General features: G+C 72.3%; 56 protein-coding genes and 1 tRNA gene (1 of these 57 cut by a window edge). 29 read left to right on the top strand and 28 right to left on the bottom strand.

What is annotated here, in order from left to right:
- Window positions 1-288: 288 nt before the first annotated feature.
- Together KUG39_RS11550 and KUG39_RS11555 are read left to right on the top strand one after the other, a co-directional pair.
- Complete coding sequence (locus KUG39_RS11550) at window positions 289-642, top strand: hypothetical protein (RefSeq protein WP_190612251.1); 354 nt, start codon at window positions 289-291, stop codon at window positions 640-642.
- A gap of 2 nt (window positions 643-644) precedes the next feature.
- Complete coding sequence (locus tag KUG39_RS11555) at window positions 645-1070, top strand: hypothetical protein (RefSeq protein WP_216915172.1); 426 nt, start codon at window positions 645-647, stop codon at window positions 1068-1070.
- Here the strand turns inward: KUG39_RS11555 and KUG39_RS11560 are convergent.
- Window positions 1055-1999: an aspartoacylase gene (locus tag KUG39_RS11560; RefSeq protein WP_216915174.1), complete on the bottom strand. Its 945-nt coding sequence runs from the start codon at window positions 1997-1999 to the stop codon at window positions 1055-1057. The two genes, KUG39_RS11555 and KUG39_RS11560, sit on opposite strands and share 16 nt — an antisense overlap.
- A 60-nt stretch (window positions 2000-2059) precedes the next feature.
- Here KUG39_RS11560 and KUG39_RS11565 point away from each other — a divergent pair, with 60 nt between their 5' ends.
- Genes KUG39_RS11565 through KUG39_RS11575 form a run of 3 tightly spaced genes read left to right on the top strand, consistent with a single transcriptional unit; the run spans window position 2060 to window position 5651 of the window.
- Window positions 2060-3052 (top strand): glutathione S-transferase C-terminal domain-containing protein, encoded by a 993-nt coding sequence (locus tag KUG39_RS11565; protein ID WP_216915176.1) that lies wholly within the window; start codon window positions 2060-2062, stop codon window positions 3050-3052.
- Window positions 3049-3723: a DUF2301 domain-containing membrane protein gene (locus KUG39_RS11570; protein ID WP_216915178.1), complete on the top strand. Its 675-nt coding sequence runs from the start codon at window positions 3049-3051 to the stop codon at window positions 3721-3723. The genes KUG39_RS11565 and KUG39_RS11570 overlap by 4 nt, the downstream gene beginning before the upstream one ends.
- A complete protein-coding gene (locus KUG39_RS11575) occupies window positions 3720-5651 on the top strand; it encodes an ABC-F family ATP-binding cassette domain-containing protein (RefSeq protein ID WP_216915180.1) in 1932 nt (643 codons plus the stop codon). Before KUG39_RS11570 ends, KUG39_RS11575 begins: the two co-directional genes overlap by 4 nt.
- On the opposite strand, the gene KUG39_RS11580 is transcribed toward KUG39_RS11575, so the two are convergent.
- The gene (locus tag KUG39_RS11580; protein WP_216915182.1) at window positions 5625-6113 is read right to left on the bottom strand and encodes a hypothetical protein; all 489 of its coding nucleotides are present in this window, start codon (window positions 6111-6113) and stop codon (window positions 5625-5627) included. The two genes, KUG39_RS11575 and KUG39_RS11580, sit on opposite strands and share 27 nt — an antisense overlap.
- 189 nt (window positions 6114-6302) lie before the next feature.
- Between KUG39_RS11580 and KUG39_RS11585 the strand changes: the two genes are divergently transcribed.
- Window positions 6303-6521, top strand: coding sequence for a Calvin cycle protein CP12 (locus KUG39_RS11585; RefSeq protein ID WP_094586564.1), 219 nt, complete (start codon window positions 6303-6305; stop codon window positions 6519-6521).
- 66 nt (window positions 6522-6587) lie between these two features.
- Here the strand turns inward: KUG39_RS11585 and cgtA are convergent, their stop codons facing one another.
- Window positions 6588-7580 (bottom strand): Obg family GTPase CgtA, encoded by a 993-nt coding sequence (gene cgtA / locus KUG39_RS11590; RefSeq protein WP_216915184.1) that lies wholly within the window; start codon window positions 7578-7580, stop codon window positions 6588-6590.
- A 64-nt stretch (window positions 7581-7644) separates the two neighbouring features.
- Between cgtA and KUG39_RS11595 the strand changes: the two genes are divergently transcribed.
- Complete coding sequence (locus KUG39_RS11595) at window positions 7645-8883, top strand: ABC transporter ATP-binding protein (protein WP_094586568.1); 1239 nt, start codon at window positions 7645-7647, stop codon at window positions 8881-8883.
- 30 nt (window positions 8884-8913) lie between these two features.
- Here the strand turns inward: KUG39_RS11595 and KUG39_RS11600 are convergent, their stop codons facing one another.
- The 4 genes from KUG39_RS11600 to KUG39_RS11615 all read right to left on the bottom strand — a co-directional run bounded on the left by KUG39_RS11600 (window position 8914) and on the right by KUG39_RS11615 (window position 13866).
- Window positions 8914-11325 (bottom strand): endonuclease MutS2, encoded by a 2412-nt coding sequence (locus KUG39_RS11600; RefSeq protein ID WP_502988647.1) that lies wholly within the window; start codon window positions 11323-11325, stop codon window positions 8914-8916.
- 11 nt (window positions 11326-11336) lie between these two features.
- Entirely contained in the window at window positions 11337-11774 is a 438-nt protein-coding gene (locus KUG39_RS11605; protein WP_216915188.1) for a VOC family protein, read from the bottom strand.
- A gap of 45 nt (window positions 11775-11819) precedes the next feature.
- Entirely contained in the window at window positions 11820-12821 is a 1002-nt protein-coding gene (gene hemB, locus KUG39_RS11610; protein ID WP_094586574.1) for a porphobilinogen synthase, read from the bottom strand.
- A 70-nt stretch (window positions 12822-12891) separates the two neighbouring features.
- Window positions 12892-13866, bottom strand: a complete 975-nt coding sequence (locus KUG39_RS11615) for a J domain-containing protein (protein ID WP_190612240.1) — start codon at window positions 13864-13866, stop codon at window positions 12892-12894.
- A 172-nt stretch (window positions 13867-14038) separates the two neighbouring features.
- Between KUG39_RS11615 and KUG39_RS11620 the strand changes: the two genes are divergently transcribed.
- The 3 genes from KUG39_RS11620 (at window position 14039) to KUG39_RS11630 (ending at window position 15451) form a co-directional block, all read left to right on the top strand.
- Entirely contained in the window at window positions 14039-14512 is a 474-nt protein-coding gene (locus KUG39_RS11620; protein ID WP_216915189.1) for a hypothetical protein, read from the top strand.
- Window positions 14513-14673: 161 nt separating this feature from the next.
- Window positions 14674-15018, top strand: coding sequence for a PilZ domain-containing protein (locus tag KUG39_RS11625; protein WP_216915191.1), 345 nt, complete (start codon window positions 14674-14676; stop codon window positions 15016-15018).
- Between the two features lie 148 nt (window positions 15019-15166).
- Window positions 15167-15451 carry a DUF5666 domain-containing protein gene (locus tag KUG39_RS11630; RefSeq protein WP_216915193.1) on the top strand — a complete coding sequence of 95 codons (285 nt, stop codon included), beginning with the start codon at window positions 15167-15169 and terminating at the stop codon, window positions 15449-15451.
- A gap of 28 nt (window positions 15452-15479) precedes the next feature.
- On the opposite strand, the gene KUG39_RS11635 is transcribed toward KUG39_RS11630, so the two are convergent.
- Window positions 15480-15812: a hypothetical protein gene (locus KUG39_RS11635; RefSeq protein ID WP_216915195.1), complete on the bottom strand. Its 333-nt coding sequence runs from the start codon at window positions 15810-15812 to the stop codon at window positions 15480-15482.
- A gap of 113 nt (window positions 15813-15925) precedes the next feature.
- On the opposite strand from KUG39_RS11635, the gene KUG39_RS11640 reads away from it, so the two are divergent.
- The 4 genes from KUG39_RS11640 to KUG39_RS11660 all read left to right on the top strand — a co-directional run bounded on the left by KUG39_RS11640 (window position 15926) and on the right by KUG39_RS11660 (window position 21712).
- Window positions 15926-17179, top strand: a complete 1254-nt coding sequence (locus KUG39_RS11640; RefSeq protein ID WP_216915197.1) for a hypothetical protein — start codon at window positions 15926-15928, stop codon at window positions 17177-17179.
- Window positions 17176-18420 (top strand): mechanosensitive ion channel family protein, encoded by a 1245-nt coding sequence (locus KUG39_RS11645; RefSeq protein WP_216915199.1) that lies wholly within the window; start codon window positions 17176-17178, stop codon window positions 18418-18420. Before KUG39_RS11640 ends, KUG39_RS11645 begins: the two co-directional genes overlap by 4 nt.
- A gap of 399 nt (window positions 18421-18819) precedes the next feature.
- Window positions 18820-19995 carry a THUMP domain-containing class I SAM-dependent RNA methyltransferase gene (locus tag KUG39_RS11655; protein ID WP_216915201.1) on the top strand — a complete coding sequence of 392 codons (1176 nt, stop codon included), beginning with the start codon at window positions 18820-18822 and terminating at the stop codon, window positions 19993-19995.
- 70 nt (window positions 19996-20065) lie between these two features.
- Window positions 20066-21712: an alpha-amylase gene (locus KUG39_RS11660; protein ID WP_216915203.1), complete on the top strand. Its 1647-nt coding sequence runs from the start codon at window positions 20066-20068 to the stop codon at window positions 21710-21712.
- A gap of 44 nt (window positions 21713-21756) precedes the next feature.
- On the opposite strand, the gene KUG39_RS11665 is transcribed toward KUG39_RS11660, so the two are convergent.
- Window positions 21757-22245: a hypothetical protein gene (locus tag KUG39_RS11665; protein ID WP_216918308.1), complete on the bottom strand. Its 489-nt coding sequence runs from the start codon at window positions 22243-22245 to the stop codon at window positions 21757-21759.
- Between the two features lie 184 nt (window positions 22246-22429).
- Between KUG39_RS11665 and KUG39_RS11670 the strand changes: the two genes are divergently transcribed.
- Window positions 22430-24418, top strand: coding sequence for a S8 family serine peptidase (locus KUG39_RS11670; RefSeq protein WP_216915208.1), 1989 nt, complete (start codon window positions 22430-22432; stop codon window positions 24416-24418).
- 12 nt (window positions 24419-24430) lie between these two features.
- Here the strand turns inward: KUG39_RS11670 and KUG39_RS11675 are convergent, their stop codons facing one another.
- Both KUG39_RS11675 and KUG39_RS11680 read right to left on the bottom strand, forming a co-directional pair.
- Entirely contained in the window at window positions 24431-24796 is a 366-nt protein-coding gene (locus KUG39_RS11675) for a phage holin family protein (RefSeq protein ID WP_190612225.1), read from the bottom strand.
- The gene (locus KUG39_RS11680; RefSeq protein WP_190612223.1) at window positions 24793-25269 is read right to left on the bottom strand and encodes a glycine zipper domain-containing protein; all 477 of its coding nucleotides are present in this window, start codon (window positions 25267-25269) and stop codon (window positions 24793-24795) included. The genes KUG39_RS11675 and KUG39_RS11680 overlap by 4 nt, the downstream gene beginning before the upstream one ends.
- A 100-nt stretch (window positions 25270-25369) precedes the next feature.
- Here KUG39_RS11680 and smc point away from each other — a divergent pair, with 100 nt between their 5' ends.
- A complete protein-coding gene (gene smc, locus KUG39_RS11685) occupies window positions 25370-28978 on the top strand; it encodes a chromosome segregation protein SMC (protein ID WP_216915210.1) in 3609 nt (1202 codons plus the stop codon).
- Window positions 28979-29142: 164 nt separating this feature from the next.
- Entirely contained in the window at window positions 29143-30279 is a 1137-nt protein-coding gene (locus KUG39_RS11690) for a PRC-barrel domain-containing protein (protein WP_286193134.1), read from the top strand.
- An 18-nt stretch (window positions 30280-30297) separates the two neighbouring features.
- Here KUG39_RS11690 and msrB read toward each other — a convergent pair whose 3' ends face one another.
- The 3 genes from msrB to KUG39_RS11705 form a co-directional block, all read right to left on the bottom strand.
- Complete coding sequence (gene msrB, locus KUG39_RS11695; protein ID WP_216915214.1) at window positions 30298-30714, bottom strand: peptide-methionine (R)-S-oxide reductase MsrB; 417 nt, start codon at window positions 30712-30714, stop codon at window positions 30298-30300.
- A gap of 38 nt (window positions 30715-30752) precedes the next feature.
- Window positions 30753-32051: a glycosyltransferase family protein gene (locus tag KUG39_RS11700; RefSeq protein WP_216915216.1), complete on the bottom strand. Its 1299-nt coding sequence runs from the start codon at window positions 32049-32051 to the stop codon at window positions 30753-30755.
- A gap of 41 nt (window positions 32052-32092) precedes the next feature.
- Window positions 32093-32174: transfer RNA gene (locus tag KUG39_RS11705), tRNA-Leu, on the bottom strand.
- A 159-nt stretch (window positions 32175-32333) separates the two neighbouring features.
- Here KUG39_RS11705 and accC point away from each other — a divergent pair.
- A complete protein-coding gene (accC, locus tag KUG39_RS11710; RefSeq protein ID WP_094586633.1) occupies window positions 32334-33683 on the top strand; it encodes an acetyl-CoA carboxylase biotin carboxylase subunit in 1350 nt (449 codons plus the stop codon).
- A 12-nt stretch (window positions 33684-33695) separates the two neighbouring features.
- Here the strand turns inward: accC and KUG39_RS11715 are convergent, their stop codons facing one another.
- Window positions 33696-34025, bottom strand: a complete 330-nt coding sequence (locus KUG39_RS11715; protein ID WP_216915218.1) for a YggT family protein — start codon at window positions 34023-34025, stop codon at window positions 33696-33698.
- Between the two features lie 85 nt (window positions 34026-34110).
- On the opposite strand from KUG39_RS11715, the gene psbX reads away from it, so the two are divergent.
- From psbX to KUG39_RS11735, 4 genes are all read left to right on the top strand, one after another.
- Entirely contained in the window at window positions 34111-34233 is a 123-nt protein-coding gene (psbX, locus tag KUG39_RS11720; protein ID WP_094586637.1) for a photosystem II reaction center X protein, read from the top strand.
- A 79-nt stretch (window positions 34234-34312) separates the two neighbouring features.
- Entirely contained in the window at window positions 34313-35287 is a 975-nt protein-coding gene (locus tag KUG39_RS11725) for a Ycf66 family protein (RefSeq protein WP_216915220.1), read from the top strand.
- 55 nt (window positions 35288-35342) lie between these two features.
- Window positions 35343-35864: a TolB family protein gene (locus KUG39_RS11730; RefSeq protein WP_094586640.1), complete on the top strand. Its 522-nt coding sequence runs from the start codon at window positions 35343-35345 to the stop codon at window positions 35862-35864.
- A 20-nt stretch (window positions 35865-35884) separates the two neighbouring features.
- Window positions 35885-36370, top strand: a complete 486-nt coding sequence (locus KUG39_RS11735) for a TolB-like translocation protein (RefSeq protein ID WP_216915222.1) — start codon at window positions 35885-35887, stop codon at window positions 36368-36370.
- Here KUG39_RS11735 and KUG39_RS11740 read toward each other — a convergent pair whose 3' ends face one another.
- The 3 genes from KUG39_RS11740 to KUG39_RS11750 form a co-directional block, all read right to left on the bottom strand.
- Window positions 36371-36589, bottom strand: a complete 219-nt coding sequence (locus KUG39_RS11740) for a CAB/ELIP/HLIP family chlorophyll-binding protein (RefSeq protein ID WP_216915224.1) — start codon at window positions 36587-36589, stop codon at window positions 36371-36373.
- Window positions 36590-36593: 4 nt separating this feature from the next.
- Complete coding sequence (locus KUG39_RS11745; RefSeq protein ID WP_216915226.1) at window positions 36594-38615, bottom strand: ABC transporter ATP-binding protein/permease; 2022 nt, start codon at window positions 38613-38615, stop codon at window positions 36594-36596.
- 70 nt (window positions 38616-38685) lie between these two features.
- A complete protein-coding gene (locus KUG39_RS11750) occupies window positions 38686-39030 on the bottom strand; it encodes a histidine triad nucleotide-binding protein (RefSeq protein ID WP_190612205.1) in 345 nt (114 codons plus the stop codon).
- A 56-nt stretch (window positions 39031-39086) separates the two neighbouring features.
- Here KUG39_RS11750 and KUG39_RS11755 point away from each other — a divergent pair, with 56 nt between their 5' ends.
- The gene (locus KUG39_RS11755; protein WP_216915228.1) at window positions 39087-40625 is read left to right on the top strand and encodes a YifB family Mg chelatase-like AAA ATPase; all 1539 of its coding nucleotides are present in this window, start codon (window positions 39087-39089) and stop codon (window positions 40623-40625) included.
- A 331-nt stretch (window positions 40626-40956) separates the two neighbouring features.
- Here KUG39_RS11755 and rpsU read toward each other — a convergent pair whose 3' ends face one another.
- The 4 genes from rpsU to def form a co-directional block, all read right to left on the bottom strand.
- The gene (gene rpsU, locus KUG39_RS11760; protein WP_006172073.1) at window positions 40957-41127 is read right to left on the bottom strand and encodes a 30S ribosomal protein S21; all 171 of its coding nucleotides are present in this window, start codon (window positions 41125-41127) and stop codon (window positions 40957-40959) included.
- Between the two features lie 61 nt (window positions 41128-41188).
- Window positions 41189-42031 (bottom strand): DUF3747 domain-containing protein, encoded by an 843-nt coding sequence (locus KUG39_RS11765; protein ID WP_216915230.1) that lies wholly within the window; start codon window positions 42029-42031, stop codon window positions 41189-41191.
- Window positions 42032-42142: 111 nt separating this feature from the next.
- The gene (locus KUG39_RS11770) at window positions 42143-42340 is read right to left on the bottom strand and encodes a hypothetical protein (RefSeq protein WP_015109112.1); all 198 of its coding nucleotides are present in this window, start codon (window positions 42338-42340) and stop codon (window positions 42143-42145) included.
- A 4-nt stretch (window positions 42341-42344) separates the two neighbouring features.
- Window positions 42345-42950 carry a peptide deformylase gene (gene def / locus KUG39_RS11775; protein WP_015109113.1) on the bottom strand — a complete coding sequence of 202 codons (606 nt, stop codon included), beginning with the start codon at window positions 42948-42950 and terminating at the stop codon, window positions 42345-42347.
- Between the two features lie 85 nt (window positions 42951-43035).
- Between def and KUG39_RS11780 the strand changes: the two genes are divergently transcribed.
- A complete protein-coding gene (locus tag KUG39_RS11780) occupies window positions 43036-44919 on the top strand; it encodes a S9 family peptidase (RefSeq protein ID WP_216915232.1) in 1884 nt (627 codons plus the stop codon).
- Entirely contained in the window at window positions 44916-46340 is a 1425-nt protein-coding gene (locus tag KUG39_RS11785) for a sodium/glutamate symporter (protein ID WP_094586763.1), read from the top strand. Before KUG39_RS11780 ends, KUG39_RS11785 begins: the two co-directional genes overlap by 4 nt.
- A gap of 25 nt (window positions 46341-46365) precedes the next feature.
- Here the strand turns inward: KUG39_RS11785 and KUG39_RS11790 are convergent, their stop codons facing one another.
- A complete protein-coding gene (locus KUG39_RS11790) occupies window positions 46366-48477 on the bottom strand; it encodes a bifunctional aldolase/short-chain dehydrogenase (RefSeq protein ID WP_216915234.1) in 2112 nt (703 codons plus the stop codon).
- Between the two features lie 58 nt (window positions 48478-48535).
- Between KUG39_RS11790 and KUG39_RS11795 the strand changes: the two genes are divergently transcribed.
- Together KUG39_RS11795 and KUG39_RS11800 are read left to right on the top strand one after the other, a co-directional pair.
- Window positions 48536-49000, top strand: a complete 465-nt coding sequence (locus KUG39_RS11795) for a hypothetical protein (protein ID WP_353617381.1) — start codon at window positions 48536-48538, stop codon at window positions 48998-49000.
- 11 nt (window positions 49001-49011) lie between these two features.
- On the top strand, window positions 49012-50004 hold the full coding sequence (locus KUG39_RS11800) for a zinc-binding alcohol dehydrogenase family protein (RefSeq protein WP_216915236.1): 993 nt from the start codon (window positions 49012-49014) through the stop codon (window positions 50002-50004).
- Here KUG39_RS11800 and KUG39_RS11805 read toward each other — a convergent pair.
- The 4 genes from KUG39_RS11805 to KUG39_RS11820 are packed head-to-tail and all read right to left on the bottom strand — an operon-like array spanning window position 50001 to window position 53371.
- Window positions 50001-50981 carry a class I SAM-dependent methyltransferase gene (locus tag KUG39_RS11805; protein WP_216915238.1) on the bottom strand — a complete coding sequence of 327 codons (981 nt, stop codon included), beginning with the start codon at window positions 50979-50981 and terminating at the stop codon, window positions 50001-50003. The genes KUG39_RS11800 and KUG39_RS11805 overlap by 4 nt on opposite strands.
- A 21-nt stretch (window positions 50982-51002) precedes the next feature.
- Entirely contained in the window at window positions 51003-52106 is a 1104-nt protein-coding gene (locus KUG39_RS11810; protein WP_216915240.1) for a YeeE/YedE thiosulfate transporter family protein, read from the bottom strand.
- Between the two features lie 26 nt (window positions 52107-52132).
- Window positions 52133-52270 carry a hypothetical protein gene (locus tag KUG39_RS11815; protein ID WP_216915242.1) on the bottom strand — a complete coding sequence of 46 codons (138 nt, stop codon included), beginning with the start codon at window positions 52268-52270 and terminating at the stop codon, window positions 52133-52135.
- A gap of 36 nt (window positions 52271-52306) precedes the next feature.
- Window positions 52307-53371 carry a sulfurtransferase gene (locus KUG39_RS11820; protein ID WP_216915244.1) on the bottom strand — a complete coding sequence of 355 codons (1065 nt, stop codon included), beginning with the start codon at window positions 53369-53371 and terminating at the stop codon, window positions 52307-52309.
- Between the two features lie 125 nt (window positions 53372-53496).
- Between KUG39_RS11820 and KUG39_RS11825 the strand changes: the two genes are divergently transcribed.
- Window positions 53497-53925 (top strand): hypothetical protein, encoded by a 429-nt coding sequence (locus KUG39_RS11825; RefSeq protein WP_094586776.1) that lies wholly within the window; start codon window positions 53497-53499, stop codon window positions 53923-53925.
- 75 nt (window positions 53926-54000) lie between these two features.
- Window positions 54001-54369, top strand: coding sequence for a cytochrome c oxidase assembly factor Coa1 family protein (locus tag KUG39_RS11830; RefSeq protein WP_216915246.1), 369 nt, complete (start codon window positions 54001-54003; stop codon window positions 54367-54369).
- A 1-nt stretch (window position 54370) separates the two neighbouring features.
- On the opposite strand, the gene mtnA is transcribed toward KUG39_RS11830, so the two are convergent.
- On the bottom strand, window positions 54371-54604 hold the 3' portion of the coding sequence (mtnA, locus tag KUG39_RS11835; RefSeq protein WP_216915248.1) for an S-methyl-5-thioribose-1-phosphate isomerase. 867 nt of this gene lie beyond the right edge of the window; the window shows 234 of its 1101 coding nt (coding positions 868-1101); its start codon lies off the right edge, out of view; it ends in the stop codon at window positions 54371-54373.

Genomic DNA, 54604 nt, shown 5'->3' on the forward strand with positions numbered 1-54604 from the left:
ACGGTTGTTGGTGGAGGTGACCCACTCACAGAACTGGTTCCACACCGAAGCGCCGGAGCGCTGCTGGAGAGTGGCGGTCATGAGTGCATGAAAGAGTGCCTTCGGGCGGAAGCGCAGGCGCGCCGGCCGTGGGCGTAAGGAAGGGCGACGGATCGCCTCACAGCAATGTAACAGACCATTGCGGCGTGTGAGGCGGCGTTCATGAAGAAAGGATGAGCTTCCCGCCTGGCCTGGCCCCCCTGCCGCTGCTAGGAGGTGAGGTGCTCCGGTCATCTCGCCCTGCCGCCGATGGTCTCGCGTTCGTCGCTTCCTCCCCAGCCACTGCGCCGGCGCCTGCGCGGGCCGTTGCCCGCCCTGCTGCTGCTCCCCCTGCTGGCGGCCGGTTGCCAGGGCCTGCCCAATCCCGAGAGCCGCCGCATCGACCAGCTGGAACTCAAGATCCAGCAGCTCGAGCAGCGGCTCAACAAGGCCGACCTGCGTCCCGACACCGCCGATCCGGCCGGCAAGCCCCCGGCCGGCGTGGTCAAGTCGCTGACCCTGCGCACCGACACCGAGGACGACCGGCTGCGCATCTACTGGGCCGACGGCAGCAAGACCGACCTCCCCTGCACCAAGGAACAGACCACCCTCGTCTGCGGATGACCATGACCTCCCCTTCCCTGCGGCCCCTGCTGGGCTGCCTGGCCCTGCTGCTGGCCGTCCCCCTGGTGGGGGCCTCCCCGGCCCGGGCCCAGATGACCCAGGAGCAGGCCTTCCAGCGGGGCCGCGCCGCGAACCTGGCCCGGATGCGGGCCGAGGTGATCAACGGCGGCCTCGGGGTCTACCGGCCAGCGCTCTGCATGTACGAGCGCAGCGGCGGCAACTGCCTGGTGCGCGCCGATGCCGAGGGTTTCCTGTTCCGCTTCTACGGCGGCGCGCCCGGCTGGGCCCAGCTCGGGCTGCCGCCGACCGTGGAGAGCGAGATCCTGATCTCCCCGGATGGCCGCAGCGTCCTGAACGTCCTCTACAACGGCGTGCCCCGCTCCCAGCCCGCCGCCGCCGGCCAGAGCCAGGCTCAGCCCGGGCTCTGAAGCTCCCGGGCCAGGTCAGCCAGGGCCTGGCCCCAGCCCGGCTCCACCGGCCAGGACTCCCGGCGGGTGAGGCTGAGGGCGATGCCCTTCTCGCCGTAGGCCGCCTCGTTGATGAACACGGCCCAGACGGGGCCGATCTCCTGGTCTTCCCGCGGGTGGTAGGGAATCGTGGCGCCCTCGGCCGTCAGGAACAGGGGATCGCCGGCGGCGATCGGCTGCCAGTCGCGGTTCTGGCGCTGGGGATGCACCACCGCCGCCGGGGAGCCGTCGCCATGGCGGGGCAGATCGAGGCTGCCCAGGTGCCGGTGCACCACCAGCCGGTCGGGCTGGCGCAGGGTTCCGCCGCGGGCCTCCGCCAGCACCTCCAGGGCCGCCTCCAGGGCCAGCTGGCTCTGCCGGCAGATCGGTTCCTGGATCACGCCCTGGGGCACCGGACCCACCTCCACCACCAGCCCGCAGGGCCAGCGCTCCACCAGGTAGCCGGTCTGGGCCCGGTCCTGTTCATGCAGGTAGATCGGCAGGCCCAGGCGTCGCTGCAGGCCCGCCGCCAGGGCCAGATCGGCAGGCCGCCGGCCGTAGACCACCAGGCTGCTGCCCATGGCGGCGGTGGTGCTGTGCAGGTCGAGGGCCACCAGGCAGGGGGCGCTGCCGCCGGGCCCGTGGCGGGCCAGCAGCTCCCGGGCCCGCTCCAGCTCCCGGTCCCCCGGCCCGGGGGCGTCCAGGAACTCCGGCACGAAGCTGCGGTTGAGGTCCTGGTCGAGGTAACGCACCCCGGCGGCGTGGGCGGCGGGGTTGCCCAGCACCAGCTCCAGGGCGAGGCCACGGCTCTGCAGCAGGGCCGGGTGCCGTCGCCAGGCCTCCAGCAGCCAGGGCGCGTTGCGCTCGTTGCCGTGGGTGCCCCCCACCACCATCACCCGGCCCGCCACCATCGACTGCTCGCTCAGAGGCCCCAGCCTGGCGCAGAGTCAGGGCATCGAACCGTGATGTCCATGGCCCCGCCCGCTCCGCTGGTGCGCTCCGCCCGGCAGCTCTGGCAGTGCCAGTGGCGCCTGCTGATGGGGGGGCTCGGCCCCGCCGACGGCCAGGGCCGCTACCGCCGGCCGGCCGGGGCCTTCACCGCCCTGCCGCCGCTGCCGGAGGACGCCGCCGAAGCCGGCAGCCACGTGCTGATCGTGGGCCGCAGCTGCCCCTGGGCCCATCGGGCCTGGATCACCTGGAGCCTGCGGGGGCTGGCCCCGATGATCGACACGGTGGTGGTGGTTCCCGATCCGGACGCCGGTCGCTGGCGGTTCAGCGAGCCCTTCGAGGGCTGCGGGACCCTGCTCGAGCTCTACCGCCGCTGCGGCGCCGATCCCCGCGCCCGGGCCACCGTGCCGGCCCTCTATTCGCTGCGAACCGGGACGATCCTGGTGAACGAGAGCGCCCGCCTGATCGAGCTGCTCAATGCCTGGCCCGCTGTGCCCGAAGCTCCGGACCTGGCCCCGCCGGCGGACCTGCCGGCGATCACCGCCTGGCGGGAGCGCCTGCAGGGGGAGGTCAACGACGGGGTGTACCGCTGTGGCTTCGCCCGCAACCAGGCGGCCTACGACGAGGCCGAGGCGGCCCTGTTCGACACGCTGGAGGCCGTCGAGGCCACCCTCGCCTCCAGTGGTGAGGGTGGCGGCTGGCTGTGTGGCGGCCCTGCCCCGAGCCTGGCGGACGTGGTGCTGTTTCCCACCCTGATCCGCATGGAACTGGTCTATGCGCCCCTGTTCGGCTGCAGCCGCAAGCCCCTCTGGCAGCTGCCCCGGCTGTGGGACTGGCGGCGCCGCTTCCACGCCCTCGAGGGGGTGGCCGCCACCTGCTTCCCGACGGCCTGGCGGACCGACTACTTCGGGGCCCTGTTCCCCCTGCACCCCTCCGGCATCGTCCCGGCGGGACCGGACCTGGCCACACTGGTAGGCAGCCCGCCCCCGGCCGCCCCCGGCGCCCCCCTCCGATGAGCAGCACCCTGGCCACCCCGGACGGCGCCGACCCCGTCTTCGAGGGGGTGTATGGCACCTTCTCGATCACCGCCACCGACCGCCGCGAGGTGCTCGGCTACCGGCTGGCCCTCACGGCCGTGGCCCTCGGCCAGCTGGCCCTGCTGGCCCAGTGGCGCCAGCTGGGCCCCGACCTGCTCTGGCCCTGGTTGCTGGTGATGGCGGCCGGGCTGGGCCTGGCCCTGCGCTGGATCCACATCTACCTGCGCCCCCTGCACCGGGCCCTGCAGCTGTTCTGGCTGGCGGGCTGCCTGGGCGGGGTGCTGCTGGCCCTGCGGGCCGGACCGGGCCAGATGCTCCCCGCCCTGGCCCAGCAACCCCTTTGGATCCTGGCGGTGGGGCCCTACTTCGCCGCCCTGGCCGGCATCGGCTTCAAGGAGTTCTTCTGCTTCCAGCGCCCCGAGGCGATCGGGGTCACCCTGCTGCTGCCCCTGGCCCTGCTCGGCCGCCTGGCCGGGGTGCTGAGCCCGGCCACCACCGCCAGCCTGCTGGCCGCCGAGGCCCTGCTGCTGCTGGTGCTCTGCCTGCGCAAGTTCCCCATGCCGGCGGCGGCGGATGTGGGCGACAAGAGCGTCTTCGCCCACCTGGAGCAGCAGCGCCTGGGCCTGGTCGAGAGCGGCGACACCCCATGAGCCTGATCAGCCTGGTGGGGGCCACCAAGGACTTCGGCCTGCGCACCCTGTTCGCCGACCTCGACCTGCACGTGGGTGAGCGGGACCGGCTGGGGCTGATCGGCCCCAACGGCGCCGGCAAGAGCACCCTGCTGCGGGTGCTGGCGGGCCTCGAACCGCTGGATCGCGGCGAGCGTCGCTGCCATGCCCGCACCCGGGTGGTGCTGCTCGACCAGGAGCCCCGGCTGGATCCGGCCCTGACCGTGCTGGAGCAGGTGTTCGCCGGTGACGGGGAAGCCATGGCCCTGCTGCGGGAGTACGCCGGGGTGAGCCACCAGCTGGCCCTCCATCCAGAGGACGACCAGCTCCTGGCCCGCCTCAGCGCCCTGCAGCACCGCATGGACAGCTGCCAGGCCTGGGATCTGGAGCGCCGCTGCCGCGAGGTGCTGGAACGCCTGGGCATCGACGCGGCCCACCAGGAGCGGACGATCGGCGAACTCTCCGGCGGCAACCGGCGCCGCGTCGCCCTGGCGGCCGCCCTGGTGGCCGAACCGGAGGTGCTGCTGCTGGACGAACCCACCAACCACCTCGATGCCGAGGGGGTCGAGTGGCTGCAGAGCTACCTGGATCGCTTCGCCGGCGCCCTGGTGCTCGTCACCCACGACCGCTACCTGCTCGATCGGGTCACCCGACGGATCGTGGCGGTGGATCGGGGCGAGGCCCGCCCTTATGAGGGCAACTACGGCACCTACCTGGCCCTGAAGGCGGCCGAAGAGGAGGCCGAGGCCTCCACCGCCGCCAAGCTCAAGGGAACCCTGCGGCGGGAGCTGGCCTGGATGCGCCAGGGCCCCAAGGCCCGCAGCACCAAGCAGAAGGCCCGGCTGCAGCGCATCGATGCCCTGCTGGAGGCCCCCGCCCGCCAGGGGCGCACCAGCCTGGCGATGGCCGCCACCGCCCGGCGCATCGGCAAGCGGGCGATCACCGCCGAAGGCCTGGCGGTGGCCGTGGGGGAGCGCACCCTGCTGCGGGACTTCAGCTACGACTTCAGCCCCGAGGACCGGGTGGGGATCATCGGGCCCAACGGGGCCGGCAAATCCAGCCTCCTGGAGGTGATCGCCGGCCGCCGCCCCCCCAGCGAGGGCCTGCTGGAGCTGGGGGCCACGGTGAAGCTGGCCTACTTCGACCAGCACAGCGACGTGCTGCTGGCCAAGGACGGCAAGCGCAAGGTGATCGAGGTGGTGCAGGAGGCCGCCAGCCGGGTGCAGGTGGACGGGGTGGAGCTGACGGCCTCCCAGCTGCTGGAGCGGTTCCTGTTTCCCCCCGCCCAGCAGCACCAGCCGGTGGCCAAGCTCTCCGGGGGCGAGCGCCGGCGGCTGCACCTCTGCCGGCTGTTGATCGAGGCCCCCAACGTGCTGCTCCTGGACGAGCCCACCAACGACCTCGACGTGCACACCCTGAGCGTGCTGGAGGACTTCCTCGAGGATTTCCGCGGCTGTGTGGTGGTGGTCTCCCACGACCGCTGGTTCCTGGACCGCACCGTCGACCGCCTGTTCCACTTCGAGGCGGGCCGGCTGGAGCGCTTCGAGGGCAACTACACCAGCTGGCTGGAGCGGCGGGCCCAGGCCCCGGCCACCGCCCCTGGGCAGGCCCCCGGTCCTGCCGCCGCCCTTGAGGCCACCCCGCAGGACGCCAGGCGCGCAACGCCAGCGGCCAAGGCGGCGGCCGGGCCCCGGCGACGCAGCTTCAAGGAGGCCCGGGAGCTGGAGCGCCTGGAGAGCGAACTGCCGGAGCTCGAGCAGCGCCGCCGGGAACTGGAGCAGCACCTGGGGTCCCCCAGCGGCCCGGACTACGCCCGGCTGGAGGCCCTGACCCACGAGCTGGCGGCCCTGGTGGAGCGGATCGCCGCCGCCGAGGAGCGCTGGCTAACGCTCAGCGAGCTGGCAGCCTGAGCGCCGGCGCCGGTGCGGGTGGGGCACTTCCAGGAGCCCCGCCCCATCGGCGATCCGGGGGGGCAGACCACAGACCGGCCCGGCGGGCTCCGGCAGCAGCCAGGGCTGGCGCTGCACCCGGGCACCCCGGGCTTCGTCCTGCTGCATGGCCGTGGGCTTGTAGTCGTCCACGCTGCGGTGGGCCGCCATCTGGTCCCCCATGCGGCGCAGGTAGAGATCCTGGTACCACTGCACCGCGTCGGCCTGGAAGGCCTCCAGGGCCGCCTGAACGCTGGCGAAGCGCTGGCTGACGAGTCCGCTGGGAGCGCACTGTTTCCAGACCAGCACCTCTTCGAAGCCGAGGCCCCGGCGCCACTGGCGCTGCTCCGAGAGGTAGCAGTGGGTTTCGGGACCGTTGATCCAGAAGAGCCGGCCGTGCTCGTCGATGAAATGCCGTTCCCGCCGCTTGCTGATGCGTGTCATGGGCCAACCGGGGCACTGTCCATTCCGCTGCTAGCCACGGAGGACCCTCCACCGCAGCCGCCGGCGCCGGGTTTGCAACGCTCAGGTCCCGGCCGGGGGGTGTGAGGAGACCCACAGGAGACGGCGATCCCCCGGCCCCGACCGTATGGTGTCTGCGGTGAGTTCCGACCCGTGACGGCCGGTTTTTGCATGAAGACGATCGACGATCACATCGAGAAGGACAAAGTCGAGATCGAATCGGCCAAGGCCGACGGCAATCTCGGCAAGGTGCGCCACCTCGAAGAGGAGCTCAAGGCCCTCAACGAGTACAAGGAGCACCACCCCGAGGACAGCCACGACCCCAGCCCCCTGGAGGTCTACTGCGACCTCAACCCCGAAGCGCCCGAGTGCCGCGTCTACGACGACTGATCACGCGACGCTCTCAGATCACTCCACGCCGACCGGGGGTTTCCCCCGCGGGGGCCTGATCAGGTCTCAGGCGATGCCCAGCTGCGCCCAAACGGCGGACAGCAGGGCATCGAGGCCCTGGGATGCCGCCGCCGAGATCACCAGGGGCGGTTCACCGGTGTGGGCCGCTATGGCAGCCACCAGCTCCTCGAGTTCGGTGGCATCACGGAGCTCCATCTTGTTGAGCACCACCAGGCGCGGGCGATCGCTGAGGCCGTGGCCGTAGGCGGCCAGCTCCTCCTCGACCACCAGCAGATCCGCCAGCACATCCTCCGCACCCGCATCGACCAGGTGCAGCAGCAGCCGGGTGCGCTCGATGTGGCGCAGGAACTCATGGCCCAGGCCGGCGCCGCGCGCCGCCCCCGCGATCAGGCCGGGGATGTCGGCGAAGACGGTGCCGTCACCACTCGGGCGCCGCACCACCCCCAGGTTGGGCACCAGGGTGGTGAAGGGGTAGTCGGCGATCTTGGGCCGGGCCGCCGAGAGCACGGCGATCAGGGTGCTCTTGCCGGCATTGGGCAGGCCGATGATCCCCACCTCGGCCAGCAGCTTGAGTTCCAGCTGCAGCAGCCATTCCTCCCCCTCCTTGCCCTCGGTGAACTTCTCCGGCGCCCGGTTGCGGTTGCTGAGGTAATGGGCGTTGCCCAGGCCCCCCCGGCCACCGGCCGCCACCAGCAGCTCCTCGCCGGCGTTGGTGAGATCTCCCAGCAGGATGCCGGTGCGGCAGTCGCGCACCTCCGTGCCGCAGGGCACCCGGATCGTCAGGGTGGAGGCACTGGCCCCGCTGGAGCGATTCGGTCCGCCGCGGCGGCCATCGTCGGCGGCGAACAGGCGCCGGTACTTGAAATCCAGCAGGGTCTGGAGGTTGGCATCGGCGACGAGGAGCACGTCACCGCCGCGGCCACCGTCGCCACCGGAGGGCCCGCCTGCGGGGACGTACTTCTCACGACGGAAGGCCACGATGCCGTCGCCGCCGCGGCCGGCGCGCACGGCGATGCGGGCCTGATCGATGAACTGCAAGGAAGGGGTTCGGCCGGGGCTCGGATGAGGAACAACCCTAGGATCCCCCGGTTGCACCCCTGGTTTGGCCGAGGTCCGCTTCGAGAAGGTCGGCAAGACCTACCCGCCCCGTCGCGGCGGCAGCCCGGTGGAGGTGCTGCGCCAACTCGACCTGCACATCCAGGACGGTGAATTCCTGGTGCTGGTGGGCCCCTCGGGCTGCGGCAAGAGCACCCTGCTGCGGCTGCTGGCCGGGCTGGAGGCCACCACCGCGGGCGAGATCTACGTGGGGGAACGCCCCGTGAGCCGGCTGCGGCCGGCCCAGCGCGACGTGGCGATGGTGTTCCAGAGCTACGCGCTCTATCCCCACCTGAGCGTGGCCGACAACATCGGCTTCGGCCTGCGGCGCAGCCGCCACCGAAGCCTGCCCCAGCAGCTGCAGGACAGCCTGCACCGGGCCACCCGAGGCCTGCCGGCCCCCCTGCGGATCGACTCCGAGCGGGAGCGCCGCATCGCGGCGCGCATCGACGAGGTGGCCGCCACCCTGGAGCTGGAGCCGCTGCTGGAGCGCCGGCCCAAGGAGCTCTCCGGCGGCCAGAAGCAGCGGGTGGCGCTGGGCCGGGCCATCGCCCGTCAGCCGGCGGTGTTCCTGATGGATGAGCCCCTCAGCAACCTGGACGCCAAGCTGCGCACCGGCACCCGCACCCAGATCGTCGAGCTGCAGCGGCGCCTGGGCACCACCACCCTCTACGTCACCCACGACCAGGTGGAGGCGATGACCATGGGTCACCGCATCGCCGTGCTCAACGAGGGCCGGTTGCAGCAGCTGGGCACCCCGATGCAGCTGTACCAGTGGCCGTCCAACCTGTTCGTGGCCCAGTTCATCGGCAGCCCGGCCATGAACCTCCTGCCGGTGGAGGTGGCCGGCTCCGCCCAGCTGCTGCTGGGGGGGCGGCGTTTCCCGGTGGAGGGTCCGATGGCCGACCTGCTGGGCGACTGGATCGGCCACCGGATCACCGGCGGCCTGCGGCCGGAGCACCTGCGGCTGGCCCCGGCCACCAACCGCAACCTGGCGGCGGAGGTGAGCCACTGCGAAGCCCTGGGCAACGAGCTGCTGGTCACCTGCCGGCTGCTGGAGGGCAGCCACCTGGTGCTGGTGCGGGCCACCCCGGACCAGAGCGTGACCGTGGGCCAGACCGTGCATCTCGATGTCGAGCCCACGGGCTGGCGCCTGTTCGACGGGCTGGGATCGGCCCTGCTGCCGCCCGAAGCCACCACCCCACCGCCGCGGCAGGAACCCCAGCTGCCCGCCATCAACCACTGAGCCATCAGCCAGCGAGGCGCTGGCAGGGCCTCACTTCACCCAGATGACGCTGCAGCCGGGGCCCCCATCCCCCTGATCGGCATCGCTGACCCGCTCCACCCAGGCCAGGCCGGACAGCCAGTCCCGCAGGCCCCGCTTCAGCTTTCCTGTGCCGATGCCGTGGATCACCCACACCGGCCCGTTGGCGCCCCGCAGGCGCTCCTCCACCGCCGCCTCGGCCTCGTGCACCCGCAGACCGCGCACGTCCACCGTGTTGCCCTCGGTGCGCACCTCGGGCCCGCGGCTGCCCGGGGAACGGCGGCTGCGGATCCGCACCTGGGGCGGCGGCTCGGGGGGCGCCGGCTTCTCGCCGTGCAGCCCCTCGATGCCGGCCAGTTCCACCGTCAGCCGCAGCACGCCGCAGCGGACGGTGAGCTCGCTGCCGTCGTCGGAGATCGCCAGCACCTCGGCGGCCTTGCCCAGGGCCAGCAGCCGGATGCGGTCGCCGGCCTTGGGCCGCCAGCCGCCGTGGTCACGCCGCTCCGGCAGGGGCCGGTGCTGCTGCTCGAGGTGCCGCAGCCGCTGGCCGGCCTGGCGGGCCGTCTCGCCGGCCACCCGCCCGCCGACGCGCACCTCCTGGCCCACTGAGCGCAGCCGCCGGATCAGGCGCCGCACCTCCCCCTGCCCCTCCCGGATCGACAGCTCCAGCCGCTGGCGGCGCTGCTCCTGCAGTTCCGCCGACTGCTCCTTCTGCTGCGACCAGCGCTGCAGCAGTTCCTCGTGCAGCAGCTCGGTGCGGGCCAGCAGCGCCGCCGCCGCCTCGGCCGCCTCCTGCTGGCGCTGGCGCCCCTGTTCCAGCCCCTCGATCACCCGATTCACATCACCCTCGCCGCCCGGCTCCAGCTGGGCAGCGGCCGCCGCCAGCACGGCTGGGTCGAGCCCCAGGCGGGAGGCGATCGCCAGGGCGTTGCTGCGGCCGGGGATGCCCCACTGCAGCCGGTAGGTGGGCGAGAGGGTCTCCACGTCGAAGGCCACCGAGGCATTCTCGAAGCGGGGATCGGCGTACTTGAGCGCCTTGAGTTCGCCGAAGTGGGTGGTGGCGACGGTGAGGCGGGCGCGATCGGCCAGGTGGCGCAGCAGGGCGGCCGCCAGGGCGCTGCCCTCGGTGGGATCGGTGCCGGCCCCCACCTCATCGAGCAGCACCAGAGATGCCGGGTCCTGGGGCAGGGCCCCCAGAATGCGGGCGATGCGGCGGATGTGGCCGCTGAAGGTGGAGAGGTTCTGCTGCAGCGACTGCTCGTCGCCGATGTCGGCCAGCACCTGGCCGCACCAGGGCAGCCGGGGGGTGCCGGCGCAGGGCAGGAACAGGCCGGCGCGGGCCATCAGGGCCGCCAGCCCGAGGCTCTTGAGGGTCACCGTCTTGCCGCCGGTGTTGGGGCCCGTGATCGCCACCACCCGCAGCTCCGGGCCGACCCGGATGGTCACGGGCACCACCGGCCGACCGCCCTCGCGCCGTTCCTGCCAGAGCAGCAGGGGGTGGCGCAGGTCGATGAGCTCGAAGGGGGCGTCGGCCGAATCGGCCAGCTCGGGCCGCACCGCCCCCAGCCACTGGCCGTAACGGGCCCGGGCCAGGCCCGCATCGATCCGCACCAGCACCTGCTGGAGGTGGTCGAGGGGTTCGGCCTGCTCGCCCACCAGGGCGCTGAGTTCGCTGCGCACCTGGCGCTCCAGCTCCCGCTCCTGGCCCTCGGCATCGCGGATGCGGTTGCCCAGGGGAATCACCGCCTGGGGCTCCACGTACACCGTGCTGCCGGAGGCGGAGCTGTCGTGCACCAGGCCGCCCACCTGGGCGGCGGCCCCGGCCTTCACCGCCAGCACCGGCCGGCCGCCCCGCTCGCTCACCACCGTGTCCTGGAGCAGGGAGGCGTAGCGGCGCACCAGCTCCTGCAGCCGGTCGCGCCGCTCGCCGCGCAGGGCCAGCAGCTGGCGCCGCACCGCCTCCAGGGGGCCACTGGCCCGGTCCGCCACCCGGCCGCCCTCCTCCAGGCAGAAATGCAGCCGCTGCTCCAGCTCCGGCAGGGTGCGCAGTTCGGCCACCAGGGCCGTGGTGACGGGACGCAGCTCCGGGTCCTCGATCTGGCGCCGCAGCCGCCGCGCCGTCGCCAGGGTGGCGGCCAGCGCCAGCAGCTCCTCACCGCCGGCGCAGCCGCCCTTGGCGCAGAGGGCCACCGTGGCGGCGATGTCGCCGGCCCCCTGCAGGCTCAGGCCCCCCTCGCAGAGGCCGTCGAGGGCCAGCAGCTCGGTGGTCTCCAGCAGCAGGCGGCGGCTTTCGGCCGGATGGTCGGGCAGGCCGAGGCCGGCGCAGTGGCGGCGGCCGGCGGCGGTGGCGGCGAAACCGGCCAGGTGCTCGGCCAGCCGGGGCCACTCCAGCAGCTCCAGGGTGTCCTGGTGGATCTCGCTCACAGGGGCTGCGCTCACCCCGCCGGTGCCAGGGAGGTGGAGGTGGAGATGGGGGCGGGGGCAGGGGCGGGGATGGCGGCGGCGCCCACGTTGGAGGGGATGCCGGCGGCGGGCTCATAGAGCATCTCCAGCCAGTTGCCCTCCGGATCCTGCAGATAGAAGGAGGCGGTGCCGTCGCGGTGGTCGTGCACCGGCCCCACCCGGTGGCCAGCCGCCTCGAGCCGGTCATGCACGGTCTGCACCTCGGCGCGGTCGCTGAAGTGGAAGGCGAAGTGGGGCCCGGCGGCGGTGTAGCTGGGGCTGAGCAGGGCGATGCCGTCGCCGTTGGCGGGCGACTGCATGTAGGCCCAGTCCTGGGCATCCCAGGTGAGGCGCAGCCCCAGCCCCTCGTAGAAGCGCTTGGCACGCTCCATGTCCTGGACCCGCACCGCCACGTGGCCGAGACGCGTCATGGGAGGGGGCAGCGACGGTTCATCGCACCATTCAAGCGGTGCGGCTCAGCCGTCGCGCAGCCACTGGGCGGCGTCGCAGGCGTGGTAGGTGAGGATCAGGTCGGCGCCGGCCCGCTTGAAGCAGAGCAGGGTTTCCAGCACCACCGCCCGCTCGTCGATCCAGCCCCGCTCGGCGGCGGCCTTGACCATGGCGTACTCGCCGCTGACGTTGTACGCGGCGATGGGCAGCTCGCTTTCGCCCCGCAGGCGATGGATGACGTCGAGGTAGGCCAGGCCCGGCTTGACCATCAGGATGTCGGCCCCCTCCTGCTCATCGAGCAGGGCTTCGGTGAGGGCTTCGCGGCCGTTGGCCGGATCCATCTGGTAGGTGCTCTTGTCCTTGGGGATGGGCTTGCTGCTCACCGCCCGGGGGGCCGAATCCAGCGCCTCGCGGAAGGGGCCGTAGTAGGCGGAGGCGTACTTGGCGGTGTAGCTGATGATCCCGACGTGCTCGAAACCCTCCTCATCGAGGGCCTCGCGGATCGCCCCCACCCGGCCGTCCATCATGTCGCTGGGGCCGATCAGATCCGCGCCCGCCCGGGCCTGGGCCACCGCCTGGCGGCAGAGCAGGCTGATGGTCTCGTCGTTGAGCACCACCCCTTCGGCACTGACGATGCCGTCATGGCCGTCGCAGGAATAGGGATCGAGGGCCACATCGGTCATGATCGCCATGGCCGGATGCTCCTGCTTGAGCCGCCGGATCGCCCGGGGAATCAGGCCGCCCTCGTTGAAGCACTCGCTGCCGTCCTCGGTCTTGAGGCCGTCGGCCACCTTGGGGAACAGCACCACGCAGCGGATGCCCAGGTCCCAGGCCCGGCCCACCTCCGCCACCAGCCCCTCCAGGCTCCAGCGCTGGGCGCCGGGCATGGCGCCGATGGGCTCGTTGGACGCGCCCTCGTGGACGAACAGCGGATAGATGAAATCGGCGGCACTGAGCTGGAATTCCCGCACCATGGCCCTCAGGGCCGGCGTGCGACGCAGCCGGCGGGGCCGATAGGTGAGCTCCATGGGGCAGATCTGACTGGCCGGATCCTACGGAAAGCCCTTCCGGCACTTGGACCGCGAAGGGCCGCGGCCCTCAGAGCAGGGCGGCGCTGATCCAGTCCTGGCGGGGGTCGACGCTGCGGGCCTGGCGCAGCTGCTCGAGCAGGTCCCGCTCCCGGGGGCTGAGGCTGTCGGGCAGCTTCAGGGTCGGGGTGAACAGCAGGTCGCCCCGGCCGTCCTTCACCGGCCAGCCCTTGCCCTTGAGCCGCAGGCTGCGGCCGAGGGTCATGCCGGGGGGCACCTGGATGGTGGCTTCGCCATCGGGGGTGGCCACGCGCACCTCGCCCCCCAGGGCCAGTTCGTCGAGGCTGAGGGGAAGCTCGGCCCGCAGCTGGTCGCCATCGAGGCGCCAGACGGGATGGGGCTGGAGCTTGAGGGTGAGATAGAGATCGCCGCGGCGGCCGGTGCCGGGCTGCAGGTTGCCCTTGCCCTTCAGCCGCAGGCGGCTGCCGTCCTTGACGCCGGCGGGGATGCGCACCTGCACCCGCTCCTCGTTGACAGCCAGGGTGCGCTCACAGCCGCGGAAGGCATCGGCTACCGGCAGGCTGATGGTGGCCTCGGCATCGAGTTGCACCTGGGTGGAGCGCTCGGCGCCGGCACCACCGAAACCGGAGCCGAAGCCACCGGGGAAACCGCTGCCGAAGCCGAAGCCGCCGGGGGCGCCGGCCGCGGCGCCGCCACCGAAGCGTCCCAGCAGATCGTTGATGAAGTCGTCGAAGTTGCCGTAACGGCCGAAGTCGACATCGACCCCGGGGGCGCCACCGCCGCCGCCCATCTGGTTCCAGTACTGGCCGAACTGCTCGTAGCGGCGGCGCTTCTCGGGATCGGAGAGCACTTCATAGGCCTCGCTGATCTCCTTGAAGCGGGCCTCGGCGGACGCATCACCGGGATTCACATCCGGGTGGTACTGGCGGGCGAGCTTGCGGAAGGCCCGCTTGATGCCATCGGCATCGGTGCCCCTCTCGAGACCCAGAACCTTGAAATAGTCGCGGTAACCATTCACGCTCATCTCGTCACGCTCATGTCGCCAGGGCGCCCGTCACCGTCGAACCTGGAAATTGTCCCAGTCCCGCCGCTGAATTCACAGGCCCGGGCAGGGCGGAAGCCCGTACGGCAGAGGGGTACGGCCGCTGGGCACGACTCTGGGGGCGGCCTAGATTTCCGGCCTCGCCGACCCGCCGATGCTCCCCCTTTCCCCACCCCGGCCGCTCCGGAAGCCTTCGGCCCCGGCGCTGCTGCTGCTGGGCGGACTGTCCGCCCTGGCGGGGGGCCTGCTGAGCTTCAGCCCTCCCGCCCACGGCGGCCAGGCCGGCGGCTCCACCACCCCCACCCTCGGTGAGGCCCTGGCCCCCTCCGGCGGCGAGCAGCTGGCGCTGACGGAGCACCTGAGGCGGATCGGGGCCGTGTTCTACGGCGCCTGGTGGTGCCCGGCCTGCTTCCGCCAGAAGAGCCTCTTCGGCCAGCAGGCGGGGGACCGGCTGCCCTACGTGGAGTGCGACAAGACCAGCGAGGGCCGGGAACGCTGCCAGGCGGCGGGCATCAAGGCCTACCCCACCTGGGTTCTGGGCACCAGCCGGGTGGAGGGTGTGCAGACCCTGCAGGAGCTGAAGCGCTGGAGCGGCTTCACCAAGACGCCGGGAACGGGTACCCCCTGAGGGCGGGAGCGGAGCAGCGAATCACCCGGAAAACCACGTGTCCACTGACACACAGATGTCGAGGCACGAGGTAGACGGCATGAATGAATTTGGTAGAGTCCGTAAACCAGTTCCGCAGAACACTGAAACCCGTTCGAAGCCAATCTCCTCTCCCCAGGGACATGAAGGAGTCAAGACTTCCCGCTCGAGAACCCAAGTTTTCAGCGCCCTTTTTTCAGATTCTCATTAAAGTCGAGGTGTATTTTCAGGATCATTGCTATTCCGGCCATCTCTGGGATGTGAGCCGTTCCGGCGCCTGCATCCGCAGCTTTCAGGAGGTCCCCATGGGAACCCCCGCCCAGATTCGCTTCCACGATCCCAGCGACGAGGAGATCATTGAAGCCAGGGGCGAGCTGATCTGGATGAACCAGCTCAGGGGTGCCCACTACTCAGGGCTCAGGTTTGAAGAGGGTTTCGACATTTCCAAGACTTTTCTCAGACTGCTGATCAAGGCGGAGGACCTCTGATGCCGCCAGTCCGATCTTCCGTGGGCGGATGGATGTCCAGTCATGACTGGCGCCGGGGTGAGTCACATCCAGTCATCGAAGCCCGCAGCAACCACAGCGGTGAAATCCATACGATCCGGTGGTCCCAGTCGCTTGACGACAAGCAGCCATGAACCTGCTCCATCACAGCCTCGCCGCCAGCCTCCTGCTCGGCACGGTCGCCACGCCGGTGCTGGCCGATTCCTCCGATTCCCTCAAGGGCAAGATCCAGTCCGTCGATGCCGGCCGACGCTCCTTTGTCGTCGGGGGGCAGACGCTGCTCACCAATGCGTCCACGGACTACGACGATGGCCTGAAGGCCTTCGCCGATCTGAAACCGGGGATGGAGGTGAAAGTGGAGCACTCCCAGCGTGGGGGCACCCGTTTCGCGAAGGAGATCGAGCTGGACGACTGAGGCCTCCCGGCCTGAGCCGCCCGCCTCGTCAGCGCCGATACATCCCGGCGCCCGGCGCCCCGTAGCCAAGCCCGGGGCGAACCCCGGCCCCGGAGGCCGGCCCGCCGAGGCCACCGGGATTACCCTCCGGCCCCCGCTCCAGGCCCGCTCCGGCCTCACCAAAACCGGCCCCCGGCAACACCCCGGCGCCGGAGGCCGGCCCACCCGCACCGCCGGCACCGGCGCCGGGGGCCACCCCCACGCCGGAGGCCGGCCCGCCGAGCCCGCCCGGGTTGGGCCGGGCCTGGCTGGCGCCGGGGAGGGCCAGGGCGATGGCCACCACCGCGACGGCCGGAACGATGAGGAGCTGGCAGCGTTTCATCGCCGGTCATGCGCAGGAGTCCTCGTCCTAGCAAGGTCGGGACGCCTTGCCGCCGAAGGCACGGGTGGGGCCAACGGGGGCTCCTACAGTCGCCGTTTGGGCCCTGGCAGGTCATGAACCCAGCCCTGCAGGCCATGAACGGCGCCCTGCGGGTCCTGCTGCTGACGCTGCCGCTCAGCCTGCTGTCGGGCTGCGTCCTCGCTCCGGAGGAACTCAGGGGAACGGCCTACCTCGCCATCAGCGTCGAAGGCGACCAGCCGCTGACCAAGGCGATCCTCCAGGAGGAGGTCCTGCAGGCGCAGGCGATCGTGGCGGCCTTTCGCCAGCTGCACCCCCACGTGGCGATCGAAACCAACCTCCTGCGGGAGAGCGCCTTCCTCGAGGAGGTGCGTCGCCGGCAGGCCGCAGGCTTCGGCCCCGATCTGATGCTGGTGGCGGGCTCCACCGCCCACGCCCTGGTGGAGGCCGATCTGGCCCGTGGCCTCCAGCTGCCCCAGGCCACACGCCGCCAGGTGGACGCCGATTCCCTGCAGCGGCTGGAGATTCCGCCGCGGGGTCTGGCGGGCCTGCCGATTCTGAGGCGACCGCAGCTCGCCTGCTTCAACCGCACGCGCCTGGCCGCCAGCCCGACCAGCACCGACGACCTGCTCAGAGCGGCCCGCGGGGGACTGCGGGTGGGGCTGGCGGTGGAATCGCGCAGCCTCTTCTGGAGCACGGGTCCCCTGGGGGCGGATCGGGCGATCATCGCCGCCGCCGCCGGGCGTCCCCTGGCGGCCGGCGAACGGGAGGGGCTGCAGCGGTGGCTGGCCTGGCTCTCGGCCGCCAACTTCAACCAGCAGGTCTTCATCGAGCCCGACCAGGAAGCACTGGTGCAGGGTCTGCTGGAGCGGCGCCTGGACTGGATCCCCTGCAACAGCGGCAACCTCAGCCGGCTGCGCCGCAGCCTGGGGACCTCCCTCGGGGTGAGCGACCTGCCCGGCGGACCCTACGGGCCGCCCACCCCGATCACACGGTTGCGGGTTCTGGCCTTCGGCACGGACTCCACCGCCCGGCAGCGGCGCGTGGCGGAGGCGCTGTCCGTGTTTGCGCTGAACCCCTGGATCCAGAGCACCCTGACCACCGACAACCAGGACATGCTGCCCACCAATCGCTTCGTCCCGCCCTCGGCGCTGCACACCCCCGTGCTCAAGGCGATGCAGCGGTCGGTGCGGCAGGCCGACGCCAGCGACGCCATCGCCCGGCTGCTGCCCGCCGGCGATCCCCGCGACCGCGAGCTCACGCGCCTGGTGACGGCGGTGGCCTTCGGCGAGATCACGGCGGCGGAGGCCACCGGGGCCGTGGTCCGGGCCCTGGCTCCCAGGCCATGAACGACCTGCTCGGCCAGATGATCGGCTGGCTGCCGATGCTGGGCCGGCCCCAGGTCCTCCTCCAGCTCGCCCTGGTGGCCCTGGCCGTGGCGGTCAGCCGTCTGGCGGGCCGCCGCTGCGGGCCGGCCGGCAGCTCAAGGTGGCTGGCACTTGCCGCCACGGGGATGGTGGGTGGCCTGGGCTGGGGCCTGCTGACCATCGCCCGCCAGCCGACGGCCCTGGCCGTCCTGCTGATCACCCTCGTGGCCAGTCTGCAGGTGTCGGAGCTGGTGCTGCATCGGGCCGAGCGCTGGCTTCCCGAGGATCAGATTCAGCCGCTGCGCCATCTGCTGATCCGGCCGTTCCTGCTCGCCGGACTGCTGTGGACCCTGATTGAGCAGCTGGACACCCGCGCCGAGCTGGCCCTGATCCCCCTGGGCCGCTGGATGGGCGCCAGTGTGAATGTGGGCGACATGACGCGACTGGTGGTGGTGCTTTACCTGCTGCTCGTCGCCTCAGGACCGCCGTCGCTGGGGGTGGCCTGGCTGCTGAAGCGGTGCTTTGCCCTGGAGCGGGTGAGTGCGCGCGCCATCGGACTGATGGTGCGCTACGCGGTGATCAGCCTCGGAACCGTGGCGCTGCTGGAAACGATCGGCTTCAACAGCACCGCCCTGCTGGCCATCGCCGGGGGGCTGTCGGTGGGCCTCGGCTTCGGCGTCAAGGAGGTCTTCGGCAACTTCGTCAGCGGCCTGTGGCTGCTGTTCGAAGGCTCCCTGCGGCCGGGCGACATCATCGCCCTGGATGGCGACTTCTGCGAGGTGCGCCGTCTCGGCCTGCGGGCCACCCGGCTCTGGCGTGACCGTGACAACGCCGAGCTGGTGATCCCCAACCAGACCTTCTTCAACTCCAGCACGGTGGAGTTCAGCGTCGGCCGCACCCGCTTTCTCACCCAGATCGCGATCAGCGTCGATGCTGGCCAGCCCGCGGGCACGATCCTGGCCCTGCTGGAGGAGATCGCCGCCGCCGTGCCGGGCGTGGAGATCCACCCGCCTCCGAAGGCCTACCTGCAGGGGGTGGGGGACCGCGGCGGCGATTACGTGGTCAAGTTCTGGATCCACAGCCCCTTCGCCAACCGGAGGATCTGCAGCGCCGTCGTCGCGGCGGCCATGGAGCGGTTCCGGGCGCTGGGCATCGAGCTGCCCTACCCCCATCTGATCGTGGAGCGCGCCAGGACTGAGCCGCCCGGGCGAGGCCCCGGATGATGGGAAGGGCCCTTCCAGGCCCCATGGGTCATTTGGGTGACAAGGCTGACCTCACCCCGTCTCCGTTAAGAGTGTCAGGCAGCCACGGGGGCGGCTTGACGGGAGAAACGAACGATGTTGTTCGCTGTTACGGGTTCGCTCTTACCGAGCAGGCTTCAGTCACCCTCCTCATGCCCCGTCGAAACCATTGCAGCCCCGGGATGACGCACCGCCTGCGGGGCGGTGGGTCGGGGGAATGGAGCTGAGCGGAATCGAACCGCTGTCCGAGACACTGGTGTGGACCACCTAGTTCGTCCGAAGACGAGCCTGTTCATCCTGCCACCTCCCCGCCAGCGCAGCCGCGGCCACAGGCGGTGGGCATCCCCGTACAAGGGGACCGTCAGCCAGCAGCATGGGGCGATGGCCAGCCCCTCCCGCTTCGACGTCATCGCCGTGGTTCCCCCGGGGCTGGAGGAGCCGGCGGCGGCGGAACTGACGGCCCTGGGCGCCCATGAGGTGCGCCCCCTGCGGCGCGCCGTGGGCCTGCGGGCCGATGCGGCCACCTTCTACCGCCTGCACCTGCAGGCCCGGCTGCCATTCCGCTTCCTGCGCCAGCTGGCCCGCTTCCCCTGCCGCGGCCGCGAGGAGCTCTACGACGGCGTCCAGCACGCCGCCGACTGGGAGCGCTGGCTGCCGCCCCAGCTGAGCTTCCGGGTGGAGGCCAGCGGCAGCGTGCCCGGCCTCACCCACAGCCACTACAGCGCCCTGCAGGTCAAGAACGCCCTGGTCGACCGCCAGCGCCAGGCGTGGGGGTCGCGCTCCTCGGTGGACCTGGACGATCCCGACCTGGTGCTGCACCTGCACCTCAGCCCCGGCCGGCCCGGCGGCAGCGGCCCCGAGGCGGTGCTGAGCCTCGATGGCGGCGGCGCCAGCCTGCACCGGCGCGGCTACCGGGCCGCCATGGGCCTGGCCCCCCTCAAGGAGAACCTGGCCGCCGGCCTGATCGCCCACACCGGCTGGGACGGGACGGTGCCCCTGGCCGATCCCTTCTGCGGCTCCGGCACCCTGCTGATCGAGGCCGCCTGCCACGCCCTCGGCCGTGCCCCCGGCCTGGAGCGCAGCTTCAGCCTGGAGCGCTGGCCCGATTTCGATGCCGCCCTCTGGCAGCGGGAACGGCAGGCCGCCCAGGACCTGGCCCGCAACAGCCTCCCCGATGGGGCGCCCCTGGCGACCGTGGTGGGCATGGAGCGGGATCCGGCGGTGCTGGCCATGGCCCGCAGCAACGCGGCGGCGGCCGGTGTGGCCGACTGGGTCGAGCTGCAGGAGGGGGACTGCCGCGATTTCCGCCCCCCGGAATCCCCCGGGGTGCTGGTGTGCAACCCGCCCTACGGCGACCGGCTCGGTGCCGACGACGACCTGGAGGCGCTCTACGGCGACCTGGGTCGGATGGTGAAGGAGCGCTGCGGCGGCTGGACCCTGTGGCTGCTGAGCGGCAACCCCGCCCTGACGGGGGCCCTGCGGATGAAGGCCAGCCGCCGGGTGCCGGTGAGCAACGGCGGCATCGACTGCCGCTGGCTCCGCTACGACATCCGCTGAAGCGCACGCGGGCCCCGTTGCGTCAGCAGCGCTGCTAGCGGTGGGTTCTGCCTCCGCCACCGCCAGAGCCATGGCCTCACTCTTTGAAGCCCTCAAGCAGGACGTGCTGGCCGTGGAAAAGGATCCGGCCCTCGACACCGGCCAGGCCACGATGGCCCTCGTGCAGGAGTGGCTGGCCAGCCACGAAGCCGAGATCAGCGCCCGCAAGCTGGCGGCGCCGACGGAGTTCAACGGCACGCTGATGCAGTGGTTCCACTGGTACAGCGACGGCGACGGCGGCCACTGGCGGCGGCTGCGCCAGGAGGCACTGGCCCTGGCCAGGGCGGGCATCACCGCCCTGTGGCTGCCGCCGGCGGGCAAGGGGGGAAGCGTGTGGGACGTGGGCTACGGCACCTACGACCTGTTCGACCTGGGCGAATTCGACCAGAAGGGCACGGTGCGCACCAAGTACGGCACCAAGCAGGAGTATCTGGAGGCCATCGAGGCCTGCCACGCCGCCGGGATGCAGGTGTACGCCGATGTGGTGTTCAACCACAAGCTGAACGCCGACGAGCAGGAGCAGTACCGGGCCACGCCCTACGACCCCGCCGACCGCAACCGGCCCCTTGGGGAGGAACGCACGATCAGCGCCTGGACCCGCTTCCGTTTCGATGGCCGCGGCGATCGCTATTCGTCGATGCAGTGGCACTGGCATCACTTCGACGCGGTCGATCACAACACGCTCGATCCGGGATTCCGGGCCGTCTGGCGCACCCAGGGCGCCGGCTTCGAGGGCAACGTCGATCTGGAGAAGGGCAACTACGACTACCTGATGGGCAGTGACCTCAACGTGAACCATCCGGAGGTGCGCGGTGAGCTCAAGCACTGGGGCCGCTGGAGCCTCGACCACGTGGGGGCGGACGGCTTCCGGCTCGATGCGATCAAGCACATCGCCAGTGATTTCTTCCTCGACTGGATCAGCGACCTGGAAAACCATGCCCAGCGTGATCTGTTCGTGGTGGGTGAGTACTGGACCTACAACATCGAAAGCCTGCACTGGTACGCGGCCAACACCGGCGGCCACATGAGCCTGTTCGATGCGCCGCTGCACATGAACTTCCACCAGGCCAGCCGCAGCGGGGGCAACTACGACATGCGCCGGCTGCTCGACGGCAGCCTGATGCAGCAGCTGCCCCTGCTGGCGGTGACCCTGGTGGACAACCACGACACCCAGCCGCTGCAGGCCCTGGAGTCGGTGGTGGAGGCCTGGTTCAAACCCCTCGCCTACGCCGTGATCCTGCTGCGTGACCAGGGCTATCCCTGCATCTTCGGTGCCGATTACTACGGCGCCGAGTACACCGACAGGAAAGACGGCCAGGAGTACCGGATCGTGCTGCCCAGCCACCGCTTCCTGATCGACCGCTTCCTGCTGGCCCGCGGCCACTGCGCCTACGGGCCCCAGTACGACTACCTCGACCACGACAACACCATCGGCTGGACACGCCTGGGCACCCCGGGCCACCCCCGGGCCATGGCGGTGCTGATGAGCGACGGGCCCGCCGGCCACAAGTGGATGGAGGTGGGCAAGCCCCACACCACCTTCCGCGACCTGACCGGCCACATCCAGATGCCGATCACCACCAACGGCGACGGCTGGGCGGAATGGCACTGCCCGGGGGGGGCGGTGTCGGTGTGGGTGGAGGAGGCGTCGCTGGCGGCGATGGGAGTGGCTCTCTGACCCCGGGGGTCTGGCCTGCCCAGGGCGGGCTGGGGCCCCGGCGGCTACCGCAACACCCGCCCCATCAGCAGCTGGGGCTCGACGCTCTCCACCCCCTCCAGCTCCCACAGCCGCGCCACACACCCCAGGGCATCGGCCACGCGGCCACTGCGGGCCCGCAGCCAGGCGGCCTCGGGGGCATGGTCGGGGGCGGCGGCGATGCGGCAGCCCGCCTGCTCCAGGGCGGCGCGGTGGGCCAGCGCCGATTCCCCCGGCCGGAAGCGGATGAAGAGCTGGCCGGTGGGCACGGCCAGCTCGCCACTCCCGGGCTGGGCAAAGACCGGGCTGAGCGACTGGCCCGTCGCCAGGGGGCCGGCGGGGACTCCGGGCAGCACGGCGATGGCTTCGGGTTCGAACAGCAGCACCGCCTCGGCTGCCGGCAGGGGCTCCCCGTGCAGGGCGTACCAGGCGGGTTTCTGCTCGAACACCACCGGCCGCTCCACGCCGACGAGGATCTGCCGGGGGAAATCGTCGAAGGACGTCGCGGGGCCCATGGTCACCTGGCGGCCGCTCCGCTGCTCCTCCACGCTATCCAGCCACACAGCAGCGCCAGGGGGTCTCACCTCTGAAGAAGGGTGAAGAATCCCCCGGCCTGTGTCGGCAGATCACGTCCTGTTCCGCCGGCTTGAATTCGCCAGCTGATGCGCGGAGAGTGATCGCCGCAGCGAGGACACCGCGATGGTTCAGGTTCGCTATGGCGGCAAAGATGCGGCCCCTTACGCCCTCGATGTCAGCGACAATCACCTCGTCGTCCGCACCCTCAACCGCCAGGCGGTGATGCCGGAGCGGCCCTTCGAAGTGGCGCCGGTCAGCGCCGAGGCGCACCGGATCCTGGCCCAGTTCGAGTGCCTGACGCGCTTCCGCGAAGCGGGGGTCGAATTGTTGAGTACCCGAGCCCCCCAGGCCGATGGGGCCCTGCGCGATGCCGCCCGCAGCCTGCTCAAGGCGGAGCCCGGCATCGACTTCGCCGGCCGCGTTCTGGTGGATGGCCAGGGCCGGCCCGTGGTCTACACGGAGAATCTGTTCGTCAAGTTCGACGACGACGCCGAGCCCGAGGCCTGCGAGGACCTGCTGCAACGCCTGGGCCTCGCCATCAAGCGTGGCCTCAGCTATGCCCGCAACGCCTATTTCGTGGCCGCTCCAGGCAACAGCGGGCTGGCGGTGTTCGCAATCGCCGAAACCCTGCTGGGCGAGGAGAGCGTCGCCCTGTGCCATCCGGAACTGGTGAGCCCCAGCCGCCAGCGCCGCCAGGCCTTCCCGCCCGAGTGGCATCTGAAAGCCACCGCCGTCAACGGCCGGCTCGTTGATGCCCACGCCGAGGTGGAGGCGGCCTGGGCCCTCAGCGACGGCACCGGGGCGATCATCGCCGTGGTGGACGACGGCTTCGACCTCGACCACGAGGAATTCCGCTCCTCCGGCAAGATCGTCGCCCCGCGGGATGTGACCCGCCAGAGCGGCGACCCTCGCCCCGGCCGCGGCGACGACCACGGCACCGCCTGCGCCGGGGTGGCCTGCGCCAACGGCCAGTTCGGCGCCACAGGCGTCGCCCCCGGCGCCCGGCTGATCCCGATCCGGCTGGCCTCCGGCCTGGGCTCCCAGGCGGAGGCCGACGCCTTCGTGTGGGCGGCCCGCAACGGCGCCGATGTGGTCTCCTGCAGCTGGGGCCCGCCGGACGGGGCCTGGTGGGACCCGAACGACCCGGCCCACCGCCAGGTGGTGCCCCTGCCGGATTCCACCCGCCTGGCGATCGACTTCGCCACCACCCAGGGCCGCGGCGGCAAGGGCTGCGTGGTCCTGTTCGCGGCCGGCAACGGCAACGAGAGCGTCGACAACGACGGCTATGCCAGCTACGGCAAGGTGATCGCCGTGGCGGCCTGCAACGACCTCTCGAAGCGCAGCGCCTACAGCGACTTCGGCCGGGCCGTCTGGTGCAGCTTCCCCAGCAGCGACGGCCGCCCCTCCCTCACCCCCGGCATCTGGACCACCGACCGCTCCGGGGTGGCGGGCTACAACCAGGGCAGTCCCCAGAAAGGGGACACGCCGGGCCACTACACCAATTCCTTCGGCGGCACCTCCAGCGCCTGCCCCGGCATGGCCGGGGTGGCGGCCCTGGTGCTGGCCCGCAATCCGGCCCTGCGCTGGGACCAGGTGCGGGAGATCCTGCGGCAGGCCTGCGTGCGCATCGACCCCACCGGCGGCAACTACGACGCCAGCGGCCGCAGCCCCTTCTACGGCTACGGACGGGTGAGTGCCCGCAAGGCGGTGGAGCTGGCCCGCCCGCCCCAGCCGGCGGCGGCCCTGGTGTTCCAGGCGGTGCAGGACGTGCCGATCAACGACTTCCAGACCGCCACCCTCACCCTGCCGGTGGCCGCCCCGGGCCCGCTGCAGTCGATCCGGGTGGCGGTGGATCTCGACCACACCTACATCGGCGATCTGGTGGTGCGGCTGCTGCCGCCCGCCGCCCTCGGGTCCGCCCCCGTGGTGCTGCACGACCGCTCCGGTGGCGGCACCGACAACCTCAAGGTCACCTACGACGCGGTCAACGCCCCCGCCCTGGCGGCGTTGAAGGGCAAGGACCCCAGCGGCACCTGGACCTTGGAGGTGTCCGACACCGCCCGCTCCGACCGGGGCACCCTGCGCAGCCTGCGGCTGGAGATGGGCTTCTGAACCTGGCAGGCCTCAGAACTTGCCGGTGATCGCCCGGGTGGTGCGCATCAGGCCGGCGGTGGTCTCCGGCAGGTAGGGGCCCTTGAGCATCTGGCCGCCGATGCGCAGGCTGATCCCGGCCAGCACCAGGTCGATGGCGGCCACGGCCGCCGCGGCCTGCAGCCAGCTGAGGCTGAAGGCCTCGCGGATCCAGAGCAGCAGCACCAGCTCGGCCGCCACCAGGGCCAGGGTCATCAGGGTGAGGCCCATGCCGAGCATCACCCCGCCGCCCACCAGGCGCCGCTTTTCCTTATCGGCCTCCTGCAGGGCGATGCGGACGTGCAGGTCCATCACCGAAGTGATCAGGGCCGTGACCCGGCTGAAGTTCGGACCCGTCATGCCGAACGCCGACCCGACGACAGCAGCAGCCCCACCAGCAGCCCCACGCCGGCGGCGATGCCGAGGGCCATCAGGGGCCGCTCCCGCACCGGCTTCTCGATCCGGGGCCGCAGGGTGGTGTTGAGCTCGTCGAGCAGGTGCTCCAGCTGCTCCTCCAGGGGCCGCAGCGAATCAACCACGTGGCCCGCCTGCTCACCGGTGACGTTGACCAGATCGAGCAGTTGCTGCTTGACGCCGGCGGTGGTGAGCCCGCTCTGGCGGCTGATCACCTCCACCACGTGGTCGAAGCTGCCCCGGGTGGCCTCCAGGGTGTGGCGAGCCACCTCGGGCCACTCCTTCTGGATGCTGGGCAGCAGGCTCTCGAAGCGTTCGCGGAACAGGTTCTGCGCCTGCTGGGCCTCGCCGCTGCCGGCGGGCGCCGGGCCCGGGGCGGGGGCCGCCGGGGACTCGACAGGGGTGGTGTCCGTTTCCATGGGGCGCTCCGTGCGACGGCTGCACGGCATCACCGTAGGAAGAAGGGCTTGTGATCGTCAGCACCTCGGTTAAATTCGGCCTGCTCGGCGCACGGGCCTGTTGGTTCACATCAATCAGGTCGAGCTCACCCACTTCAAGTCCTTCGGCGGGTCGATGACCATCCCGCTGGAGGAGGGTTTCACGGTGGTGACGGGCCCGAACGGCTCCGGCAAGAGCAACATCCTTGACGCGGTGCTCTTCTGCCTCGGCCTGGCCACCAGCCGCGGGATGCGGGCCGAGCGGCTCCCCGACCTGATCAACAGCGCCGTGCTGCGCGAGGGAAAGGCCGCCGAGACCAGCGTCACCGTGCGCTTCGACCTGGGCGACTGGCAACCGGATACGGCCGAAGAGGGGCTCGACGTCCCCGAACAGGGCCCCTGGCTGCAGCGGGGCCAGCGGGAATGGAGCGTCACCCGGCGGCTGCGGGTGGCCCCCGGCGGCACCTACAGCAGCAGCTTCAGCGCCGATGGGGTGCCCTGCAACCTGCAGCAGTTGCAGACCCAGCTGCGGCGCCTGCGGGTCGACCCGGAGGGCAGCAACGTCGTCATGCAGGGCGACGTCACCCGCATCGTCTCGATGAGCGCCCGCGACCGGCGCGGCATCATCGATGAGCTGGCCGGCGTGGCCCTGTTCGACTCCCGCATCGAGCAGAGCCGGGGCAAGCTGGACGAAGTGGTCGAACGGCAGGAGCGCTGCCGCATCGTCGAGCAGGAACTGCTGGCGGCGCGCCAGAAGCTCGAACGCGACTGCGCCAAGGCGCGCACCTACCAGGAGCTGCGGGAGCGCCTGCACCAGGGGCGGCTGCAGGAGCAGGTGCTGGCCTGGGAGGAGGCCCGCACCCACGGCCTGGCCCTGGCCGGTCGCCTCGAGAGCCTCGACCGCCAGCAGGAGCAGGAGCGGGAGGCGATCGTCGCCGGCGAAGCCGAGGTGGTCGCCGCCGCCGCCGCCCTCGAGCAGCTGCAGGCGGAGGTGAAGACCCTGGGCGAAGACCAGCTGCTGGCGGTGCAGGCCGAACTGGCCGGTCTGGAAACCAGTGGCCGTGAGCTGGCCCGCCAGGCGGAGCTCCATGGCCAGCAGGCCGAGGAGCTGCAGCGCCGCCGCCAGCAGCTGCAGCAGAACCAGGCGGAGCTGCGCCGGCAGCAGCAGGCCCTCGGTGAGCGGGCCGACGACGGCGCCATCGACCGCGCCGAGGCCCTCTGCCGCGACGCCGAAGCGGCGGTGGAGCTCTCCCGGCGCCGCCTCGGGGAGGTGGCCGGGCGTTCCGGCAGCTGGCTCGAGGAGCAGCAGCAGCGCAGCCGCCGGCGCCAGGAGCTGCAGGAACGGCTCGCCCCCCTGCTGGCCGAACGCCAGCAGCTGGAGGAACGGCTGCGGCAGGCGGGCGAGCGGCTCGAGGAGCTGGGCGGCGAGGAGCTCCAGGAGGACGCGGCCCATGGGGAGGCCGCCGCCGCCCTGGCGGCCCTGGCGGAGCAGGAGCGCAGCCTGCGGGCCGCCCTGGAGGAACGCCAGGAGCGGGCCCGGGAGCTGGCCGAGGCCGTGGCGCTGCAGCAGCGCACCCGCGTGCGGCTGGAGCAGGAGCAGACCAGCCTGGAGCGGGACATCGCCCGCCTCGACAGCCGCCGCGAGACCCTGCAGGAGAGCCGCGGCACCGGCGCCCTGCGCCTGCTGCTGGAGGCGGGGCTGGAGGGGATCCACGGATCGGTGGCCCAGCTGGGTGAGGTGGAGGAGCGGCTGCGGGTGGCCCTGGAGGTGGCGGCGGGGGGGCGCCTGGCCCAGGTGGTGGTGGAGGACGACCGCATCGCCGCCCGGGCGATCGAACTGCTCAAGAGCCGCCGTGCCGGCCGCCTCACCTTCCTGCCCCTCAACCGCATCCGGGGCGGCAGTGGTGGCTCGGGGGGGGCGGCACTGCAGCGGGGCGGCGCCGGCGGCAGTGGCGGGGCCGGAGGCCTGGTGGGGCGGGCGGTGGATCTGATCCGCCACGAGCCCGTCTACGCCGACGTGTTCCGCTACGTCTTCGGCGACACGCTGGTGTTCGCCACCCTCGCCGACGCCCGCCGGGAACTGGGCCGCTGCCGGGCCGTGACGCTCGAAGGGGAACTGCTGGAGAAGAGCGGCGCCATGACCGGCGGCAGCCTGCAGCAGCGCTCCGGTCAGCTGGGCTTCGGCCGCAGCGGCGACGGCGATGAGGCCGAGCCGCTGCGGCAGCGGCTGCTGGAGCTGGGGGAGAGCCTGCTGGCCTGCCGCCGCCGCGAAGCCGAGCTGGGCCGGAGCCTGGAGGAAGTCCGGCCGGGCCTGCTGGAGCTGCAGCAGCGCCAGGCCGCCATCCAGGCGGAACACAGCGCCGCCGAGCGCACCCTGGCCCCGCGGCAGCAGCGCCGCGACCAGGTGGCCGGCCGGCTGCGGCAGCTGCAGGAGGCCCACCAGGCCGACCGCGGCCGGATGGGGGTGCTCGAGCAGACCCTGCCGCCCCTGCGCCAGGCCCTGGCGGAACTGGAGCAGGCCGAACGCGCCGCCAGCGGCAACGACGACAGTGCCCGCTGGCAGGGGCTCCAGGGTGAACTGGAGCGGGCCGACCGAGCCCTGGTGGAGGCCCGGCGCCAGCGGGACGAACTGGAGGCGGAACGGCGCGACAGAGCCCTGGGGGCGGAGCGGCTGGGCAGCCAGCTGGAGGCCCTCGCCGGGGAGGAACGGCGGCTGGTGGAGGCGGTGCAGGCCCTGGTGGCCGAGCGCCAGCTCTGGAAAGAACGCCACCAGGCGGAGCAGGAGCGCCGCACCCTGCTGGAGCGCCAGCAGAGCGAGCTGCAGACCCGCTTCGGCGAACGGCGCCGCGCCCGCGACGGGGCCGAAGCCCACCTGGCCGGCCGGCGCCAGGCCCTGCAGCAGCGCCAGTGGGAGCTGCAGCGGCGCCAGGAGGAGCGGCTGGCCCTGGCCGAAAAGCAGCGCAGCCACGGCCTGCGGCTGGCCCAGATGGAACGGGAGCTGCCCGACCCCCGCCCCGGGCTGCCGGAGGAGGTGCGCGAGGCCGGCCTGGAGGCGCTGCAGCAGAGACTGCGCAGCCTGCAGCAGCGCATGGAGGCGCTCGAGCCGGTCAATATGCTCGCCCTCGAGGAGCTGGAGCAGCTGGAGCAGCGGCTGGCCGACCTGGACGACCGCCTGGAGGTGCTCAGCAAGGAGCGGGAGGAGCTGCTGCTGCGGATCGAGACCGTGGCCACCCTGCGCCAGGAGGCCTTCATGGAGGCGTTCCGGGCCGTCGACGGCCATTTCCAGACGATCTTCGCCGGCCTCTCCGACGGCGAGGGCCACCTGCAGCTGGAGAACCCCGAGCAGCCCCTGGAGGGCGGCCTGACCCTGGTGGCCCACCCCAAGGGCAAGGCGGTGCGGCGGCTGGCCTCGATGTCGGGTGGTGAGAAATCCCTGACCGCCCTCAGCTTCCTGTTCGCCCTGCAGCGCTTCCGTCCCTCGCCCTTTTATGCCCTCGACGAAGTCGACAGCTTCCTGGATGGGGTGAACGTCGAGCGGCTGGCGGCCCTGATCGCCGCCCAAGCGCACCAGGCCCAGTTCATGGTCGTCAGTCACCGCCGGCCGATGATCGCCGCGGCCACCCGCACCATCGGCGTCACCCAGGCCCGCGGCTCCCATACCCAGGTGGTCGGTTTGCCGCCGCCGGCCTGAGCCGACCGCGTGGGCCACAATGGGCCGACCAGGCTGTTCCAGGCCGTGAAGTCGCTCCCGTTCCCCCTGCCGTCCAGCCCCGATCTCCGGATTTGACCTCCCCGATTCCCCCCTCCACCGAGCCCGCCGCCCCCAGCGACCGCCTCTGGCTGCGCTCCGAACTGATGGGCACCCAGGTCATCACCCGGGACACCGGCCGCCGCCTGGGCGTCGTCGGCGAGGTGGTGGTCGACATTGACCGGCGTGAGGTGATCGCCCTCGGCCTGCGGGACAACCCCCTCACCCGTTTCCTGCCGGGCCTGCCCCGCTGGATGCCGCTGGATCGCATCCGCCAGGTGGGTGACGTGATCCTGGTGGATTCAGCCGACTCCCTGGCCGAGGGGTTCAACCCCGAGCGCTACAGCAAGGTCATCAACTGCCAGGTGATCACCGAGTCCGGCGAACAGCTCGGCCGCGTGCTCGGCTTCAGCTTCGACATCGAGACCGGCGAACTCACCACCCTGGTGATCGGTGCCCTCGGCGTTCCCCTGCTCGGTGAAGGGGTGCTCAGCACCTGGGAAATGCCGGTGGGGGAGGTGGTCAGCAGCGGGCCGGACCGGATCATCGTCTACGAGGGGGCCGAGGAGAAGCTCAAGCAGCTCGGCACCGGCCTGCTGGAGAAGCTGGGCATCGGCGGCGCCAGCTGGGAGCAGGAGGAGCGGGACCGGTTCCGCACCGGGGCCGTTCCCGCCGAGAACCAGCTGCCCGCGGGCCAGCCCACGGTCCAGGAGCAGCGCCGGATCCAGCCGGCCGCCAGCCGCAGCTTCCAGCCCGCCGAGGAACTGGAGTACGTGGAACTGGAGGAGCGGCGCGAGCGGGAGCCCCTGCGCCAGCGCCGCTACCTCGACGACGACCTGCCGGAACCGCGCCAGCGCCCCGAAGCCCGCCCGGCCGAGGCCTACGGGCGCGAGGGCGAGCGGATGGCGCCGGACCGCTACGACGACCGCGTTCCTGACCGCACCCCCGACCGCATCCCACCCCAGCGCTACGGCGAGGAGCGTCCCGCCGGGGGGCGCTACAGCGACGACCGTTATCCCGAAGATCGCTATAGCGACGATCGCAACGCCGATGACCGTTACCCCGAGGAGCGCTACCGGCCCGAGCGTGGTTACGAGCCGGAGCGGGATCGTCCTGAGCCCCCCCGGGGACGGGAGCCGCAGCGGGACCCCTACGCCCCCCCCGAAGAAGCACCACCCCGGGAGGCCCCCCGCGCCAAGGAGCCGGTGGATGTGGAGCCCGAGATCCTCGACGACCCCTGGTGAAAGGGCAGCCGCCCGGCCTCAGCCCTCGTTGAACTGCAGCGACGCCGAATTGACGCAGTAGCGCAGGCCGCTGGGCGTGGGCCCGTCGTTGAAGACGTGGCCGAGGTGGGCGTCGCAGGTGGCGCAGCGGATCTCGGTGCGCTCCATGCCATGGGAGTGGTCGGTGTGGGTGGTGATCGCTCCATCACTCACCCCCTGCCAGAAGCTGGGCCAGCCGGTGCCGGAATCGAACTTGCTGGCGGAACTGAACAGCTCGCTGCCGCAGCAGACGCAGTGGTACATCCCGGTGGCCTTGTTGTTCCAGTAGGCGCCGGTGAAGGCCCGCTCGGTGCCCCCCTCGCGGGCCACCCGGTACTGCTCGGGCGTCAGCTTGGAGCGCCAGTCGGCATCGGCGGGGACGGTGCTGGCTGAGGTGGTGGAATCGCTCGGCTGCATGGTGGCGAACCCCGCATGGGGCCATGGTGAACTGAATCCTATCCAGGTCGCACCGGCACCCCGGAGCGCTCCGGCGGCGGCAGCAGACCCCGCACCATGGCCGCCACCGCCGCCACGGCGCCCGGCTGGCCCCGCAGGCTGCGCAGGTCGTCGGCCATGGCCGCCAGGCGCTCGGGATGGTCCAGCCAGTCGGCGGCCTCGGCGGCGATCTGGGCCGGTTCGATCGGCCCCACCCGCTCCGGCACCACGGCGCGGCCGGCGGAGATGTTGGGCCAGGCAAGAAAGCCGCGGTGGCGCATCCGCCAGGCGGTGAGGGCCACCCCCACCAGGCGCCGCAGCAGGGGCAGCCGGGCCACCAGCCCCATCCAGCCGTCCCAGGCCTGCATCACCGCCAGGTGCTGGGTGGGCACCAGCACGATCATCGGCACCGCCAGGGCGCCCAGCTCGGCCGTGTTGGCCCCCACCGTGGTGAGCGCCAGGGCGCACTGACTCAGGGCGGCATGGGCGGGATGGCGCTCCAGCAGCAGGATGCGGGTGCCGGCCGCCGTGACGATCTCGTCGCCCTGGAGCTGGGGCTCACCGGCTCCCTGGTGGCGGTTCAGCGGGTTGGAGGGGCCGCCGTAGGCCAGCAGTTCCCGCACCGAGGTGGTGGGGGCCACCGGCAGCAGGAAGCGGCAGCCGGGCCGCAGGGCCGCCAGCCGGTCGGCGGTCTCGAGCAGGAAGGGCACCCCCACCAGCAGCTTGGCCCGCTTCGAGCCGGGCAGCAGGGCCACCCAGTCGCCGGGCGGGAGTGGATCGTCCTGGCGGGCCAGGGTCGAGAGATCGGCCATCAGGTCTCCCACCACCGTGGCCCGCTGCCGCCAGCGGGGGGCCAGGCGGCCGGCCGCGGTGGGCCCCATCACGGCGATGCGGTCGTTCCAGCGGGGCCAGCGGGCCACCCACTCGGCATAGGTGAGGTGGCGGTAGCCCAGACGGGCCGACAGCAGCACGGTCCAGAACTGGTCGCCGCCGAGGAACACCACCACGCCCCGCTCGGGCCAGGGGCCGTGGCGCCGGGGCCGCAGCAGCATCCACCAGAACCGGGAGGCCGGCAGCACCCGCTCGAACAGGCCCCAGCCCTCGGCCACCCGATGCTCCGCCCCGGTGGCGTTGGGGCACGGGACCAGCACCAGCCGCAGGCTGCAGGGGGCGCCGGGATCGCGGGGCCGCAGGGGCTGCAGCTGATGGAGCTGCTCGGCCAGCGGGCGCACCCAGGTGCTCAGCTCGCCGGGGCCGTTGCTGACCAGCACGATCGCGCTCGCGGCGGCTGGAGCGGAGACCGGCGACGGCTGGGTCAAGAGAACCGCAGGTTCCGGGGGACGGGGCTGGAGAAGAAAAATGCGGATGGCGAGACTTGAACTCGCAAGGCCGAAGCCACACGCCCCTCAAACGTGCGTGTCTACCAATTCCACCACATCCGCGTGGTCGGATCGGGCCGGGGCCTTCACCGACTGAGCAATATACGCACAGGCTTCCCCACCCCCGGCGACCCCTAGGCAGGGGTGGTGCCGGTGAGCACTGATACAGTCCGCCCCGGCACGGCCGCACCCCCGCCAGCCCCTTCGCCCGGACCTGCACGGATGCCCATCGGCAAGCTGCTGATCGCCAACCGCGGCGAAATCGCCCTCCGCATCCTGCGCAGCTGCCGGGAGCTCGGCATCGCCACGGTGGCCGTCTACAGCACGGTGGACAAGAACGCCCTGCACGTGCAGCTGGCCGATGAGGCCGTCTGCGTGGGGGAGGCCCCCAGCAGCCGCAGCTACCTCAACGTTCCCAACATCCTGGCGGCCGCCACCTCCCGCGGCGCCGACGCCATCCACCCCGGCTACGGCTTCCTGGCGGAGAACGCCGACTTCGCCGAGAAGTGCCTCGACCACGGCCTCATCTTCGTGGGCCCCTCACCGGCCTCGATCCTGGCCATGGGCGACAAGTCGACGGCCAAGATCACCATGCAGCGGGTGGGTGTCCCCACGATCCCCGGCAGCGAGGGGCTGCTGGAGGATCCCGCCGAAGCCGCCAGCCTCGCCGCGGCCATGGGCTACCCGGTGATGATCAAGGCCACCGCCGGCGGTGGCGGCCGGGGCATGCGCCTGGTGCCCGAGGCCAGCCAGCTCGAGGGCCTGTTCCGGGCCGCCCAGGGGGAGGCGGAGGCCGCCTTCGGCAACCCGGGCCTCTACATGGAGAAATTCATCGACCGGCCCCGGCACGTGGAGGTGCAGGTGCTGGCCGACCGCCACGGCAACGTGGTGCACCTGGGGGAGCGCGACTGCTCGATCCAGCGCCGCCACCAGAAGCTGCTGGAGGAGGCCCCCAGCCCGGGCCTCGATCCCGACCTGCGCCGCCGCATGGGCGAGGCGGCGGTGGCGGCGGCCCGCAGCATCGGCTACGAGGGCGCCGGCACGGTCGAGTTCCTGGTGGACCGCAGCGGCGCCTTCTACTTCATGGAGATGAACACCCGCATCCAGGTGGAGCATCCCGTCACCGAGATGGTGACGGGCATCGACCTGATCGCCGAGCAGCTGCGCATCGCCGGCGGCGAGCCGATCTCCGTTCGCCAGGACGAGATCCACATCACCGGCCACGCCATCGAGTGCCGCATCAACGCCGAGGATCCGCGCCACAACTTCCGGCCGGCCCCGGGCAAGATCACCGGCTGGCTGCCCCCCGGCGGACCGGGGGTGCGCATCGACAGCCACGTCTATACGGGCTACGAGATCCCCCCCTTCTACGACTCCCTGATCGGCAAGCTGATCGTCTGGGGGACCGACCGGGACCATGCGATCCGACGCATGCGCCGGGCCCTGTCGGAATGTGCCGTGACGGGCATCCCCACCACCATCGAGTTCCACCTCGCCCTGCTGGATCGCAAGGAATTCCAGCGCGGTGAGGTCTGGACCAAGTTCGTCGAAGAGGAGATGTTGAACCGCTGAGCGGGCCCCAGCTCAGCCGACGGCCTGGCTGCGCAGCAAAGCCAGGGTGACCAGCCCCTGCTGACCCACCAGCAGCTCCCGCAGCAGGCTGATCAGCCCCACCCAGACCACCGGGGTCACGTCGACGCCGCCGATGGGCTGGATCAGGCGGCGGGTGAGGGCCAGAACGGGCTCGGTGGGCGCACCCACCACCCGCATCACCCCCTTGGTGAGGTCCACGCTCGGGTACCAGGTGAGGACGATGCGGAACAGGAACAGCAGGGTCCAGCCCGCCAGGACCAGCCCCAGGGCCAGGTGCAGCAGGGGCAGGGGCGCCAGTGCGGAAAGGGCCGGGGCCGTCACAAAGCTCTAAGCGTCGGAACCCCGATCGTAGGAAGCCGCCGTCACTGCCTAGGATCCGCCGAGCTGTCCGGCGCGAACCCCTGCCATGACCCCTTCCCTCGCCAACTTCCTCAGCAGCCTCGGTTGGGGCGCGGTCATCGTGGTGATCCCCATCTCCATCGCCCTGGTGCTGATCAGCCAGAACGACCAGCTCGACCGGCGCCTCTGATCCGACGGGCCCCCTGCGCCTGCCGATGACACGGTGGGCGCGGTCCTTAGAGTGGGGCCCGTCGCCCGGGTGAACCGCCGTGGTCAACGCCAGCCTCAACTGGGCCAGCATCGTCGGCATCGTCCTGGCGGTCGGTGGAGCCTTCCTCTATTTCATGAGGAGCTTCAAGCCGGCCCTGGCCCGGGACTACGACGTGTTCTTCGCCGCCATCGGCCTGCTCTGCGGCGGCATCCTCTTTTTCCAGGGCTGGCGCCTGGATCCGATCCTGCAGTTCGGCCAGTTCCTGTTGGCCGGCACCACGGTCTTCTTCGCCTACGAAAGCGTGCGGCTGCGGGGGGTGACCACCGAGCAGGCCCGCCGCTCCTCCTACTTCGACGACGAGGAGCCCGCCGCCCCCTTCCGGCCCCGTGGTGGCCTTGGCGGCGGCCTCAGCTGGGACGACGAGCCCGACCGGTTCGATGAGCCCGAACCCCTGCGGCGCCGCATCCCCTCCCGCGAAGAACCCGAAGACGACTTCTACCGGCCGCGCCGGCCCAGCCGGGCCGCCATCCCCGAGCGGGCCGCCAGCCGTCGTGACGAGCCGGACGCCTGGGACAACCCCAGGGGCGAGCGCCCCTCGGGCCGCCCCGAACGCCCCCCCCTCGACGACCGCCCGGACCGGACCGCCGGCCGCTACAGCGCCGCTGGCCAGGGCCGTTCGGCCGCGAGTGATTTCGGCGCCCGTCGCCGTGACCGCGACAGCGCCCCGGAACCCCGCCGAGGCTCCCGCCCTGTGGCGGCGGCCGATGCGGTGCCCCGCTCCACCCGCCGGGGCACCGCCCCGACGGGCCGTGAGCCCGGCCCCGCGGCCGCCGGCCCGCCGGGAACCCCGATGGGCACCCCGATCCGCCCCAGCTCCCGCGGCGGCGCCGCCGATGACGTCAGTGATGCCGACTTCTCGCCGATGGCCAGCGGCCGGCCCCGGCCCCCGGCCCCGGACACCCGACCGCCGGCGACAGAGCCGCCCGCCCGCCCCTCCACCGCCAGGGACAACAGCTCCCGTTTCGACGACTGAGGCCCCGCGCTGCCGGCTGCGGCGCCCCGCTGGCACCCGCCTGCCCCTGCTGGCGGTGGCGCTCCTGGCCCTGCTGCTCTCCGGCTGCGGCAGCTGGAGCTGGGGCCGCCGCAGCGCCGGTCCGGTGGGCTGGGGCAGTGCTGACCGCCAGGATCCGGCCCTGAGCGGCAACGGCCGTGTGCTGGCCAGCGTGGTGCGCCGGGACGGCCGTGACACGGTGCTGCTGCAGGAGCAACCCTCCGGCACGGTGCTGCCCCTGCGCCACCTGCAGCGGCTGCAGCCCCACCGCTCCCCGTCCCTGAGCTGGAACGGCCGCTATCTGGCCCTGCTGGTGCAGGAGGGCCCCCAACGGCGGGTGGTCATCGAGGATCGGGCCACCGGACGGCTGCACCGTCTGCCGCTGCCGGGCAGCCTGGCGCCCGACAGCCTCAGCCTGGCCGCCGACGGCCGGCGCATTGCCATCGCCACCGAGGGGGACGGTCGCGCCCGGGTGCAGCTGTACGACCTCACCGCCCTGCTGGAGCCGGACCTGCCCGCCGGTCTGCCCGTGCGGGGCACCCCTGGTGAGGCCCCATGACGGCGGGGGCCAGCAGGCGGATGAGGACGACGGCAGCGGTGGCAATCGTGGCGGCCTTGCCGGCTGTGCTGGCGGGCTGCATGGTCCCCCTCCCCCAGCCCCTGCTGGGGCTGAACCAGCGCCTCGAGGCGGCCGGCCCCGCCCGGGCCCCCTCCCTCGCCGGCGACTGGCTGGCCCTGATCGTCAGCAGGGGCGGCCGCGACCGGGTGGAGCTGGTGGACCTGCAGCGCCAGCAGCCGGTGCCCCTGCCGGGCCTGGAGCGCCCCGACGCCCAGCCCCTGAGCGTGGCGGTGGATGGTCGCGGTGAGCGGCTGGCCCTGGTGCGCCAGCTGGAGGGGCGCACCGAGCTGGTGCTCTACCGCCGCAACCTGATGGCCCTGCAGCCGGTGCCGCTCCAGCCCCCCGGCGTGCCCCGGCGGGTGTCCCTGCGGGCCGACGGCCGCGAGCTGGCGGTGGAGGTGAGCCGCCAGGGCCAGTGGCAGGTGGATCTGATCGCCGTGCCCTGATCAGGGCACCAGGCCCGCCCAGTGCAGGAAGGTGTCGTGGCTGAGGGCCTCGATCAGCAGCACGGCGACGAAGCCGAGCATGGCGAAACGGCCGTTGACCCGCTCGGCGTAGCCGCTCCAGCCGAAGGCCGGCACCTCCGAGGTGGTGGCACTCGTGGCAGGCGGGACTTCGGCGGCCGGGGGGGCCTCGGCTGATGGGGTGGCGGAAGGGTCGCTCATCGGATCAGTCCTCGCGGCCAAAGGTATAGCCGGCCGCCGGAAGCAGGCGCCAGCCGGCGTTGCCATCGAGCTCCAGCACGGTGTCGTGGTAGGCGGTGAGGGTGGGGCGGTGGCCCACGCTCACGAAGGCCATCTCCCGCTCCACCAGCAGTTCGTAGAGCGCCTTCTCGGTGGCCACGTCGAGGGCGCTGGTGGCCTCATCGAGCACCACGAACCGGGGCGAGTTGAGCAGCAGGCGGGCGAAGGCCAGGCGTTGCTGCTCGCCGAGGGAGAGCAGGCGGGGCCAGTCCTGCTTGATGTCCAGGTCGGGATAGCGGTGCACCAGCTCGGGCAGGCGCACCTCCTCGAGCACGTGGCGCAGCTGCTCGTCGCTGAAGCGGTCGGTGGGCTGGGGATAGCAGAGCTGCTCCCGCAGGCTGCCCAGCAGCATGTAGGGCTTCTGGGGGATGAACATCAGCTCCCCCACCGGCGGCCGCTGCACGTTGCCGGCGGCGGGCGGCCACAGGCCGCTCACCAGCCGCAGGAAGGAGGTCTTGCCGCAGCCCGACGGGCCCACCACCAGCAGCCGCTGGTTGGCGGTCACCTCCAGGTTGAGGTCCTGCACCAGCAGGCGGTTGGTGCGGGGCGGCACCAGATCCACATGGCTCACCAGGATCGATTCGGGACGCACGGCGCCGGCCCCGGCCCCCATGGCGCCACCGGCGGAGGCCTGCTCGGCGGCGACGAACTCGGCCATCTCGGCACTGATCGACTCCACCTTGCCCTGGAAGCCCTCGAGACGGCTGATGGAGGCGGAGAAGGCGGCCAGCCGGTCGATGTTGTTGACGATGTAGCTGACGGAGAACAGCACCTGGGAGAAGGCGATGCTGGCCTGGCCGAAGACGCCGAAATCAACCTCCTTGGCGAAGTAGATCGGCGCGATCACCAGCCAGGGGAGGAAGCGGGAGAAGTAGTCGTAGGAGCGCTGGATGACGCTGATCAACGCCTCCCAGATGATCAGGCGGTTGTAGTTGACGATCACCCCGTCCAGCCGTCGTTCCCCCTCCTTCTGCTCCTGGCGTTCGCCCCGGTAGAAGGCGATCGATTCGGCGTTGTCGCGGATGTGGACCAGGCCGTAGCGGAAATCGGCCTCCAGCTTCAGCTGCTGATAGTTCAGATTCACCAGCTTGCGGCTGGCAAACACGATCAGGGCCGTGCCGCCCACCGAATAGGCCAGCAGCCACAGGGCCAGGGTCTGGTTGATGCTCCAGAGAACGATGATGAAGCTGAAGAAGGTGAGCAGGGCGGAGATGATCTCCACCGTCACGCTCAGGCTGGTGGCGGTGAAACTGGCCGCATCCTGGGAGATCCGCTGGTCCGGGTTGTCGATCTCCTCAACGCTTTCATCGTTGGGGTTGAGAACGTAGTAGGCCCGGTTGGTGAGGTAGCGGCCCAGCATGCGGCCGCTGAGCCACTCCCGCCACAGCAGGCCCAGCTTGGGAATCAGGTAGCTCTGGATGGCGCGGATCGGCAGCGCCAGCACCAGGCAGAAGGCGTAGATCGCGACGATCTTCCAGAACTCCTCAGCCTTGTACGCCACCAGGGCGTTCTCGATGTTCCGGGCGATGAAGCTGATGCCGACGTTGATGCCGTTGATCACCAGGATCAGCAGGGCGATGATCCCGAGCAGCAGCCAGGGCAGCCAGCGCCCCTGGCGCAGCTTGGCCCGCAGGCTGATGAAGGCGCCCAGGCCGGCGGCGAACAGCACCATGATCACGATGCCGATCGGCCCGCTCCACACCGCCGCCACCTGCTCGGGCACCCCGGGCAGGAAGCGGTTGCGCAGCTCGGGGATCCAGGCCCCGGCCGCGGCCACCACCCCGGTGAGCAGCAGCAGGGTGAAGCCCACCACCACCGCCAGCAGGGCCACCACCAGGAGCAGGAACTGGCCGCTGCCGCCGCCGCCTTCATCGAGGGGCAGGAAGTAGGGCTGGGCCAGGCGCTGCAGCTTGCCCAGCTGCTCGCGAAGGGCCTTCAGGGGGGACATGGGCGTGGGCGGATCGCGCCATTCTCACCGCCGGCCCGACCAGGCGGGGGCGGCGGTGTGCGCCCGGCCATCAGCCCGGCGGCCAGGCCAGCGGGCGGCCGCCGATCACATGCAGGTGCAGGTGGAACACGGTCTGGCCGGCCTCGGCGCCGCTGTTGATCACCGTGCGCCAGCTCTCGAGCCCCTCCAGCCGGGCCACCTTGGCCGCCACCAGCAGCAGGTGGCCCAGCAGGGCCTGGTGCTCGGGGGTGGCCTCGCCGAGCTGGGCGATCGGCTCGCGGGGAATCACCAGCACGTGCACCGGCGCCTGGGGGTTCACATCCCGGAAGGCGAGGCAGAGGTCGTCGGCGTAGACCTCCTGGCAGGGAATCTCGCCGCGCAGGATGCGGCCGAAGATGGTGTCGCTGCTGGCCATGGGACGCCGCGAAGTGGTCGGGAGGTGGCACTGAACGGGCAGTGGGCTCCGAAGGGATGTTGGCACGGTGCAGCAGCGGGGCCCTGCGGGGCGTGGAGGCCCTGCCGGTGACGGTGGAGGTGGACATCGCCCCGGGGCTGCCGGGGCTGCGGGTGGTCGGCCTGGCGGATGCGGCGGCCCAGGAGTCGCGGGAGCGGGTGCGGGGGGCCCTGCGCAACGGCGGCCTGCGGGTGCCCCTCACCCGGGTGGTGGTGAACCTGGCCCCCGCCGACCTGCCCAAGGCGGGCCCCGGCTTCGATCTGCCCATCGCCCTGGGGCTGCTGGTGGCCAGCCAGCAGCTGGCCGCCGCCCAGGTGGAGGGGATCTGGAGTGCGGGGGAGCTCGGCCTCGACGGCCGGCTGCGGCCGATCCGGGGGGTGCTGGCCCTGGCCCTGGCGGCGCGGCGACACGGGGCCCGGGCCCTGGTGGTGCCGGCGGCCAACGCCACCGAGGCGGCCCTGGTGGAGGGGCTGCCCGTCTGGGGGGCCGACCATCTGGGGGAGGTGGTGGCCCTGCTGCGGGATCCTGGCTCCGCGGCGGCGCCCGCGGCGGCGGTGCCACCGGAGCCGCCGCTGACCGCTCCCGATCTGGCCGAGGTGCGGGGCCAGGCCCACGGCCGGCGGGCCCTGGAGATCGCCGCCGCCGGCGGCCACCACCTGCTCCTGGTGGGGGCGCCCGGCAGCGGCAAGACGATGCTGGCCCGGCGGCTGCCGACGCTGCTGCCCCCGCTGGCGCACCAGGAGGCCCTGGAGGTCACCCAGCTCCACTCCCTGGCCGGGCTGCTGGGGGAGGGGGCCGGCCTGCGGCGCCAGCGCCCCTTCCGCAGCCCCCACCACGGCTGCTCCGCCGCCGCCCTGATCGGTGGCGGCGCCGTGCCCCGGCCGGGGGAGCTGAGCCTGGCCCACCACGGCGTCCTGTTCCTCGACGAGCTGGCGGAGTTCCGCCGGGAGGTGCTCGACCAGCTGCGCCAGCCCCTGGAGGAGGGCGAGCTGTGGATCAGCCGCGCCCGGCAGCGCTGCCGCTTCCCCAGCCGCGTGCTGCTGGTGGCGGCCACCAACCCCTGCCCCTGCGGCTGGTACGGCGACCCCAGCCAGAGCTGCCGCTGCGGTGAGGCCCAGCGGCGCCGTCACTGGGGGCGCCTCTCCGGGCCCCTGCTCGACCGGATCGACCTGCAGGTGGTGATGCGCCGCCCGGAGGCCCGGGACCTGGGCGGGGCCTACCGGGAGGCCCCGCAGCAGGGGGCCCCTGGCGGCGAAGCCAGTGCTGTGGTGGCGCAACGGGTGGCGGCGGCGCGCCGGCGGATGGGCGAGCGCAACCCGCAGGGGGCGGCCAACGGCCAGCTGGATGGGCCCTCCCTGGCCGCCGTGGTGGATCCGGCGCCGGAGGCCCTGGCGCTGTGGGAGCGCGCCATCAACCAGCGTCGCCTCTCCGCCAGGGGGGCGGAGCGGGTGCTGCGGGTGGCCCGCACGATCGCCGATCTGGCCGGCGAGGAGCAGGTGGCCAGCGGCGCCATCGCCGAGGCCCTCAGCTACCGCTCCTTCGACCGGATTGACTGAGGGGCCGGATCAACGGAGTGAGTGGCTCGGCCGTAACGAAAGGGCCCTCAGCGGCGCCGGCGTCGCTGGGGGCTGTCGCTGTAGGGCTGCACCCCGATCAGGGGGGGCCGGTGCTGGGCTTCCTCACCGGGGTTTCCCCAGGCGTGGTTGATGGTTTCGGCCAACCAGTGGCCGAAACGCTCAAGCGTTGAGGCAGACCTTGCGTGGCCTGCGGTGGAGGCGACCGGATGGCCCATGGACCCTGCTGCGATGGCCCCTCCAGCCTGGAGGCGGGCGGAGGTCAGGGCAACAGGTACAAGCACCTGAAACGGTGCCCCCAGCAAGGCCAGGCTCAGCGGCGACGGCGGCGCTGCTGGGCCTTGCGCTTGTACTTCTCGGTGGGGGTTTCGTGGTGGCGCAGCCGCTTCAGATCGGCAAAGATGCCCGCCTTGGACACCTGGCGCTTGAAGCGGCGCAGAGCCGATTCGATGCCTTCGTTTTCGCCGACGGTGACCTGGGTCATGAAGTACTGCTGAGACGTTCGCAGCGTTGCACCCTAGCAAGCGGGGCTTCGGGCCCCCGCCTCAGAGCTTGGTGGCGGGGATGGCCGGCGGAGCCACGGGCTGCTGGGCGGCAGCGGGAGCCGGCTCCGTCGCGGGGGCGACGGCCGTGGGGCGGGTCGAGGGAATCACCCGGCGCCCGGCGGCGGCGGGCTTGGTGCTGGGGACTGACGCGGCAGGCCGGCTGGTCGGGGCGGCGGCGGCAGGCGCCGGCGTGCCCGTGGCGGCGGCGGGCTGGGCCGGCAGGGCGGGAGTGCTCGTGGCGGGCTGGGTGGCGGTGGCCGCCGTTCCCGGCCAGCTGTCGGCATAGACGTACAGGTGGCCGAGGTTGCGGCCGCCGAACTGGCGCCGCATCAGCCGCCAGCCGGGCTCCAGGTGGAGCTTGAGGAAGCCGGGCGCACTGCCCCGGGTGCGGGCCACCACCATCTCAGGGCCGGCCCCGGCCTTGGTGGGGAAGGCCAGCAGCAGCATGTCGCCGCCGCTGCGGGTGACCATCAGCCGGTAGGAGGTGGCCAGGTCCTGGCCGCCCACCCGCACCGAGTAGCCGTTGGCGTCGATGTAGCGGTTGCAGATGCCGGTGAAGTCGAAGGTGGCCAGCAGGGGGTTCACCGGGGACGGCAGGCCCGCGCCCACCTCGAAGCAGGGGCGCACCGGCTTGAGCTGCTCGTAGATGTTGAGCTGGGCCTTCTCGCCCCGGGAGCCGATGGGGGCCGCCACCATCAGGAAGTTCTGCTGGTCCACCTCGGCGGCGGCGAACAGGGCGGAAGCGCGGACCGGAGCGGGGCCCGCGGTGGCCAGGGTGGTCGCCAGCGCCGTCAAGGCCGCCAGGCCTGCGCGGGGAAGCACGGGGAGGGTCACGACGTTCATCGAAGCGGCCTGAATCGTATGAACGGCAACCACCGGAAACCAGCCCATGTGTCCCAATCGGCCGGCCGGTTGTCGGGCCGGCCGGGGGGTCGCAGCGGGACCGCAGCGTGCTCAGGCGGGCTTGTTGATCCGGATCGCCACCAGCAGGGCCAGCACCGTGCCCGGCAGGCTGCCCGCCAGGATCCAGCGGGTGGCCTGGACGCCCAGATCAGGGTCGCCGTAGGAGAGCTCGAAGATCGAGCCGGTGGCGGCGATGCCGAGCAGGCAGGCCAGGCCGAGGAAGAGGCCGGCCAGGGGTTTCATCGGCATGGGATCAGCGGATCGACTGGACGTCGGAGCGGCGGAAGCCCTGCTGCTGCAGGCCCTCGTTGAGGCTGAGCTCGTCGGTGACCCGATCGACGAACAGCACGCCGTTGAGATGGTCCATCTCGTGCTGGATGCAGCGGGCCAGCAGGCCGTCGGCCTTGAGGCGGCGGGGGCGGCCCGTCTCGTCGCGGAAGCTCACCTCCACCACCGACGGACGCACCACATCGAGGTAGACCCCGGGGATGCTGAGGCAGCCCTCCTCGTAGGTGTTGAAGGAGGCCCCGGCGGCGGTGATCTCCGGGTTGATCAGCACCAGTGGCGGGGTGGCGGCCTCCTCCAGATCCAGGTCGATCACGAGCAGCTGGCGATGCACGCCCACCTGCGGCGCCGCCAGGCCGATGCCCTTGGCGGTGTACATGCTGCGCAGCATGTCGCGGGCCAGATCCCGGATCGAGGCATCCACCTTGCTGATCCGCCGGGCCGGGGCCCGCAGCTCCTTCGAGCCCAGCTTGTGAATCTCCAGCGGTGGCCGCTCCACCGGCACCTTCGGCACCAGCACGGAGTTGCCGCCCTGTTCGGCCGACCGTGCCATCTGGGCGAAGCTGCGGGCCAAGTCGTCACCTGAAACGATGGCTGGATTCTAGAAGCAGCCTGCGGAGGACTCGGTGGGGGCGCAGCCATGGCGGGACACGGGGCCCTTGCCCGCCGAGCTGGCGGTCGGCCGGACGGCCGGTGTCGCCGAACCGCGGCTGGAGGGGGGGCGCCTGTTCTGGCTGGAGCAGCGACCCGAGGAGCGGGGCCGCACCACCCTGATGGGGCGAGGCGGGGCCGGCGACGCGGCCGTGGACCTGACCCCGGGGACCTGGAACCTGCGCACCCGGGTGCATGAATACGGTGGCGGCGCCTATGCGGTGGCAGGCGATCAGGTCGTGTTCGTCGACGACGGCGACCGCTGCCTCTGGCGGCTCGACCTGGCCGGCCCCAAATCAACGACGGCCGCAGGCGCACCCCGGCGGCTCACCGCCCCGCCCGACCCGGAGCGGCCGCGGGCCTTCGCCGATGGCCTGATCGACCGGCGGCACCGGCGCTGGATCGGCGTGATGGAGCAGGACGGCCTCGACCGGCTGGTGGCCGTGCCCCTGGCGGGCGGTGAACCGGAGCTGCTGCACCAGCCGGCCGACTTCTGCGGCTACGCGGTGCTGGCGCCGGACGGCGGCCACCTGGCCTGGGTGAGCTGGGAGCAGCCGTTCATGCCCTGGGAGCGCAGCCAGCTCTGGCTCGCGGCCATCGATGCGGCCGGGCAGCTGGGCCAGGCCCGGCCCATCGCCGGCTCGGCGGCCGGGGATCCCCAGGGGATTTCGGTGTTCCAGCCCCTCTGGCTCGACGACGGCTCCCTGGTGGTGGCCAACGACCGCAGCGGCTGGTGGAACCTGGAACAGCTGGCGGACGTGGCCGCCCTGGGGCCGGACACCCCGCCCCGCTGGCAGCCGCTGTGTCCCATGGAAGCGGAATTCGGCACGCCGCAGTGGGTCTATGGCCTGCGCACCACGGCCTGGGACGGCACGCGGCTGCTGGCGGCGGTCTGCCGCCAGGGGCGCTGGGAACTGGGCCGGCTGGGCCTCGACGGCGGCCCCTGGGAGCCGATCCCCCTGCCCTTCAGCGACCTGGCGGCCCTGGGCGCCGAAGCGGGCCGACTGGTGGCGGTGGCCGCCGCCCCCGCCATCGGCCCGGGACTGCTGGAGCTGGACACGGCCAGCGGCACCTGGGTGCACACGCCGGCCGCCCCGGCGCCGCTGGCGGCCGGGGCGATCAGCCTCCCCGAACCCCTCTGGTTCGATGGCCACGGCGGGGCGCCCACCCAGGCCTGGTACTACCCGCCCCGGGGCGGCAGCCGGGCCGATGCCCCCCTGCTGGTGAAGGGCCACAGCGGCCCCACCGCCATGGCCGGCACGGGGCTCAACCTGACCATCCAGTTCTGGACCAGCCGCGGCTGGGGCGTGGTGGACGTCAACTACGGCGGCTCAACCGGCTTCGGGCGGGCCTACCGCGAGCGGCTCGACGGCCAGTGGGGCGTGGTGGACGTGGCCGACTGCGCCGCCGCCGCCAGGGCCGTGGTGGCGGCTGGCCGGGCCGACCCTGCCCGAGTGGCCTTCGAGGGCGGCAGTGCCGGGGGCTTCACGGTGCTGGCGGCCCTGTGCTTCACCGACGTGTTCACGGCGGGCGCCGTCCGCTACCCGGTGACCGATCCGCAGGCCCTGCTGGCCGTGGAGCATCGCTTCGAAGCCCGCTACACCGAGACCCTGATCGGCCCCTGGCCCGGGGCCCGGGCCCTCTACGAGGAGCGCTCGCCGCTGGGGCATGCGGAGCGGATCACGGCGCCGGTGGTGTTCTTCCATGGCCTCGACGACCGGGTGGTGCCGGCCAGTCAGAGTGAGCGGATGGTGGATGCCCTGCAACGACGCGGACTGGAGACGGAACTGCACCTGATTCCCGGGGAGGGCCACGGCTTCCGTGAGCGCGGTGTGCGCACCGCGGTGCTCGAGGCCAGCGAAGCCTTCTTCCGCCGCCAGTTCCACCTGTGATCGCATCGCTGGTGCCGGGGGTGGTGGATCGGGTGGAGTGGCTGGCGCTGGCCCTGGCCGCCCTCACCGTGCTGCTGCTGATCGGCGCGGGCATCGGCGGGCTGCTGGGCATGAAGCGCTGGGGACTGCCGGAGGCCCTGCTGGCGGGCGGCCTGGGGCTGGTGGTGGCCCCGGCCGGGCTGCTGCCCCTGCTGCCCCAGCGGGTGATCGACCTCTGGGACCAGCTGCCCCTGCCCCTGCTGACCCTGGTGTTCGCCACCCTGCTGCTGGGCAAGCCGCTGCCGAAGCTGGGGGGCCTGTGGCGCCCGCTCTCGGCCCAGGTGCTGCTGGCCCTGACCCTGGCCTTCGGCCAGTTCCTGGTGGCGGGGCTGGCGGTGCTGCTGGTGCTGCAGCCCTGGCTGGGGGTGAGCCCGGTGATGGCCTGCCTGATCGAGGTGGCCTATGAGGGTGGCCACGGCTCGGCCGCCGCCATGGGGCCCACCTATGAGCGGCTGGGGCTGGAGGGGGCCCAGGCCCTAGGGCTGGCCATGGCCACCGTCGGGCTGCTGGTGTCCACGGTGGTGGGCGGCCTGCTGGTGGTGCTGGCCCGGGCCCGGGGCTGGCTGATGTTCCCCGACGCGCTACCGATCGAGGAAGCGATGGCGATCGTCGAAGGGGAGACCCCGCCGCTGCAGGAGGTGCCCATGGATCTGCCCCTGGAGGCGGGCACCGTGGAGGTGCCGGCCCTGTGGCGGCAGCTGGCCGACTGGGCCGTGAACCTGGGCCTGGCGGGGGTGGCGGTGCTGTTCGGCTGCGGGGCGCTGGCGGCCCTGCGGTTCGTTGCCGACGCCAGCGGCGGGGTCTTCGCCCTGGTGATCGATGCCCTGCCCGTGTTCCCCCTGGCCCTGGTGGGCTCCCTGCTGGTGCGCCTGATCCTGGAGAAGAGCGGCCAGACCCAGTGGGTCTCCACAGCCATCCAGGGGCGGACCGGCACCCTTTCGGCCGATCTGCTGATCACCGCCGCCACCGCCTGCCTGGACCTGAGCCTGCTGGCCCACGACTGGATTCCCCTGACGGTGCTGGCGGTGGTGGGCCTGCTCTGGAACCTGGGGGTGATCCTGCTGCTGGCACCGCGGATCCTGCCGAGCGACTGGTTCGAGCGGGCGATCATCGAATTCGGCCAGGCCACCGGGGTGGCCGCCAGCGGCCTGCTGCTGCTGCGCATGGCCGACCCGGGCGACCGCAGCCAGGCGGTGACGGCGTTCTCAATCAAGCAGCTGCTGCTGCAGCCCCTGCTGGCCGGGGGCGTGATCACCGTGGTGGCGCCGCTGGTGGTGGATGGCTGGGGCCTGCCGGCCTGGACCGGCCTCTGCCTCGGCCTGGTGGTGCTCTGGAGCGGGCTGGGCCTGTGGCTGGCGGCGCGCGCCCGGGCGGCCGCCTAGCGAACCGTCGCGCCGATAGGCGCGCTCACCTGACCATCGCCGCCACGTTGCCGCCATCGACGGTGAGCACGGCGCCGGTGGTGCGCTCCATGCGGGCCAGGGCCACAAAGGCGTCGGCCACATCGCTGGCGCGCACCTCGGCCCCCAGCAGGTTGCCGGCCATGTAGAGCTCCTCGCTGAGGCCGCGGGCGGCGGAGCGCTCCTTGATCATCGTGTCGTCGAGCAGGCCGGAGCGAATGCGGTCGGCGTTGATGGCGTTCACCCGCACGGCGGCCTCCCCTTCCTCGAGGGCGTACTGGCGCACCAGGGCCAGCAGGGCCGCCTTGCTGATGCCGTAGGCGCCGAAGTTGGGGCCGGGGTTGAGGGCCTGCTTGCTGACGTTGAACAGCAGCTGGCCCCCCAGCACCGGGCGGCCGCCGCCCTCGGGGAGGTCCTGGGCGCGGAACACCGCCAGGGCCGCCTGGGCCACGTGCTGATGGGCGAAGAAGTTGAGCTCGAAGCTGGCCCGCAGGTCGGCGTCGGCCAGGGTGGCCATCGGACCGGTCCAGGCGGCACCGGCATTGCTCACCACGATGTCGAGCCCGCCGAAGTGGGCCGCCACCGCCGCGACGGCGGCCTGCACCGCCGCCGGGTCGGTGACATCGCAGGCTGCACCGAGGGCCCGCTTGCCGCAGGAGGCCGCCACCGCTTCGGCCGCCTCCCGGTCGAGATCGAGCACGGCCACCTCGGCGCCGGCGGCGGCGAAGGCCCGGGCGGTGGCGGCACCGATGGCGCCGGCGCCGCCGGTGACCAGCACCACCTGGCGGGCCAGGGGCTTCTCGGCCGCCTTGCCGAGCTTGGCCTGCTCCAGGCTCCAGTACTCCATGGCGAAGGTGTCGGCCTCGCCCACGGGCGCGAAGCGGCCGATGGCCTCGGCCGCCAGCAGGGTCTGGGCCCAGGCCTCGGCGATGTCGGCCACGGTGGCCGCCTCGGCGGCCGACTTGCCGATGCCCACCAGCCCCAGGCCCGGGATCGCCGCCACCCGCGGCAGGGGATCGAGCGGCTTCTTGACGCCCCCGGCGGCGGCGTTCTGGCGCTGGAAGTAGGCGCGGTACTCGGCCGCGTAGGCCTCCAGGGCCTGCTCAAGGGAGCGGCCCCAGGCGGCCAGGGCCGGGCCGTCGCCACCGGACGGCAGGGGCGGCAGCACCAGGGGCCGGGCCTTGGTGCGGATCACGTGGTCGGGGGTGGCGACGCCGCGGCCGGCCCAGTCCGGCAGTCGGGCGTCGTCGCTGATGGCGCGGGCCAGGGGGGTGTCGCGCAGCGCCAGGATCCAGTGGGGACGGACGCCGGCGGCGACGGCGGCCCGGCCCAGGGCGCCCCGCAGCACCGGCAGCACCGCCGCCGCGGCAGCGGGGCGCTCCGGCACGGCCACGGCGTGCAGCGAGCGCTCGCCCCGGGCCAGGCGCTCCTCGGCCCGCCGCACCAGGTCGATCATCCGGTCGTAGCTCTGCTCGGCCGTCGCCCCGAAGGAGAACAGGCCGTGCTGCAGCAGCACCATGCCCTCCGGTTCGCTGCCGCCGGCCGCCGCGGCCTCATAGGCAAGGGCCGCCGCCTTGGCCAGGGCGAAACCGGGCATCACGTAGGGCACCAGGGCCACCCGATCGCCGTAGACCTCGCGGCACACCTCGGCCGCATCGGGCTGGTCGGCCAGGGCCAGCAGGGCGATCGAGTGGGTGTGGTCGACGAAGGTGTGGGGCAGGAAGGCGTGCAGCAGCGCCTCCACCGAGGGGTTGGGGGCGGCCGGATCGATCAGGTTCTGGCGCTGGGCCGCCACCATCGCCTCATCGCTGAGGGACTCCAGGACCCGCAGGCCCTGCAGGGGCTCCAGCCGCACCGCCGGATGGCCCGGTGGCTCGATCGTGCCCAGGTCCCAGCCCGATCCCTTGACGCACAGCACCCGGATCGGCTCGCCCAGCAGCCCGTGCACGGTGGTCTTGACCGAGGTGTTGCCGCCGCCGTGCAGCACCAGCTCGGGGTCGGCCCCCAGCAGCCGGGCCGAGTAGGTGCGCAGGGCCAGGTCTTCGTTCACCCCCTGGTCGCCGTAGCGGGCGATCGCCTCGCGGGCGGCGGCATCCGACCAGCGATGTTGCACGGCCATGGGGCGAAACGGGGACTCTGGGGGGAGACTACGGGGAGCGATCCTCCAGGGGCTGCCCGTGTCCATCCGCTGCCGCCGCCGCTGCCGCCGCGAGGTCTTGAAGCCGTGGGCCGGCGGCGCCTTGCTGCCCCTGATGCTGGCCATTGGGGTGACGGTGGGGGTCGGGGTGGCGGCCCCCGCCTCAGCCCAGGCGATCCCCCCCCAGATCCCCCGCGACGGCTGGAAGGACTGCGAGTACAACGACAAGCCCCTGGCCTGCGTCGATGAGCAGATCCCCGGCGGCCTGAAGATCCGCTGGAAGGACGGCCAGTCCATGACCTACCGGGCGGTGTCCGGCAAGGGCAAGGACGCCAGCGGCAGCGACCTGCTGCGCGATCGGCTGGGGGGACTCTGGCGCCGGGAGCTCTTCGTCCAGGGCAACATCACCCTCACCAATGACGCCAACGGCAACCGGATCTTCGTGCCGCTGCGCTTCCCCTGCAAACCGCCCCTGAAGGGAGAAGTGGGCTACTGCCGCTACTGACCCCGCCCGCCATGAGAGCGATTCACGCCACCCCGGCCCTGGTGGACACCGAGTTGCCGGAGCCCGTCCCCGGCCCCCACGACCTGCTGGTGCGGATCGAGGCGGTGGCGGTGAACCCGATCGACACCAAGCTGCGGGCCGCCGTGGGCGAAGGAGATCCCCCCCGGCAGCTGGGCTGGGACGCCGCCGGGGTGGTGGCGGCGACCGGGGAGCAGGTGAGCCGCTTCCGGGTGGGGGATGGGGTGATGTTCGCCGGCGATGCGGGACGGGCCGGCTGCAACGCCGAGGCCGTGCTGGTGGACGAGCGGCTGGTGGGCCGCAGACCGTCCCGGCTCTCCTGGGCCGAGGCGGCCAGCGTGCCGCTGACGGGGCTGACGGCGTGGGAGGCCCTGTTCGAGCGGCTCGACCTTGATCCAGCCGGTGGCACTGGGCGGGGCCGCAGCCTGCTAATCCTCGGCGGCGCCGGCGGGGTGGGCTCGATCGCCATCCAGCTGGCCCGGCGGGCCGGGGCGGTCGTGATCGCCAGCGCCTCGCGGCCGCAGAGTGCCGCCTGGGTGAGGGAGCTGGGGGCCGACCACGTCGTCGACCACCACCGACCCCTGGCCCCCCAGCTGGCTGCCCTGGGCTACGAGGCGGTGGATCGGATCGCCAACTTCAGCGACACCGACGCCTACTGGGAGGTGATGGCCGAGCTCATCGCCCCGCTGGGGTCGATCGTGGCGATCGTGGGCAACCGCCAGCCCCTCGACCTCAATCGGCTCAAGGCCAAGAGCGTGACCTTCGCCTGGGAGTTCATGTTCAGCCGCTCCCAGTTCCAGACCGCCGACATGGGGCGGCAGGGGGAGATCCTCGACTGGCTCGCCGCGCTGTTCGAGGCGGGCGAACTGCGCCCCACCCTGGGCCGCACCCTGAGCCCCATCAACGCCGCCAACCTGGGGATCGCCCACGCCCAGCTCGCCTCCGGCCGCACGATCGGCAAGATCGCCCTGGTGGGCTGGGACTAGGCCAGCCGGGCCACCAGCACCCGGTGGCGGGGGTCGCAGGCCTGGCGGCGCACGTCGCGGAAGCCGGCCTGCTCCAGGGTCCTGGGCAGATCGAGGCTGAAGTAGTCGGCCAGGTAGGGCTCGGTGCTCTTGAGCAGGGTGGCGATCGGCGCCGGCAGGCGGCGGATCACGGCCGAATCCGGGTCCTGATCCACCAGGGCCACCACCCCGCCGGGCCGCAGGAGGCGGGCCGCCTCCCGCAGCACCGCCCGGGTGGCCTCCATGGGCAGCTCATGGCACACGAACTGGAGGGTGATCAGGTCGACGCTGGCCGCGGGCAGGCCGGTGGCTTCGGCGGCGGCGTGGTGCCAGCGGCGGATACGCCCCCCGGAGTCGCGGACCCTGGCCACCGCCAGCATCTGGGGGGAGAGGTCGAGGCCGTCGACGGCGACGCCTGTGCCCTCACGCCGCTCCAGCCAGTCCTTGAGGGCCAGGGTGCCGACGCCCACCGAGCAGCCGATGTCGAGGGCGTTGCGCACCGGGCCGGTGAGGCTGGGCTCGATCGCGGCGAAGATCGCGTCCCTCAACCGCCGCTGGGCGTCCTGGGGCTCCAGGGTTTCCCCCGGCCACACCCGCAGGGCCATGGCATCGGTGGCCTGCTCCGCCTCACCGGCCGCCTGCCAGCAGAGGTTGCCTTCCTGGTAGGCGTGGAAGCGGGCCCGGTAGTAGGCCGGCGTGGCGGTGGCCGCATCGGTGCTGCTGGCCAGCAGCGGCTCGGCCTGGCGCACCAGCTCCTCGCGCCGGGCCCGCCAGGCGATGCCGCGACGCTCGGCGGTGCGGATGATCAGCTGGCGGGCCTGCAGGAACAGCAGCCGCCGCAGGGGCTCGACCGCCAGCAGCCGGTCGATCAGCCAGCCGAGGGGATGGCGCGAGGCCACCCAGTTGGGGGGCGGGGCGGCGGCGGTCAGGGCCGGAGCGGCGGGCTGGGCCTGGGCCATGGACGGCGAAGGGGCGGCGACTCAGTCTGACGGGGCTGCGGGGCCCGGTGCCGGGCGCAACCGCAGCGAGGCGGCGAAGCCCGCCAGGGCCACCGCCAGCCAGATCCAGCCGTGCAGGCTGAAGCTCATCACCCCGCCCAGGAAGGCATTGACGTTGCACCCCGAGGCCAGCACCCCGCCGTAGCCCATCAGCAGGCCGCCGAAGCCACGCCGGACCAGGTCCGGCAGGGGCTCGGACCGCTCACCGCGCCAGCGGAAACGGCCCTCGGCCAGGGCGGTGGCGACGGCGCCGTAGAGCAGGCCCAGATCGACGAGCACGGACTCGTTGAACAGCCAGGCGTCCGGCCCCGCCAGCAGGGCCTGGCCCCGGGGACTCCCCCAGAACAGGCTGCTGCCTGGATCCCAGCCCAGGGCCTGGGCGGCGTGGGCGCCACTGAGGGCCAGGCCCCAGAGCACCTTCCAGGGCTCGGCAGTCACCAGCAGCAGGCCCGTGGCCAGCAGGGCGACGGCGATGGCGCCGCCGTAGAGCCGGCGGCTGGGGGAGCGCCAGGGGACCTGGCCGCTCCAGCGCGTCAGCAGCACAACGATCAGGGCGATGAAGGCGAGCTGCAGGGTCAGGGCTCCCAGCAGGCCGAACAGCTCCAGGCCGACCGGGGAGGCCAGGCGCGGCAGGGGCAGGGCCGCCAGCTGCGGGGCGTGCAGGGTGCCGAGGAAGGCGCCGACGATCAGGCCGATCAGGGCGGCCAGCACGCCGCCGCCGCCGCGGGAGGCGGCCGCCAAGGTGCCGCAGCCGCAGGCCCGGGCCCGCTCCATGCCGATGCCGAACAGAAAGGCCCCGGCCAGGAAGGGCAGGGAGAGGGGGGTGGCCAGCAGCTTCGGCTGCAGGCCGGTGAGGGGCTCGGCGGTGAGCACCAGGGCCATGGCGATCACCAACAGCGCCGCCAGAAGCAGCTGGGCGAAGACCGGGTGGGGATCCCGCCGCTGGATCAGCCGGCGATAGCCGGAGGCGAAACCGAAGCCGGAGCGGACCAGGACGTGGCCGAGGCCGCAGCCCAGACCCCAGACCAGGGCCGAGGCAGGCTTCCGGGCCGCCAGGGCGGCGGCCACCGCCACGGCGAGGGCCACGGCGAGTGCGGCAGATGGGAAGCGCCTCAACGCTTCTTGGCTTTGGCTTGGGATGGGGACTCGCTGCCGGTGTCACAGGCGAGGGCTGCGGCAGGTGGGAGCAGCAGCACCAGCAGCACGCCGGCCAGGGGGAAGAGCCGGGTGGCCTGGCGAAGGAGGGGCATGGACATGGAGAAACGGGGTGGAACTGGAGGGGGGGATCAGCGGCTGCTCACCAGGGCCGGGCTGCCTTCCGGCCCAACGGCGATCGGCAAATTGGAGGCACTGTATTCGGTCCAGGAGCCCTCATAGATCCGCACGTTGGGGTACTTGAGGAGGTGCCGGAGGGTGAGGAACTGGAGGCTGGCCTCCCGGCCGGTGCTGCAGGAAATGATGATTTCCTTGTCGGGGGTGATACCGCGGCTGACAAGCAGGGCCCGGATCTCTTCGAGGGACTTCAGCTTGTGGGCGTTCTTCTTGGCTTCATCGGCGTTGTTCGCTTCGGTGAACGCCTGCCAGGGGATGTTCCTGGCCCCGGGGATGTGGCCGTTGCGGATGAAGGTCTGGTCGGTGCCCTCGAACTGGGCCTTGGGACGCGGGTCGATGATCACCACGTCCTTGCGGCCGATCCGGGGCTCCAGCTCCTTGAGGGTGATGGCCAGTCCCTTGACCGTGGTGGGCCGGAAGCTGCCGGCCTGGAAGGTGGGGAACGCCTTGGTGGTGCTCTGGCCGGCCGCCTTGTAGCCGCTGAGGCCCCCATCGACGATCGCGACCTGACGCACGCCGCTCTTCTCGAGGATGTAGGAGACGAGGGCGGTGCCGAGCACGTCGTTGCCGTCGGAATAGACGAGCACCGAATCCCGGTTGGAGATGCCCGCCTCGCTCAGGAGGCTGGCGAGCTTGGTGGGACCCCAGATCTGGAAGGGCAGGCGGCCGTTGGGGCCACGGAAGGCCTGCTCGGAGAGGTGCACGGCGCCGGGCACGTGGCCACCGATGTAGGAGAGCGGCGGCACCGGGCGAACATCCAGCACCTTCCAGCGGCCCGAGCGGGCGGCGTCGGCCGCCTGCTCGGGGGAGAACACCTGGAAGTTCGTGCCCCCCGCGGCCAGGGTGGTGACAGCGGCGCTGGCCTGGGCGGGAGCGGCGGCCTGGGCCTGGGTGGCGGGGGAGCTGCCGATGCCGAGCGTGGTGGCGGTGGTGATGGCGGCGGCGGCACCGAGCGCGGCGGACACCAGCAGACGCCGGGAGAGGCGGAGCCTGGAGTGGCGGACCCTGGAGAACGACATTGAACACAAAAGTGATCGATGAACCGATCTTAGAAGATCGGCGGGCGCCTCTGGTTGTGGGGATAGCAACAGTGGGGCGCTCCTGGTATTCCGGGTTACCTTTCCTTCCATCCCGCCACCGAACCATGCCCTGGCGTCCCCGCCTGCTGGCCCTCTCCACCTCCCTGCTGGTGGGGGCCGGCGCCCTGGTCGGCGGGGCCGCCCTGGCCACCCCGGCCGGATCGCTGCTCAAGGGCCTGGCGCTGCCGCTGCCCAAGCCGGCGGCCAGCCTGTTCGCCGCCAACGCCATCGGCCAGACCAGCCTCAACACCCAGCTGCCCGGCAAGCCGGACGAGCTGCTCGCCAAGGTGAAGGCGTCCCTGGCCAAGCAGGGCTACAGCGAGCGCAAGATCAACACCGTGGTGGGCCCGTGGGGCTTCAACCTGGTGCTCGATCCCCCGGCGGGCACCAAGGTGGACGGCACCGCCGACGGCAAGGCCGCCGCCCTGGTGCTGCAGGCCACCGCCATCGGCCCCAACCAGCTCAACCTCAACGTCCGCTTCGAAGGGCTCTGAGGGGTCACGGACCCGAGTCACCCCACGGACAGCACCCCGGCCCCCAGCTGGTGGGCCCGCCACTGGAAGTGGCTGGTGCCGGCCGGCTGCCTCACCGGGCTGGTGGGCGTGGCGGGCTTCATCGCCCTGATCGTCAGCCTCGTGTTCGGGCTGCTCAAGTCGACCACGCCCTACAAGGAGGCTCTGGCCAAGGCCCAGCGGGATCCGGTGGTGATCGGCCGGCTGGGCACACCGATCCAGGGGGGCTTCCTCGTCACCGGCAATGTCAGCCTCTCCGGTGGCACGGGGGAGGCCCAGCTGGCCATTCCCCTGCAGGGGCCGAGGGGCGGTGGCACCCTCTACGTGGAGGCCCGCCAGAAAGCCGGCACCTGGACCTACTCCACCCTGACGGTCCGGCCGGATGGGCCCGGCGAACCCATCAGCCTGCTGCGGCCCTCGCTCTGAATCAAGCGGCGGCGTAGAGGGCCTGGAGGCCCGCCTCGCTGGCCGGTGCCACGCCCCGCTCGGTGATCAGGGCCGTCACCAGCCGGGCGGGGGTGACATCAAAGGCGGGGTTGAAGCCGTCGCTGCCGTCGGGCACCAGCTGCACGCTGGTGGGCTCCCCGGCCGCGGGCTTGCCGGCGATGCGGGTCACCTCCAGGGGGGAGCGGGCCTCGATCGGGATCTCCTTCACCCCGTC

Origin of the sequence: Synechococcus sp. CCAP 1479/10 (genome assembly GCF_019038515.1) — a bacterium.
GTDB lineage: Bacteria > Cyanobacteriota > Cyanobacteriia > PCC-6307 > Cyanobiaceae > Cyanobium.

Bases quoted from the DNA above. Each gene is read 5' to 3' on its own strand.
- KUG39_RS11550 (WP_190612251.1), top strand. From the start codon at position 289: ATGGTCTCGCGTTCGTCGCTTCCTCCCCAGCCACTGCGCCGGCGCCTG.
- KUG39_RS11555 (WP_216915172.1), top strand. From the start codon at position 645: ATGACCTCCCCTTCCCTGCGGCCCCTGCTGGGCTGCCTGGCCCTGCTG.
- KUG39_RS11560 (WP_216915174.1), bottom strand. From the start codon at position 1,999: ATGGTGGCGGGCCGGGTGATGGTGGTGGGGGGCACCCACGGCAACGAG.
- KUG39_RS11565 (WP_216915176.1), top strand. From the start codon at position 2,060: ATGGCCCCGCCCGCTCCGCTGGTGCGCTCCGCCCGGCAGCTCTGGCAG.
- KUG39_RS11570 (WP_216915178.1), top strand. From the start codon at position 3,049: ATGAGCAGCACCCTGGCCACCCCGGACGGCGCCGACCCCGTCTTCGAG.
- KUG39_RS11575 (WP_216915180.1), top strand. From the start codon at position 3,720: ATGAGCCTGATCAGCCTGGTGGGGGCCACCAAGGACTTCGGCCTGCGC.
- KUG39_RS11580 (WP_216915182.1), bottom strand. From the start codon at position 6,113: ATGACACGCATCAGCAAGCGGCGGGAACGGCATTTCATCGACGAGCAC.
- KUG39_RS11585 (WP_094586564.1), top strand. From the start codon at position 6,303: ATGAAGACGATCGACGATCACATCGAGAAGGACAAAGTCGAGATCGAA.
- KUG39_RS11605 (WP_216915188.1), bottom strand. From the start codon at position 11,774: ATGACGCGTCTCGGCCACGTGGCGGTGCGGGTCCAGGACATGGAGCGT.
- hemB (WP_094586574.1), bottom strand. From the start codon at position 12,821: ATGGAGCTCACCTATCGGCCCCGCCGGCTGCGTCGCACGCCGGCCCTG.
- KUG39_RS11615 (WP_190612240.1), bottom strand. From the start codon at position 13,866: ATGAGCGTGAATGGTTACCGCGACTATTTCAAGGTTCTGGGTCTCGAG.
- KUG39_RS11620 (WP_216915189.1), top strand. From the start codon at position 14,039: ATGCTCCCCCTTTCCCCACCCCGGCCGCTCCGGAAGCCTTCGGCCCCG.
- KUG39_RS11625 (WP_216915191.1), top strand. From the start codon at position 14,674: ATGAAGGAGTCAAGACTTCCCGCTCGAGAACCCAAGTTTTCAGCGCCC.
- KUG39_RS11630 (WP_216915193.1), top strand. From the start codon at position 15,167: ATGAACCTGCTCCATCACAGCCTCGCCGCCAGCCTCCTGCTCGGCACG.
- KUG39_RS11635 (WP_216915195.1), bottom strand. From the start codon at position 15,812: ATGAAACGCTGCCAGCTCCTCATCGTTCCGGCCGTCGCGGTGGTGGCC.
- KUG39_RS11640 (WP_216915197.1), top strand. From the start codon at position 15,926: ATGAACCCAGCCCTGCAGGCCATGAACGGCGCCCTGCGGGTCCTGCTG.
- KUG39_RS11645 (WP_216915199.1), top strand. From the start codon at position 17,176: ATGAACGACCTGCTCGGCCAGATGATCGGCTGGCTGCCGATGCTGGGC.
- KUG39_RS11655 (WP_216915201.1), top strand. From the start codon at position 18,820: ATGGCCAGCCCCTCCCGCTTCGACGTCATCGCCGTGGTTCCCCCGGGG.
- KUG39_RS11660 (WP_216915203.1), top strand. From the start codon at position 20,066: ATGGCCTCACTCTTTGAAGCCCTCAAGCAGGACGTGCTGGCCGTGGAA.
- KUG39_RS11665 (WP_216918308.1), bottom strand. From the start codon at position 22,245: ATGGGCCCCGCGACGTCCTTCGACGATTTCCCCCGGCAGATCCTCGTC.
- KUG39_RS11670 (WP_216915208.1), top strand. From the start codon at position 22,430: ATGGTTCAGGTTCGCTATGGCGGCAAAGATGCGGCCCCTTACGCCCTC.
- KUG39_RS11675 (WP_190612225.1), bottom strand. From the start codon at position 24,796: ATGACGGGTCCGAACTTCAGCCGGGTCACGGCCCTGATCACTTCGGTG.
- KUG39_RS11680 (WP_190612223.1), bottom strand. From the start codon at position 25,269: ATGGAAACGGACACCACCCCTGTCGAGTCCCCGGCGGCCCCCGCCCCG.
- KUG39_RS11690 (WP_286193134.1), top strand. From the start codon at position 29,143: ATGGGCACCCAGGTCATCACCCGGGACACCGGCCGCCGCCTGGGCGTC.
- msrB (WP_216915214.1), bottom strand. From the start codon at position 30,714: ATGCAGCCGAGCGATTCCACCACCTCAGCCAGCACCGTCCCCGCCGAT.
- accC (WP_094586633.1), top strand. From the start codon at position 32,334: ATGCCCATCGGCAAGCTGCTGATCGCCAACCGCGGCGAAATCGCCCTC.
- psbX (WP_094586637.1), top strand. From the start codon at position 34,111: ATGACCCCTTCCCTCGCCAACTTCCTCAGCAGCCTCGGTTGGGGCGCG.
- KUG39_RS11735 (WP_216915222.1), top strand. From the start codon at position 35,885: ATGAGGACGACGGCAGCGGTGGCAATCGTGGCGGCCTTGCCGGCTGTG.
- KUG39_RS11740 (WP_216915224.1), bottom strand. From the start codon at position 36,589: ATGAGCGACCCTTCCGCCACCCCATCAGCCGAGGCCCCCCCGGCCGCC.
- KUG39_RS11745 (WP_216915226.1), bottom strand. From the start codon at position 38,615: ATGTCCCCCCTGAAGGCCCTTCGCGAGCAGCTGGGCAAGCTGCAGCGC.
- KUG39_RS11750 (WP_190612205.1), bottom strand. From the start codon at position 39,030: ATGGCCAGCAGCGACACCATCTTCGGCCGCATCCTGCGCGGCGAGATT.
- KUG39_RS11755 (WP_216915228.1), top strand. From the start codon at position 39,087: ATGTTGGCACGGTGCAGCAGCGGGGCCCTGCGGGGCGTGGAGGCCCTG.
- rpsU (WP_006172073.1), bottom strand. From the start codon at position 41,127: ATGACCCAGGTCACCGTCGGCGAAAACGAAGGCATCGAATCGGCTCTG.
- KUG39_RS11765 (WP_216915230.1), bottom strand. From the start codon at position 42,031: ATGAACGTCGTGACCCTCCCCGTGCTTCCCCGCGCAGGCCTGGCGGCC.
- KUG39_RS11770 (WP_015109112.1), bottom strand. From the start codon at position 42,340: ATGCCGATGAAACCCCTGGCCGGCCTCTTCCTCGGCCTGGCCTGCCTG.
- KUG39_RS11790 (WP_216915234.1), bottom strand. From the start codon at position 48,477: ATGGCCGTGCAACATCGCTGGTCGGATGCCGCCGCCCGCGAGGCGATC.
- KUG39_RS11800 (WP_216915236.1), top strand. From the start codon at position 49,012: ATGAGAGCGATTCACGCCACCCCGGCCCTGGTGGACACCGAGTTGCCG.
- KUG39_RS11805 (WP_216915238.1), bottom strand. From the start codon at position 50,981: ATGGCCCAGGCCCAGCCCGCCGCTCCGGCCCTGACCGCCGCCGCCCCG.
- KUG39_RS11815 (WP_216915242.1), bottom strand. From the start codon at position 52,270: ATGCCCCTCCTTCGCCAGGCCACCCGGCTCTTCCCCCTGGCCGGCGTG.
- KUG39_RS11820 (WP_216915244.1), bottom strand. From the start codon at position 53,371: ATGTCGTTCTCCAGGGTCCGCCACTCCAGGCTCCGCCTCTCCCGGCGT.
- KUG39_RS11825 (WP_094586776.1), top strand. From the start codon at position 53,497: ATGCCCTGGCGTCCCCGCCTGCTGGCCCTCTCCACCTCCCTGCTGGTG.